The organism is Prevotella sp. HUN102 (genome assembly GCF_000688375.1).
Taxonomy (GTDB): domain Bacteria; phylum Bacteroidota; class Bacteroidia; order Bacteroidales; family Bacteroidaceae; genus Prevotella.
The window spans coordinates 1-57,671 of record NZ_JIAF01000003.1 but is presented as its reverse complement, the minus strand read 5'-3'; the positions used below and the strand labels follow the sequence as shown (position 1 = coordinate 57,671).

The window sequence follows — 57,671 nt, the reverse complement described above, 5'->3', positions numbered from 1 at the left end:
AAGCCGTCGATCAGTTCGAGCGTATCATCAACGAGACGGAGCAGATAAGGATTACCCGCATGACGGAAGAAGAATTGGTAGGCACAAAGGAAAAAGGCGGTTTGCTTGACCGTTATTTCTCCCTCTCGGAAGAAGGACACGCCTCGCTGGAGGACATCCGCCTGGGTGCCGACCTTGTGCGTGTGGGCGACAATATGCTTTGTCTGCACACGCTCTCAGACACGGACGACCTGCCGACCACGGTCAGTACGGACAGTCGGTATGAACGGCTCTCCACCGACCGAAGCGACTGCCGTCTGTCCTTTGCCGCTCCCGTGGGCCTGATGCTGCCGTGCAACCATATCTATAACCAGTACATCTTCATCGAGGACAGCGACGCCAATCTTGAACGCTTCGAAAGGCAGGCAAGGAACATGCACTCGCTGGCACGTTATTCCCGTTCCAATCAGATTAACGAGGAGTGGATACAGGAGTATCTCAACATCGCCCACTCACAAGGGCTGACCTCCATCCGTGCGCATTTCAATGTGCTGGCATGGAGCAGCGACAAGGAGGAACTGCGCACTGTCAAGAATGACGTAGGCAGTGCCCTTGCCCTGATGGAGTGCCGACCACGCCACAACACCATTGACGCGGCAACGCTCTATTGGGCGGGTATTCCCGGCAATGCAGCCGATTTCCCTGCGGAAGAGTCGTTCTATACCTTCATCGAGCCGGCTCTCTGCTTCTTCACCGCTGAGACGAACTACAAGGACTCGCTCTCTCCCTTCGGGATCAAGATGGCTGACCGTCTTTCGGGAAAGCCTATTCATTTGGATATTTCCGACCTGCCGATGAAAAAGGGAGTGATTACCAACCGCAACAAGTTCATTCTCGGTCCTTCGGGCAGTGGCAAGAGTTTCTTCACCAACCACATGGTACGCCAGTATTACGAGCAGGGGGCGCACGTCCTCTTGGTCGATACGGGTAACTCATATCAGGGCTTGTGTGAGCTTATCCACCGCAAGACCAAGGGAGAAGATGGGGTGTACTTCACCTATACGGACGAAAGCCCCATTTCTTTCAATCCATTCTACACGGACGATTATGTCTTCGATGTAGAGAAGCGAGAAAGCATCTGCACGCTCTTATTGACCCTCTGGAAGAGTGCCGACGAGCATATCACCAAGACAGAAGCAGGCGAACTCGGTTCTGCCGTGGGTGCCTATATCGAACTGATCAGGACGGATCGTACCGTCGTTCCCTGCTTCAATACCTTTTACGAGTATCTGAGGGATGTCTATCGGGAGGATATGCGGAAGCGGGACATCGAGGTAACGCTCTCGGACTTTAATATTAACAACCTTTTAACGACGCTCAAGCAATATTATAAAGGTGGTCGTTACGATTTCCTCTTGAACTCGGACAAGAACATCGACCTGCTCTCCAAACGCTTTATTGTCTTTGAGATTGACCAAGTGAAGGACAACAAAGACCTGTTCCCCGTAGTCACGATTATCATCATGGAAGCCTTCATCAACAAGATGCGACGCTTGAAAGGTATCCGAAAGATGATACTCATTGAGGAAGCGTGGAAGGCGATTGCCTCGGCAAACATGGCGGACTATATAAAATATCTCTACAAGACCGTCAGAAAGTATTTCGGCGAGGCTATTGTCGTGACTCAGGAGGTGGACGACATCATCCAGTCACCCATCGTCAAGGAGAGCATCATCAACAACTCCGACTGCAAGATACTGCTCGACCAGCGCAAATATATGACCAAGTTCGACGGCATACAGGCGATGCTCGGCTTGTCGGAAAAGGAAAAGAGCCAAATCCTCTCCATCAACCAGAACAACGACCCGAACCGACTTTACAAGGAAGTATGGATTGGCTTGGGTGGTATGCAGAGTGCCGTCTATGCCACGGAAGTGAGCATGGAGGAATACCTGACCTATACCACCGAGGAAACAGAAAAGGTGGAGGTGATGGACAAGGCTGCACAGCTCGGTGGCGACATCGAGACGGCTATCCGCCAGCTTGCCAAAGAGAAAAGAAATCAATGAAAGTTTAACCGCGTAATACAATAAGCTTGAAAATATGACATCATATCCTCGAAAATATGACGTCATCTTTCAAGAAAACAGACGTCATATTTTCCCAAGCGAGTCAAGCGGCATTGTATCCACGCAAAAATCAATTTGCAAAATGAAAAAGAAAGTTTTAATGCTGATGATGAGTGCCGTTCTTTTTATGAATGGCAAAGCCCACGCACAGTGGACGGTCTATGATCCGGGCAACTTCGCCGGCAACATTGCCAATACGGTGAAGGAGATTGCCACCGCCTCGAAGACAGTAAAAAATACCTTGGACGGATTCAAGGAGGTGGAGAAACTCTACAACGACACCAAGAAGTATTACGATGCCTTGAAGAAGGTGAACAACCTCATCGGTGATGCCTACAAGGTCAAGGAGTGCATCCTCATGGTGGGCGACATCTCGGAGATTTACGTTACCTCCTATAAGAAAATGCTCTCGGACAGGAACTTCCGTCCTTCCGAGCTTGCTGCGATGGCTTCGGGCTACACCAAGCTATTGGAGCAGAGCGGTGAGAGTCTGAAGGAACTCAAGTCCGTTGCCAAGTCGGGCGTGTTTTCCATGAACGACCACGAGCGCATGCAGGCGATTGACCGCATCTATACAACACTGCGCGAATACCGCTCGCTCGTGTCGTACTACACAAGGAAGAACATCTCCGTGAGCTATGTCCGTGCGAGGGAGAAGAATGACCTCGCCTCCGTCAAGGCGCTCTACGGCAACACGGCAAGCAGGTATTGGTAATTCCATAGGCTGACGTAACAGAAACAACATTCACCAAACAGATTCGCTTATGGATTTTGCCAGTTTACACGAGCTTTTACGCTCCACCTATGACGAGATGATGCCGCTATGCTCAGAGATGACGGGTATTGCCAAGGGGATAGCGGGCTTGGGCGCACTCTTCTACATCGCCCTTCGGGTGTGGGCTTCCATCGCCCGTGCCGAGGCAATCGACGTGTTCCCGCTGCTCCGTCCCTTTGTCTTGGGCTTCTGCATCATGTTCTTCCCGACTATCGTGCTGGGAACGATGAACGCCGTGCTCTCGCCCGTGGTACAGGGTACGGAGATGATGGTACACAAGCAGGAGAGCAGCTTGGCGGAGCTGACTGCCAAGAGAAACAAGTTGCAGGAGGAAGCCTATCTCAAAAATCCTGAGACTGCCTATCTTGTATCGAACGAGAAATTCGACCAGAAGATAGAGGAGATGGGCATCATCGGTCCGGAGGATGCCGTGACGATTGCGGGGATGTACGCCGAGCGTGCCGCCTATCAGACCAAGCAATGGTTCATGAAACTCGTCCACGACCTGATGGAACTGCTGTTCCATGCCTCTGGGCTTATCATCGACACGCTGCGCACCTTTATCCTTATCGTCCTTTCGATACTCGGTCCCGTCGTCTTCGGCATTGCCGTGTGGGACGGGCTTTCGGGTTCGCTCACGGCTTGGTTCTCACGGTATATCTCGGTCTATCTATGGTTGCCTGTCAGCAGTATTCTCACGGCACTTCTTACCAAGATACAGACGCTGATGGTTCAGAAGGACATCGAGGCACTCAGCGACCCGAACTACCTGCCCGATTCGGGGACGTGGTACTACATCGTCTTCTTCCTCATCGGCATCGTGGGTTACTTCTGTGTGCCGACCGTGGCAGGCTGGATTATCGAAGCCGGAGGCGGTATCGGCTCCTACGGTCGCAATGTCAACCAGACCGCACAGCGTGGCGCACAAGGTGCATACACGGGCGGCAAGTACCTGGCAGGTGGGGCAGGTGCAGCCATCGGCAACGTGGGCGGACGTATCAAGGGCAGGCTGTTCAAGGGAAAATAGGAATCAGAAAATAAATAAAATGAAAATTGAACTATGGAATTCAAATCACTCACCAATATCGAAACCTCATTCAGGCAGATACGGCTCTACGCCTTTGTCTTCGCCATCGTGTGCGTGGCAGTGAGCGGTTATGCCGTCTATGCCTCATACAGCTTCGCCAAGGAGCAACGGGAGAAAATCTATGTGCTCGACCAAGGCAAGTCGCTCATGCTTGCCCTCAGTCAGGATGCAAGCAGGAACCGCCCCGTGGAGGCCCGTGAGCATGTGCGTCGCTTTCACGAACTGTTCTTCACCATTGCGCCCGACAAGGATGCCATAGAGAAGAACATGGAGCGTGCCTTCCTGCTGTGCGACAAGTCGGCTTTCAACTACTACAAGGACTTGGCGGAGAAAGGGTACTACAACCGTGCCATATCGGGCAATGTCAATCAGCGCATAGAGGTGGACTCCATCCGTTGCAACTTCAACGCTTATCCTTACGAGGTAACGACCTATGCCCGGATGTTCATCGTCCGTCAGAGCAACGTCACGGAGCGAAGTCTTGTCACGACCTGCACACTGCAGAACTCTGTCCGCTCGGACAACAATCCGCAAGGTTTTCTTATGGAGCAGTTCCTTGTAAGACAGAACCAGGACATTCAAACCTATAAACGATAAGGCTATGGCAAGGAAAGGAAACCATCTGCTCTCTCGCCACTACCTGAGGCTGCACCTTTGGCTCCGCCATCGGTGCGAGAGGCTCACGATAAGACAGCGCAAGGCTGTCGTCTATGGGCTGAGTTTTGTCTATCTCATCTGCTGTCTTTGGATGATAGCACAGTTTTTCCTGCCTCAGAAGGATAGACTGTCTATACCAAAGGGAAGACTTCTGGATAGTCCCATTCGGACGGACAGCACCTTGCACGAGTTACAGGGCAATTATTACCTACAATATCATCAAACAATCAATGAAAATGGATAATAAACAGAAAGAACAAATGAAGAAAGGCTTGGTCTTCGGAGGACTGGGACTGCTCTTCGCCCTCTCGATGTGGTTCATCTTCGCCCCGTCGGGCAAGGACAAGACCGCTGCCGAGCAAGGCTTGAACGACAGCATCCCGCAGGCTACGACCGAAAAACTCACGGAGAACAAGCTCAAAGCCTATGAACTGGGCAACAAAGCTGAACAGGAGGAGCAGACCCGCGAGGAGATGGGGAGACTGTCCGACTACTTCACCGAAAATACGACTCCAACGGAAACGGAACGTGCCGAAACAGCCGCTTCCACGGCAAAGATAGAAAGCTCCATGCGACGCTATGAGGAGAACAACCGTCTGCTTAATTCCTTTTACGCTCCCGATCCACACGAGGAGGAACGTGAGGCAATGAGACAGGAGATTGACAACCTCAAAAAGGAATTGTCCCAACAGAGCTACAAGGAAGAGGATGAGGAGAAACGACAGCTTGCCCTGATGGAAAAGAGTTATCAGATGGCAGCGAAGTATCTGCCGGGTACATCTGCCAAACTACCGTCCTTGGGCAATGCCTTTTCGGACGGGAAGGACAATGAAATACCATCCAATGATGCCGAGAGAAATCAGACCGCATCAACCGGTACGCCCGCAATGGAGGTCCTGGCAGAACGAAGGCAGGTGGTGTCCTCACTCAGTCAGCCGATGAGCGATGCGGACTTTATTGCAGAGTATGGCACGAAGGCACGCAACATGGGCTTCCATTCGCTCACGAGTACGGCTGCTCCCACGATACGCAACACGCTCAAAGTGGTGGTAGACAGGACAACCACGCTCAAGGAGGGCGACAATGTGGTACTCCGCCTGCTGGAGACTGCCAAGGTGCAGGGACTGCATATTCCACGGCAGAGCCGACTGATTGCATCTGCCAAGATTGAGGGCAACCGTATGCGACTGCTTATCAAAAGTATTGAGGTGGACGGTCATATCATAGCCGTCAAACTCTCGGCTTACGACACGGACGGACAGGAGGGTGTGTATATCCCCGGTTCGGAGGACTTGGGCGCGCTCAAAGAGGTCGGGGCGAACATTGGTGGCTCGATGGGGACATCATTCACCTTCGCTTCCTCCGCCAAGGACCAGATTATCTCCGAGGCGGCTCGTGGTGTGATGCAGGGAGCGAGCCAACTTCTTCAGAAGAAACTGCGTACCGTCAAGGTAACGCTCAAAGGAGGCTACCGCCTTTTCTTGGTGCAGACCAAATAAACAATCAAGAATGAGAAGTAAAACAATAACATCAAATCAACAGCAACAATGAAGAAACTTATTTTATCAATGGCTTTGCTCGCTACGATGGGAGCGACAGCCACTGCACAAGACATCAACAACGGCACACCGCTTATGCCTAATCGTCCTCTCTCTTCGGGCGAACTCTTTCAAGGCATGAGCCGTGCCATTCCTAATGGGCGTGTCGTCCTGCCTTACGGTTTGGACGTTACCTTCGACAAGACCGTGCATCTCATCTTCCCCTCTGCCGTTCGCTATGTGGACTTGGGTTCACAGAACATCATTGCAGGTAAGGCGGAGGATGCGGAGAACGTACTGCGCGTGAAGGCTGCCGTCAAGGACTTTGAAACGGAGACCAATATGAGCGTTATTTGCGAAGACGGCTCGTTTTACGCCTTTAACGTAAAATATGCCGACGAGCCGGAGAAGCTCAGCGTGGAGATGAAAGATTTTCTCTCTACAACAGAAGGACGATTGCCGAGCAACCGTGCCGACATCTATTTCAAGGAACTCGGCAACGAGTCGCCCGTCTTGGTAAAGCTGATGATGCAGACCATCTATCAGAATGACAAACGCACCATCAAGCATATCGGTACGCAGCAGTTCGGCATGAAGTTCCTGCTCCGTGGCTTGTATGCCCATAACGGCTTGCTGTATTTCCACACTCGTATGGAAAACGGCACGAACATGCCGTACTCGGTCGATTTCATCACGTTCAAGGTAGTGGATAAGAAGGTGGCAAAGCGCACCGCCATACAGGAACAGGTACTTCAGCCCCTGCGTGCCTACCATCAGGTGATGCAGGTAAAGGGTAAGGATAGCGAGCATTCCGTGTTTGTGTTGGAACAGTTTGCTCTCTCGGAGGACAAGCAATTAGAGGTAACGCTCTACGAGCGAAACGGAGGGTGCACGCTGACCTTTTATGTCGAGCAGGAAGACCTGTTGCTCGCCAAGAAGATTGACAACCTCAAACTCAAATGGTAGGTGCTATGAAGAAGAAACTCATTTTATCGGTTTGCGTGGCGGTGGCAATGACTTTCAGTCTGCCATCGCACGCCCAACGGCTGATACCCAAACAGAAAGGAATGGAAGTCATGGGCAGCGTTCCCCTTATCAAAGGAGAAAAGTTCTTTGCCAAGGATAACTTCGGTGTTGGGGTATCGCTTACCCGTTACTTGAAACGAGAGAACTACTCCTTTGTAGGAGTTGAGTATGAACAGCAGAATATGCCGTATAGGGATTATGGCGTAAAGCTCAAAGATGCGCTTTTGCAGGTGGGCTATATGCACCCGATACTCTCCGACAATGGCAAGAACGTGTTTCTTTATGCTGGCATATCCGCATTGGGCGGTTACGAGGAATTGAATGAGGACAAGAAGCTGCTGCCCGATGGGGCTACGTTGTTCGACCGCTCACGCTTTGTCTATGGTGGTGCCGTGCATGGCTCGGTGGAGGTGTTCCTCACGGACAGACTTCTGTTTCTCGTCAAGGCACAAGGGCGTTTCCTCTTTGGAACGGACATACATCATTTCCGTCCTGCACTCTCGGCAGGGCTTAGGTTTAATTTTTAAGCAAGAAGAAAAATGAAAAAGAAGATTTTAAGTTCGATATGGGTAATGGGCGTGCTTGCCCTTTCCGTGTTTTGTCTATCTGCTTGTGATAGGGAGCTAGATGTGGAGCAGTCTTATCCGTTCACCATCGAGACGATGCCCGTTCAGAAAGACATCATCAAGGGACAGACGGCAGAGATACGCTGCACCCTCAAACGAGGGGGCGAATTTGCCGACACACACTACACTATCCGCTACTTCCAGCCCGACGGCAAGGGAACATTGAAGATGGACAACGGCACGGTATTCAAGCCCAACGACCGCTATCCGCTCACCAAGGATGTGTTCCGCCTGTATTACACCTCGCTCTCCACCGACCGCCAGACGATTGACGTGTACGTGGAGGACAGTTTCGGTAAGATGCAGCAGCTGACCTTCAGTTTCAATAATGAAAAAGCAGAGGACAAAGGAAAAGTCCGCCACAGTAGTAACCAAAGCCTTGAACGATGCGAACGGCTAAACGCTTTGCCTTATTCCCTATATTATGGTTGTTCCGTATATGAAAAATAAACTCTCTTAGCAGAAAGTTCTCGCCTTTTATTGCATTTATGAAATAAAATCACTATCTTTGCGATAATTCATCAACCCCTTAAAGTAATGGCTTATGATTAAGTATGTAATCCAAGCGAAGAAGAATCCGCTTAAAAAGAACGAAGTGAAGTATTATCCGCAGATGGCACCGACCACACCGATGACACTTGCGCAGATAGTAAAGCGTGTGGAGAAGCGTTCCACGGTTTCGAGTGCCGACGTGAAAGCCGTCTTGGATGCGCTGCAATACGAGGTCATAGAGGCTTTGGAGGCAGGCAACACCGTGCGGCTCGGCGACTTGGGCTCGTTCCGCCTGACGCTGAAATCGCAGGGCGTGGAGACGGCAGCCGAAGCCAAGAAGAAGGGCGCACAGCTCATCAAGCAGGTGAATGTGCAGTTCACCAAGAGTACGACGATGCGCGACACGCTCGATGTCCGCCTTCTCGACTTTGCTCCTCAGGAAGACATCGTCAATGCTTCCGACGATTCTTCCGGAACGAGTGGCGGAGAAGAGAATCTTCCATAGGACAGACATTGTTTCGGTGCGTGGAGCACTATTGTTTCACGCACCGTTTCCGTTGTTTTTACTGGGCAAAAATGTACTTCCATAACTCGTTGATAATCAGGTGTTATAAAAGTAAGGAAATTGTCTTATAAGAGAATTAAAATTGTCCTATAAGAGAATTTGAAAAGTCTTATAAGACAATTTTGAGAAGAATATAGGTAACACTCTTATTTTTAGGATAAATTCTTATTTGAAAGATATTAGGTAACTATTGAAATAAAGTATAATATGGCTATAATTGACATTGTAAAATATGAACAACAGGAAGGTGTCATAGTCCACAAGTTCCCTTCGTGTGATTTACGGTGGGGATCACAACTCGTTGTTTATCCCGGGCAAGTAGCATTCTTTGTTAAAGGTGGTTCTGTATGTGATAAGTTCACAGATGGTACTTATACGCTGAAAACCAACAATATTCCACTACTGAACAAGATTGTCAACTTACCATTTGGTAGTGATTCCCCATTTCAGGCTGACGTTTGGTTTGTTAACCTGCTTCAGCATTTGAGCCTTAAATGGGGTACAGAAACGCCAATACAACTTGAAGATCCTAAATATGATATTATAGTTCCTGTTCGTGCCCATGGACAGTATGGATTCAAAATAAGAGATCCAGAAAAATTTCTATTTACCCTTATTGGCAATATGCCCAATTTCAACGAGGAACAGTTGCAAAGATATTTTCGTGGCTTACTCTTGACAAAACTAACTAGTATTATTTCTCAGAAAATAGTTATTGATCGAATCTCTGTATTGGAAATACCAACACGCCTGCAAGAGATTTCAGCATATTGTCAAAAAGAACTGTTGCCGTTCTTTGCTGAATATGGTGTTGAAATAATGCTGTTCAATATCATCTCAATTAACATACCAGAGGACGACTCCAGCTTGAATGAAATAAAAAGAGCCAAAAATCTCTCAGCAAGGCTGAAGATTACTGGTCACGAAAACTATAAGATGGAACGTTCTTTCGATGTGATGGATAAGGCTGCGGAAAACGAGAGTGGCACTGGCGCGGCATTCATCAATGCAGGATTAGGACTAGGTGCATCGCTTAATATGGGTAAGCAAATGGGGGATTCGTTGACGCCCAACAAGGGTAATGTCCCACCTCCAATACCAATAAGTGTCTCATATTTCCTTGCTATTGATGGTAAGCAAAAAGGTCCCTATAATGAACAGCAGATAAAGGAAGCAATAGTACAAGATTCTAACGTCTTAAATCTGTTAGCATGGAAGAAAGGTATGACCGACTGGCTGCCTCTGAATACATTTTCAGAGTTTACAGCATTAGACAACAATGATTGTCCTCCTCCAATTCCTGTGTAAACAATAGAACAAGTATTAAACATAAAGAATAAAAGCATGAAAGCATTACAATGTGAAATGTGTGGCAGCCAAGACTTGGTAAAAGACGGTGGTGTTTTTGTTTGCCAGTCGTGCGGTACAAAATATACCGTAGAAGAAGCCAAGAAAATGATGGTTGAAGGAACCGTCGATGTAAAAGGTACTGTAAAAGTTGACACTTCAGACGAACTAAAAAACCTTTATGAAATCGCTCGTAGAGCCAAGGACGCTGATAACAGCGAAAATGCGACCAAGTACTACGACATGATACTCATTAAGGATCCTAGCAGCTGGGAGGCAAACTATTATGTCGTTTATTTCAAATCAATGGGGTGTAAGATTGCTGAGATTTGGTCTGCCGCTTCTGATATGGCAAACTGCCAATCGTCAGTAATACAACTCATAAAAGATAATGAGAATGATGAGATTCTACAAAAGGCGGCGTTGACAGAGATTTCGTTAAGAAACACTATGATTTCCTCTATGTTGTTTAATGCTGCAAAGAATCACTATGAAGGCATTGATTCTAGTATTCAACACAATTATATCCAAGAGTATTGTAACAATGCAGCTGCATCAGCACAGATAATGTATAACTTTGGTGATGAAGTAGAGACAAAGTTTGAGAGTAAATATTCAGATATTTCGATTCAAGGCTGGAAGGGTGGCATTGGTATTCATAAAGAATATGTAAAATATCTCCAGGACAAAACTGGAAACATCAATATCATCAACTCATACGGTGACAAAATAAGGAAGTATGATTCCTCATATGTAAATCCCAATGTTGATACATCTGCCTGCTATATCGCAACTGCCGTTTATGGCTCATATGACTGTCCAGAGGTTTGGACGCTTCGTCGATTTAGAGACTTCACCCTTGACGAAACGTGGTATGGAAGTTTGTTTATAAAAGCTTATTATTCAATAAGTCCTACATTCGTTAAGCATTTTGGCAACATTAAGATTTTCAAATCACAAGGAAAGAAATTGCTTGACAGATGGGTTGCTATGCTCAATCGCAAAGGTTATGAGAATACCCCATATAAAGATAAGTATTAAAATGCTCATTCACACGCACTAAGTTTTTATTTTACATACAGAGGGCATATACATAGTTATTGAAGAGTGAGGGTGTGTCATAATGGACACATCCTCACTCTTTATCTCTTTTCCCTCCTTTTCAGCTAATTCTCCCTTAAGCTATTCCAAACTCTATTTTTCTTTATATCTAACTCCACAAAAACACCATTCCACCTTTCTATATTATCACTATCCAGTAAGTTGGATAACTATCACCAAAAGGTATTGAGTATAACTGCTGTCATAGCCCGTACGTTGAGATACTCGGCTATTGTCCGTGTGAAATGTTCTGTTCCTTTCATAGTCGTATATGTTTTGATGTTGTTAATACTTGGGAATTTGGCTTTCACTTCGTCCGCCGATTTACAATTCCACAATCTGATTGATGCGTCCATATAGGTAGGCTCTTAGGCTTGTTCTGTCGGGTGCGTAATACTCTGGCCACCTTCCATACTGACTGACAATGTATTTTTTCAGCACATCGAAAAAGTAAAATCGCCAACCTTGCAAGGGAACGGCTGTACGGAAGTAGGTGTTTGAGTTCACCGCTTCGCAAAGCCAGTCCTTTTCCTCACGGCTCATACGCTCGCCACGATTGAGTTTCGCACGCAGGAGGTACACCTTGCTGTTTGAAAGGCTCTCCAATGGGTTCACGTCCCATTGCACGAACTTGGTTGCCAACACTTGCTCACTTTGTCCAACCACAGAGTTAATGCGGTAATGAGAGGAGGAGCTATATCCTTTTTTCTTCATCGAAGATGTTATGTTTACTTTCTGCTTATCCATAGCGACATTTTTTTTATGCGTCCAAAGATCGGAGTATGCTGATTCCTTTTTGTAGCAATACACGAGGTAGCGGGGGAAGGCTTGCACAAGGTTTTGGCGAAAAATACTACCCGCAGGGATGGAGATTTTTCAGACAAACCGAAGGCATCGACCTTGGGAAAGCCACAATACCCCGTACTACCTTTGCGGATAAAAAGGGAACAGCCCGTCTTGCGACATCGCATATTGTGGAGCCGTGGAAGAGAAGCGAAAGTGCAACGCCTGAAATGGAAAACAAAAAAGGTGGCTATCTGCAAAAAGCGAGATAACCACCTCATGAAATAGTGTGAAAGTTTTATAGGAGCGTGCTTCTCAAAGCACGCAGATCAGTATGGCGCAGAGTATCGCCAGCCAGAAAAGAAAGTTCAGAAGTGTAAATGTCACTTTCAGGATTACCCGGACTATAAAGCGCAGGATCAGAAAACTTGCAATGACTGACACGGCAGTTACGACTTGCGGCGTTACCATCTTTGAGATAAGGTAAACTGCACCGATGACAAGGGAAAGCAGAAGGACGGGTTCGATGAAGCGTGTCCAACCGAAGCGGCGGACTTGCTTGGGAGAAGTAGGCTGCTGCCTGTTCCTGTCGGTCTTGTTCGATGCGTCTGCCTTGATGAAGGCAGGTGTGTGAACGTCTTGATTCATGATGATTGTATTCATAATCGGGGCTTTTAATAGTTCAAGAGCGATAACAAGATGCGCAGACTACACAAAGGCAAGTGTTTGCAGAACTCTTGGCGTGTGGAGTGGAGCGTGTATCTTGGCTCTTGACACTACAAAAGCTCCCGATGGTGTTATTTCAAGTTATGTTCTCACCGTCTATCGTTGGCAGACCATTGACCTCGATGAGCAGAACGATTGTCCCTGTCAGTTCGGTGTAAAGTTTCTCATACTCCGGACTTGTGCCGAAGTCGTCCGTAAGATCATATTTGCCGAAAACGCTTTGTACAGCCTTGTTCTTCAGAAGTATCGGGGAAAGCCTTTCGGGGAGTGGGGAGGGAAGTTCCTTCTCAAACTCATTCTCCAGCACGGAAACAAGCGTATCGTACTTGGAGAAATGCAGTCCTCGATGCAGCACCTCGCTTGCCATTGTCTCCGCTTCGGGATGCGAGAATCCTTGTGCCACTGCATCGCAGTAAGTGGTAAGGGCATCATCGGCTCTTGCCGTTATGAATGGTTTGTCACTCAGCATTTCAGGGAAATGCTCACTGAGGTAGTTCTCCAACTTCAGACGGAAGAAGGAAAGTTCTTTCTTTGTCGTTTCCATAATTTTTTTATTTTAGGGTTATACATTATTTGTTATCGGATTCCCATTGCCTTGTTGAACTTGCCGAGTTTGTCGGCGAGTTGCTCCATGTCATGCTCTATCTTTTTATTCGTAATTCGGGCATATATTTGTGTGGTCTTGATATTGGTATGCCCCAGCATCTTCGACACGCTTTCCATCGGAACGCCCTTGCTCAGTGACATTGTGGCGAATGTATGGCGGGCAAGATGGAAGGTCAGATTCTTCTTGATGCCACAAATATCGGCAATTTCCTTCAAATATGCGTTGGTTTTCTGATTCGTTAATATGGGAAACAGTTTGCCGTCCCGATAGGTCTTGTGGCTGTACTTGGCGATGATACTCTTGGGTATATCCAGCAAGAGTACATTTGTCTCCACGCTGGTCTTCTGTCTTTTGGTCATAATCCACTGCTTGTCATCGAGCGTAACGATGTTGTCTGGTGTGAGATTGGCTACATCTATATATGCCAGTCCCGTGAAGCAGGAGAATATGAAAACGTCCCTTACCAGTTCCAAGCGGTGGATGTCCAATTCCTTGTTGGCTATTTTCATGATTTCCTCGTCCGTGAGAAAGCCGCGATTGACAGGCTCCAGGTGAAAACGGTGATTGAGGAAGGGGTCGTGAAGAAGATAACCACGTTTTTGCGCATAGATGGTTACGGTCTTGAGTGCCTTCATTTTTTTGACCGATGTATTGTAAGCGCAGCCTGCCACCGTGCTTAGATACAACTCAAAATCCTGTACCACGGATGGCGTAAACTCTGTAAGTCCTATATCCTTTCTTCCATATTTATGGATAAGGAACTCTGAGAAATGTCTTCTCAAAACACTGTATTTCTGAAGGCTGTCCTTGCTGATGGTATGTCCTACACGCTGTCTGACATCTTCGTTGAACCTGTCGAATACAGGGAGAAAAGTTGTATACTCCCTGTCTTTCCCCACAAAAAACGAGCGGATTTTCTCCAATGACAGGGAGGGGTCGTCCTCAAATTTGTGATAGATGTTATTCAGTGTAGCAGAAATAGAGTCCAATGCGGCATTGGCGGATAAGGCTTCAGCCGTCCGGCCTTTGAGCCGGCTTGTGGCATTGTTCCATACAGTCTTGTCCACGAAGATTTTCGTAGATCCGAAATTAGCCATCTCTCCGTTAAGGAATACCCGGAGCATTACAGGCGACTTTCCTTCTTTGTTCTCATAGTTTGAGCGTAGGTAGAAGGACACCTTGAAATTTGTTCTCATAATGCATCTTTCTTTTGTGTAGCACTCGGCTGCAAAGTTAATACTTAATACGTTGAAAAAGAAAGAGTTGATGCCGTCAATATGGTATTCAGAATACCGTCACTGCTACATTTTTTGCTGCTGCAATTTTTGTGTAGCAGTATGTGTAGCAGAAATTGACCGAAAGATGACCGTCAAAACATAGGGTTATGCCGTCAGGCAATGGAGGTATATACAAAGAAAAAATCGTTGTAAAACCTTGATTTTACAACGATTATCTGCTTTTTGAAGGCTGTTTTGACGACCTTTGTGAAGTCCTTCTGAAGCCTATCAGCGGAGAGAGAGGCTCTTTCTCTTGAACCTTCAAATAGTATCATAAATGTTCAATCTGTTGTATAATAGAGATTTATACAGAATGTTAATAAAATAAGATTTCATGGAAAATCTTTGGTAATATCAAAATTTGGGTGTAATTTTGGGTGCAGAAATCTATACACCCAAAAGCATGAACATCAAACGAAACATTATCTTCACGTTGGAAAGTAGGAAGAAGGACGGTGTTCTCATTGTTGAGAATGTGCCTATCCGTATGCGTGTCAATTTCGCTTCCAAGCGGATTGAGTTCACGACAGGCTATCGCATCGATGCTGCCAAGTGGGATGCAGATAAGCAACGTGTAAAGAATGGTTGTAGCAACAAACTGAAACAATCGGCTTCTGAAATCAATGCTTCACTCTTGGGCTACTATACAGAAATACAGGACATCTTCAAGAAGTTTGAAGTGGAAGAAATAATGCCCACACAGGAACAAATAAAAGAGGCATTCAATGCGCTGCACAAACCTATTGAGGAAGAAGTCAAACCGAGAAAATCAATGCCTAACACTTTTTACAAAGTGTTTGATGAATTTGTGCGAGATTGTGGACGGCAAAATGATTGGACGGATTCCACCTACGAGAAGTTTGCTGCGGTGAAAAATCATCTGATGAACTTTCGAGATGAACTTACATTTGATTTCTTTGATGAGAGGGGGCTGAATAATTATGTTACTTATCTCCGTGATGTAAAGGAAATGCGTAATTCTACCATAGGCAAGCAACTTAGTTTCTTGAAATGGTTTTTACGCTGGGCATTCAAGAAAGGTGTGCATCAGAACAATGCCTATGACAGCTATAAGCCCAAACTTAAAAGTACACAGAAGAAAATCATTTTCCTCACATGGGAGGAACTGAACAAACTCCGAGAGTTCGAAATACCTACTACCAAGCAAGCCTTAGACCGAGTGCGTGATGTTTTTCTATTTCAATGCTTCACAGGTTTGCGTTATTCCGACGTGTTCAATCTTCGCAGAAGTGATATAAAGGGCGGCCACATAGAGGTTACAACTATCAAGACTTCTGATAGTTTGATTATCGAACTGAACAACCACAGCAAAGCGATACTTGACAAATACAAGGACGTGGCATTTGAAGATGATAAGGTGTTGCCTATCATTACCAATCAGAAAATGAATGATTATCTCAAAGAACTGGCAGAATTGGCAGGTATCGATGAACCAGTACGCCAAACTTATTACAGAGGTAATGAGCGCATTGATGAGGTTACCCCAAAGTATGCCCTACTCGGCACACATGCTGGTCGTAGAACATTCATCTGTAATGCCCTTGCATTGGGAATTCCTCCGCAAGTTGTGATGAAATGGACAGGGCATAGTGATTACAAGGCTATGAAGCCATACATAGACATTGCAGACGACATCAAAGCGAATGCCATGAGTAAATTCAATCAGTTATAACGCTAAAACGATATGAGCCAAGAAATAAATAAAACAGATCACCAAGATTTAAATCCCGTTGTACGAGCCATCGGTACTGATCTTGAGCATACACAAGTACGCTTAATAGCCTCTGCAAACGCAGACATGCTTTTCCACTATTGGAAAGTGGGACATTTTATTCTCTATCTCCAAAAGAAAGAAGGTTGGGGAAGCAAAGTGATTGACAACCTATCCAAGGCGATACGCTCAAAATATCCAGATAAGAAAGGGTATTCTCGCAGAAATATCTTCTATATGTGCCAGTTTGCCAGTGCTTATCCGTTGGAAGTGCTGAAAGAGATGGACAGGATAGATAGCTTACTTACAACTCCTACTGTAGAGAAGGTTTTAAGTCTGACAAACGAACTCAATCAAATTGTGCAACAACCTGTTGCACTAATTCAAGCCACAGAAAATCAATCGAATACAATTACGCAACAGCCTGTTGCACAATTAGAAGAAGTTACTGAAACATTGTCAGCAATCTATCACTGCGACATCAGTCAGATAGAGGAAATCTTCAAGCATTCTGCCATAGTTCGCACCAACTGGGCGAGCCATGTAATTCTGCTTAATAGTAAGCTTCCATTGGGCGAGTGCTATTGGTACATTTCGCAAGCAGTTGCTAATGGATGGAGTCGCAATGTTCTGCAGGTGCAGATTGAGACCAATCTTTTCGCTCGACAGGTCACGGCAAAGAAAGTGAGTAACTTCTCGGCACGATTGCCCAAACCGCAAAGCGACCTTGCCAACTATCTGATGAAAGACCCTTATATCTTTGATTTGATGGGGCAAACAGATAAAATGGCAGAACGAGACCTTGAACAACAATTGGTATCTCATATCACCAAATATCTTTTGGAAATGGGCAGTGGCTTTGCATTTGTGGCACAGCAGAAGCATTTTGAAGTAGGCGATTCTGATTTCTATGCCGACCTCATTCTCTATAACATCCAACTACATGCATACGTTGTTGTCGAACTCAAAGCCACACCTTTCAAGCCTGAATATATGGGGCAACTGAACTTTTACATCAATGTTGTAGATGACACCCTACGTGGCGAGCAAGACAATAAGACCATTGGCTTGCTCCTCTGCAATGGCGGAGATAAAGTGGTGGCACAATATGCTCTTTCTGGCTATGATCAACCTATTGGTGTCAGTGATTATCAACTGACAAAGGCTATACCTGATGATTTGAAGTCGGCTCTGCCTACGGTGGAAGAAGTTGAGGAAGAGTTGTCGAAGATAATAGAGCAAGATAGCGAAAGATGAAATATCTATATTCGTTAGCAATTAATCAAAAAGAGGATTAAAGGTTTAATTTTTTACTCAGTAGTAAACTATTAGTTTACCTACAAGCATAAAAACTAACTACTAAACGAAGACACTCCAAGAAACTATACTAAACAATTTCTTGGAGTGTTTGCTATTTTCTCAACTGCCTCTTAAGTTTTCTTTGTTCCTGTTTGATACGTTCTTGTTGCAACAACAACTCTGCTTGCCGTTGCAGGGCTTGTTCATAATCAATAACCTTCTGCTGCATTTGCTGGATGGCTTTGGGATTACGATGTGTGATAAAAATGCTGTCAAGGTAGTCAAAATCTTTTTTGGTGGCTTTGCCTTGCATGCGCAGATAGCGGTAGCGGAGGTCGTAATCAGAGGCTGTTTGCAGCTTGTTGGCTCCCATACCGAAGAACCAACAACTCACCATGACCAGCCCACAAACCAATAAAAGCAGCATACGCTCGGCTAATTGAATGCTTGCAAATAGCGAGTAGTTCTTATATTCTACAGGCTTTTGTTGCTTGCTGATGAGCTGGTGCAAAGCTTCAAACTTTGGGTCAAGCTTCTTACTCGACTCTGATAGTGCCTCCAAAACAAAAAGTTGGTGCTCCTTGATTTTGGCTAGCGTTTCTTTGGAAAGATGAATTTGCACGGTCTCTTGTGTTGTGGTACGCTCTGCATTTGTGTTAGCAGGTTGCTCTGCAAGCGTGGTACGCAGTTCTGCTTGCGCCTTAGTGATGACTTTACATTCTTGTTTAAGTTCTTCGAGCATATCGAGAACAGGTGCTATTTCGTTGTTCATACATTTGTCATTTTAAGGTGATTAAATTCTACGTTTGCGTTTAGCTCTATTTCGAAGTTTCTTTTGAAAGCGGAGTTCATCAACATCTACGCCTCCGCTTGGCATCGGCATCGTAAAGACTTCGCCAAGCGCATCAGATAAGTCACTTGCAAATCCGCTTTCATCTATCGAATGTGCCATCGACTCTCTCGAGCGATGCTGTTGCGCTTGCTGGATGTTTCGCTCTATCTCTGCATTGAGGCGCGAGAAAGAACAGGAACGGTCTATCTTTGACCCACTGAAACTGCAACCGTCTTTTTCAAAGATGATTCCTTGCACTACATTGGTATTGCCTTTCGTCTTGAAACGAGTGGCAATACTCTGTTGTTCTAAACCTGAGACAAAGTTTTTCCAGTTCAGCGATTGAGTTAATACTATTTTGATAGCATCGAATATCTCATAGCGCAACTTGTCTTCACCTCGCAGTCGGTGGCGATTTACCGTATTCTTCCCCTCTCCAATGGTCAAGCCATAGCGTTCAGTCAGCTCTCGGCAAATCTTTGTGGAACGGTATTTCTCATTGCGGTCGCTGATGGTCTTGCCATCATTGCCGATGCGGTTGATACAAATATGCAAGTGTGGATGCTGGCGGTCGCTGTGCCTTACGATAAGGCTCTGCGTGTCGCCATAGCCCATTTCATGAAGATATTCGTTGGCAATCTTCACCATTTTGTCATCTGTCAGTCGTGCTGAATCATGTGCTGAGAATGAAAGTATGGTATGACAAACTGGTTTCTGTACACTTGGACGCATAGAGGCTTGCAAGTTAAAGTCGTGTGCAACGTCATTTGGTAAAGAACTGCGCACTCCATTAGCTTGTAAGATCTTGGCTTTACCTTCACGCTTGCTAAGCATATAACTGATAACTCCACTAAAGCTTGTTCCTTTAATAATCTTGGCTATCATGGTTTCAAGCGTTTGATGAGTTCATGAATGAGGACTTTGAGTGCATTCAAGTCTTCATTGAGGGCATAAATGCCAAAGGCATTGAGTCGATGGGCTATCTGATTGAGATTGTTTGCCATACCTGAAACTGTGCGGATGAGTTGCATCTCTCCAGGTTTGATGCGTGCCTTAACCTCGGCTTTTGTAATGAGCCGACGTAAAAACTCAGTACGAGTGATAGAGGCTTCTCGTGCTTTGCCCTGCAAGGTGTAGTACTCCATCGTATTAAGCCGAAGAAGCACTTGGTATCTTCGTTTCTCTGATAAAGTCTTGGTGGGTCGCCCACCTTTATTCTTCTGTTCCATATTTTTATTTTTTGATGAGACCAACGGGATTTTTACCTCCCAGTGGTGGGAGCAAGTAGGTTTTGAGATACTCAAAACACAAACTTGCTTCCCAGATAAACACTATCTTCTGATGCCACGTTTCGTGGTCAGTAATAACGGCTGTTTCTCTTTCACTTTGGATTGAGCAACGAGCCATTCATTGATATCTTTGTGAGTTCGATAGCGAACAGAACCGTCTATGATAGATGGACAAAAATGCTTCAAAACTTCAAACGATTTTCGTCCAGCATCATCATTGTCTAGAAAACTCTCAACTTGCTTGTAGCTTTTTATCTTCTCTTGAATGCGTGGCAAAAGAGCCAAAGAATTAAGAACTATGGTATCGCAAGTTGAAGAAGGATTTAGCGTTTGCCACGAAAGAAAATCCATAAATCCCTCAAAGATTTGTAGGCGGTCGGTTCCTCTTTTAATCGTTGTAATAGCCTTCGGAGCGATACATCCTTTGAAATACATATTGCGGATTTCCCATCCCAAAGCATCGTTTGCAAATCCAATTGCATAGTATGTCCGTTTCATGTTTTGGAATAGAACTTCCGAGCAGTAGGAATTGGCTACAGTAAGGGGAATGTAACGCGCTGTGAGATAGCGAAGCAAATTAGGATTGGAAAGCGGTTGTGCTGAGAGGATTTCCAACTTGCGCTCAGAGAATTTTCTCTTACCGCCAAAAGAAAATTCTTGATGCGCTACTTGTTTAGCACCACTCAAAAGCCTGATGGCTCCGCTGATAGTGCAACGATGTAAAGCGCATACAAGGTCGATGATGTCACCATGTTCGCCCGAACCGAAGTCGTACCACTGGTTACGCTCTGTATTGACTTTGAAGGATGGTGTGCGTTCATTGCACAGCGGAGAGTAGTACCAATAGTGAATGCCTTGTACTTGTGCTGGCGCATAGCCCTGTTGTTGCAAATAATCGGTGATAGCGATATGCTTGATGTGTTGTATTTCCATTGTGATGTTGTTTTAAGTTGAAATGAATTTGCCCCAGCCTTTTTCTTTTGGAGGATGGTTGATTCTTGTTTGGTCGGACGGTCGTACACTATAGGCACCCATTTGCGACCGACCAAACTCGTTTCTCTTTGGTCGGATTGGTTCAGGTATATATAGCCTGTGTCCGACCGACCAATGTTTTTAGGGTCAATCATCTCTACAGAGCCGATATTTCCCTCGTTCTTCCTTAATCAGTATACCTTTATTGAGTAGAAATTGCAGAAGTTCTTTGAGCTTGGTTTGCCCATAAGATTGCCCTATAATCTCCACATAAGCTTTTTTGAGCGACAAGATAAGTTCGCCATAGGGCAAGACTTCACGTGAAGAAAAGGCTTGAGTCAATACTTTTCGATGTTCCGTGTCGCTTAGTTCGTGGTAAGAATGGCGGTGGGACTTGCAATCTGCATCCGTGTAGGAAGTGTCGATTTCGGGAACACACACCTCATCTTCCATTTCCTTGAGCTGAAAAGCAAATTTGTCAAAGGGTTTGGAGCGGATGATGGAGGGCGCAACAATACTGCGTTCAGGCATAGTGTTATCCCTCGTGATTTGAAGAACTGTTTCTGCCTTGTTGTTGAGTTCCGTCCCAATATGTCCACGTGCGTTATCGTCGCCCTTGTTGAGGTGAAGCACGGTCTGAATATGGATATTCTGTTCACTTGTCCACTGCATTAGATCACCTACCAACTTGGTTGCTTCCGTTGAGTTGTTGATGTCAAGCATCAAATCACGAATGCCATCAATAACCACCAACCCCACATTGGGCGTGTTGTAAATTGCATAGCGGATGATTTCTCTACGTTCGTTTGGGTCAGCAATGGCTCTGAGGTGGCTGAACTTCAAATGCTCAGGTTCTCTATCAATTGGCAATTCTGCCAATCGCAGAATGCGTTGCATCACCAGTTGGCAATGATAAGGACTTTGCTCTGTGTCAAAGTAAAGTATGGTGCGCTTGCTTTCGGGAAACGAAGCCTTATACTCCAGTACCTGCCCATTGACAAGGGCTGCTGCAACGATGGCACTCACATTGAAAGTCTTCTTAGCTTTCGCCTTACCTGTCGATACACTGAAGTTCCCCAGTGTGCCAATAATAGCTTCACCTGCTTGTAGTACAACAGGAGGAAGCGTAAACTCATCGGTTACATGAATGAGCGACTTTTTCCATATGTTTTCATAATCAGTCGTGTTCATCCTCGTCTTCCTGTCTTTCGCCCTGCCAATTCCAGCGCAAGATCGGCATCAACGATAATCTTGCGCCCCACCTGCGTAATGGCACGATTGATTTTACCACTCTGCTTGATGCGATTAGCCGTTGGCAGACTGCAGCCAAAAAGTCGTGCGATGCCTGCCAAGCCGTACACATACTGCTTTTTCTCTTTGGAGGAAGCCTTTGCCGTTTCTCCATTCGTGGACATATTGCCGTGTCGTGCAAGGAAAAGCAATTCTTCACCAGTCATCTGCCAAACAGGCTTGTCCAGTAATTCGTTTATCGTCATAATTCAATTGTTTTGAAATGAATAACTTGCCCTTGTGCATAGGGCATTCAGTCAGCTCTGACGATGCAAAATTAGAGGGCTTTTAATGTTCTACCAAGTGAAAGGGATATGGCGGGAAATATAAGAGAAAATAGGGAAATCAGAGACTATCAAAAACACTTAAACCATACTCATAAAGTGAACAATATCGGGCAAAATACCGTTTGTAAGTAATCATTATGACTGTGTTAGTAATTTTCTCTTACATGTACATTAGATCATAGACAGGTGTAGATCTATAAAAATATTGAGAGGAAATCGTGTCTAATTTTTCACCAAGGGTAGCAACCTAACTTTGTAAAGGGAAAATAAGCCTCTGTTCGCAAAATTCAGTCCCTCATTTCCTTTCAGCAAGCCCTCTCCCTCGTAAGAACAATCTTTGACTCCGTTCATCACCACGGCAAAGCTGCACGGTCGTAGCCCCACAGCAAGCACGAATACCAGCAACCGCCAACCACTGCACGAGGTCGATTACACCTACCGCTTCAAGCCCCAAACGGTGGCGCATTCCCTCCTCCCTCGGGCATATTGACAATGGGCGATAGCCAACCACTGGGCGAAGGTGTCCGCCATAGCAAAGCAACTATCGATAAAAAGAAAGCAGACCTTGGTTCTGCACTGGGCGGATCCAAAGTCTGCTTTAATATGAAGTTAATAATTGCGTACAAACGCTATGACATCCAACTTTCAACTAATTTTATCGTGCTACTGTTTGGTGCAACTTCCTTATTTAATGGTGCAACTTGTATTATTACTGGCAATTGAGTCATAACACCTGCAACCACACAACCTCCTTGTGGCAGGACAGGAAGTTGTTCAACAGATAATTTATCAAGGTACGAAACATGGTTCGCTATCATATCAATGTCCCTTTGATTTACAAGTCTATGAATAAAATAGTTGTGAAGTTGCGATATAATAGTATGAGAAATATCTGACGGTCGTTGACTTGCAAGTGTCATGAAAACTGCAAATTTACGTCCTTCTTTGATGATTTCTTCAAACACCTCTAAGCGGTAATCCTTCCAAGTCTCACTTTCGCGTGTTGATTCATAAGAAAGAATGTTATGTGCTTCATCTATTATTATATTCAGTGATTCTTTTGCTCCTGCTTTTTTCTCCTTTTGCTTTCTATACACTTCAAGTGAAATTATTAGAGGAACAAGTTTTTTCATGTCTGTATTGCAAGAGTTCATATCAATGACAACAAAACTTGATTTATCAAATAGATTATCATTTTCATCATTTGTGATATTGAAAATCTTATCAAAACTTTTTTGCGTTCCACGTAATTTGTTTATTGCAGGAGCTATATGTTCATTGATTGCTCGATTGGAATTGACATCAAGAATCAACTGCAAATACATATAGTCAATGAACTCAGCAATAAAGTTGTCGCTAAAATTATAGTCATCGGCAGATTTGTAGAGAGGTAAGTTTGGCAAAATATTTTCTGATCCGGCATCATGCATATACACCATTCGCCCAGCAACCTCTACAAGAAAACAATGTTGGCCTGAATGAAATCCAATTCCCTCATGTAAATCTAAATGTTCTTCCTTGTTCTTTTCTAACATTTGACATAGATAACTTAGAAGGATATTGCCTTTAACACCATCTTCTATTTTTAGGGTGTCACGAATAGCCTTCTTCAGTAATCCTCGAAATGCATCTAATGCATTGTCTGCTTTCTGTATGTATTCTCTGAGTTGCAAAGTCCTTTTGATGAATGGTTGCTGAGTTTTATCTGTTGCACTCGCCAAAATTGATAATAGCTCAGGTTTGGCAATCTCAGATTGTGAGATTGGAATTCGATTTGTATTCTCAACGGCAACCGAAGTACTCAACTTAAAAATAGTTTTTTCTTTGGTAATTGTATTTTTTCCTGAATACTCGCCATTGAAATCGAACAATAAGAACTTGGCATTTTTGCTGAAAGAATGATAGTTTTGAACCTTTTCAAATAGCTGGTGGTAGATTTTTGCTAATGTATATGACTTTCCACTACCAGTATTGCCAAAGATACCAATATGACTTCCGAAGAGTTCATTTATATCAAAGTTTATATTTTGTTCATCATCAAGCAAGAGTGAACCTATACATATTGCTTTTGACTTATCTGACACAAAACTATGTATTAACTCGAATTCTGTTTTAACAATCAGTGAACACTCGTTGCCAACCAAAGGCATCTCTTTTATTCCCTGATAATACTTGTTGCAATCAATATATCCAAGTAGCTTAACGTCAAGATATCGTCTTAAAACATCTTGACCAGAATGATATACTTCATCAATATCCTTATCAAGTGCTATCCGTTCTCCTTCCACCTTTGCAATAATACGAACGTAGCCCTTGGAAATTTTCACAAAACCTCCAACTGATACATTTTTTATGACAGTACCACAGTAAAGAAGATGAGATACATTTTTATTCTCATCAACTTTTATTCTTACGCTTCGACCATCAACAGACCAAACCTCTCCAATACGCAGAATTGAATCTAAACTGCTGTTTTGCATCATTGTACTATTATGAAACGGAACTAACAATTGGTTGAAAAACAAACTTATCAATTGAAGCTAAGTCAAAATGTTTCAAACTATCGATGTTATCAATTTTCATATCATTCATCTGAGAGTAACATTCCTTGTATTCTTCAGGACACAACACACAGATATTTCCGTTCTGACAACCTTCTTCAATGTTTAAATTCTTTTCAATAAGAACTTTATCAGCTTGCTGGTAGGCAAAGACAACTATCAGTAGAGTTGGATTGTTATTTGCAGCTCTTAAAGTGATTTTAGACAAGTGTTCGTCTGCAAAGGAAAATCCACCCACAAATAGAATCGTATTTGGCTTTTCAAGCTCATTAGAAAATAATCTCATTAGCTCATAAAATGGTAAATCCATTACGGTTTCACGGAATTTACTCTTTGTTGGATTAACCATTATGATTTCCGAATATGCTTTGAGCGCAGACAAATATAATGAATGGTCTATTTCATTATCTTTTAGATGTTTTTTTAATTCAGAAATTAAATGTGACATTATGTCTGAAGGAGAAAGCGGGCTCTGTCCACCTTTCTCTTTCGCGATTTTCTGCTTCTCACTTCTCACATTCAGTAAGAAAGGGATGGATACAAATGCATCCATCACCTTTTTAACAGTGTCTAAGTCATCATCAGCAACTATCGCCTCGTCATATTTCCAATTTATTGATCCGTGCAGTTTGATATAGTTGACCGTAGGAATTTCATGAAACTTTTGAAGATGCATAGAAACCTTTGATTGCATCTTTGAAAAATTTCCTTCGTCAAAGATTGCAGGTTTTCTTCCTGCAAATCCATCATTAAATTCCAGTTTTGTTTTCCTAACAGCGGCTTCAATTAACATGTCGATGTTGGTTGTAAACAAGTTTGCTGTTTTGTGACACAAGTTCATGCGCCTTTGTAGTAAAAGGATACCTATATTGTGCAGGAAACTGGCATAGTTATCAATTGTTTCGTCATAATACCCCTTTAAATCGTCGTTGATTTTTTCTTGAAGGTTTGGAAGTATGACACCTTGTAAATACTCATTGATAATAGAACAGCGTAATGTATCTCTTTCAACGTCGTTCAAGCCTGGTCTTGTGTTCAAGTCTGTAAGCCATGTCTCTATTTCTCCAAGAGTAGAGAGATATGGACGCGACAAACCAGAGCCAAATAGAAAATTCATATTGGCTGACTGGATTATATCTTTTAACCGTTCTATTTGCATAGTGTTGTTGTATGGAATTTAATTATACTGTCTGTTTATACAATGTTCGAGAGGTCTCCAAATACCACACGAAATCATCAATCTTGTATGGACGGATTATGAGGTTGTTTGTGAACTTAACGAACTCCATTTGTCTTACTGTATCATTGAATATTGAGGGAGCGACAAACACACACTGAGACGGTACTTGGTATTTTTCCTTGAATTCAACCAAGTGTCGTTCAATAGGCCATACCTCCATCATGGTTTGTGTCCGTCCTTGTGCCATCGTGACTTCCACAAGGATTGCGTTAGGAGCTTCTACGCATTCAATGTCGCCAACACCTCCTCCCGCCGTCGAAGTTGGAAGTCCTGTGTCATCAATTGGGAAGTTTGGAATAACTTCTACATGTGGCAGCTGAGTTTTGATGGCAAGGGCGGTAAGGAACTCAAGACGCGATGGAGCATCAATAAACTTCAAAGTCTCATCCTTAGACGAGGTGCGCTTAGCGAGATGGTCTAATTCGACCTTTATTGCGTCCCAGTTATATACACGCGTCCACTCTGTGAGTTTTATTGCTGCTTCGTTCTTCGAAACGACAACACCCTCAATGTTAAGTAATTCCTTGTCAACAGAAGCCATATAGTCAAAATAGCTTCTTTCTTCCTCGTATTTCTGATAATGAGAATATGTCGAGATGATATAATCTATCTTTTCATCTTCATTGTGGTTGATGTCGATGAATCTACCACCTCCACGAAATGAGATAAGACCTGTCATTCGCATTTTGCGAACAAAGTCATCAGGGTATTCAGACACAACGGACTTTAGCTTAAACGCTTTAAACCCACCAAGAATTTCATCAACACAAATATCATTGATAACCTCTGGCGATGGAGAATATCCATACTCTTCTCGCAGTTGTTTAATTCTTTGATACAAAGCATTAGCATCGTTATTCTTCCAAAAGAGGAGCAATGGTATCTCTTTGTATGAAATACCGCAATTGTTATACTGAGGGTCACTATTCAACAGACGAATAACTTGCAGCAACAAGATAAGTGGAATATTGTCATTGAGTTCTCTAATGAATGGATTACAGCGTTGCTGTTTAGCAAAAGCTTGCATAAAGGCGATTTGCTCATTCTGAGGTTTGACAATCTCACGATTAACTGTGCCGTTGTCATCGTATGTAATAGAAACTGTATCTGCAAGGAAATTACCAGTCTCTGAAAATTCAATACGTTCGCCCATGTTATAATAGACGAATCCAAGAACTTTCAGTAACTTGAACTGTGTTTCAAATCGGCTTTCCCAACCTCTTTCGAATCCAGCTTCTTTATGACCTTTGATATCTGTGTGAATACGAGGATCATTACCATCAAAAATGGCTTTGGTTTCTTCATCGGTAAGAGCGTATTCACCAAAATCTCCTGGTGACGTATTACCCCACTTCTGCTTTGCAGATTCGGGAATACGTTTTACTGGACGATAAAGTCCACATTTGAAAGTTTCTCTTTCAAATTGTTCAACAATATCAGCGGTCAGAATTTGACCATCGAACTTTTTCAACAGATGTATAAAGTCCTTATACCGTTCGGGGTTGCGTACGGTTGTTGTGTAAAGGAGCGGTTTGTATTCAGACAGTCTTGGCATATCAGTAATTTGTTATTAATACTTCATTGAAAGACTTAATGGTGTTATCGTGGAAGCTAATATAATTACTTTTTATTGAGTGAGTATTATATTTCTTAGCCCATTCGAGAAACAACTCATTTGTACGTCCTTTATAGTGTGTTACATTAGATATTGCGAATTTAATACCTTTACCTGACATTTCATCAAGTAAAGCAAGTAAACTTTGCTCTGTATCTTCGTTCCACAATTTATTATACTCACTAAAGGTTATAAGATAAGGTGGGTCAAGGTATACGAAATCTCCCTCTCGCCAAGTTATGCGAGAAAAAAATCTACGGAAATCCATACTCTTCCACTTTGGCTTCTTTGCCTGTGTTAGTGAAAAGTATCTCACCAAAGCATTGTATGCGTTCTGGTTAAAGTCAACATTTCCAACTGGGAGATTAAAATCGTTCTTGCCATTAAACCTTATCATGTGGTTAAAACCATATATAAGAAGAGCATATAACATCAACATATCTGTGCGGTCAGAATCGTTATAGTCTGAACGTAATTGTATATATTTGTCTTTGTTATACTTTGCAAAGTATGTTTTAACGAATTTTTTTTTCAATGATACGGGGATGACATCTTCCTTGTATGAGCATGACAATCCATAACTCTGAATCAACGTAAAGAGTTTGTCAAAGAATACATTAGGCTTCTTGCTATAACTACAAAGGAACTTATGTATATCTATAACATTTGTGTCAATATCGTTCAAAAGGAATTCTTCTGCATCAATATTAAGAAACACAGACCCTCCACCCACAAACGGCTCAATGAACCTATTTATGGATTGAGGGAAATATGTTTTTATTTCACTTATCAACTTATATTTATCTCCAACGTAGAAGAGAGGAGAACGATTTACTTCTTTTTTCATTGTCCACTTTTGTAACGAACAAAAATTCCTTATGGTCTTCAAACTCTGTCTTGCCAGCATTGAATGCTTGGTGCTTATGTTCATATACGGTTGTTGTTCCGCAACAATCAAGCAAGTATTTGATTTGGCTTAGTCGAATTTTATTCTCAGAGGAATTGCTTTTTGAGTTATATGTGTTGTTATACGAGACCACCAAATATTTCGCATCTAAAGACATAACCATATCTTCGAAATAGCTATATGCTTTAGACGTACAATATGCACTCATGTTTTCGGGAGCAGGCTTTAGTGCTACTCCAAAAAGTTCTGGTTCATCCCACTTAATCAAAGTTTCGTAAACATGGTAGAATCTGCAATACTGACGTGAGTTATATGGTGGGTCCATATATACAACATCAGCCGAAACAGTCCTTGCTAATTGGTTCGCATCCTCTTTATGTATCTCTATGTTTGAGCAACTTTTTGCTTGTATCAGTCTCATCTTTAAGGGCTGATAGTTAATCTTCTTCTTAATATAAGCATCGAAATGTCCCACGGTGTTTGCAAGTCTGTCAATGCTATAAATTAGAGATGCCAATAAGATGCTATATTCTTTCTCGGTAAGTTCACTTTTCTTATCCTCAATATCCTGTCTGATAAAACCAATAAGTTTGGCAACTTTCATGGCAAAGTATTTATCACCATAGTTTGTGGAAAACCAGTTGTCGCTTATCGAATCGGGATCAATTGAATTATAGTAATCCAGAATGTCAAACAACTTCTGCTTATCCCATTCTCCTTTCCCGAAAAAACCTTTATAAATGGTGTTGTTCGAAATAAGAAAATCGTTTATGATGACCTTGCTATACGTGTTCAATGCTTGGTTTGCAACAGAACCAGTTCCGGCAAAGATGTCGCAAAAAGTCTTAGCATCTGGAGCTTCTGTATGGATAACGTACATTATCCAGTCGGTTAGCTTCGTTTTGTTGCCTATGTATCTACGGCTTTCTAAGCCAAATGGCTTGTATAACGATGATTCCTCATAGCCGAACAGGCTAAGTTGACCATATTGAGTAGGCGATTCTGCCACTAAACATGATGTGTCTATATCATTCATGTCTATTTTGACAGCTGCATCACTAATCAGCAGACATATCAGATATTCGTCGCTAAAATCGTATATGGTGGCAAGTTCTCTTACTTGTTCCCACGAAGGAGTGACTTTACTTGACTCAATATCTTTAAGTACATCTATAGATATTCCAGTCTCTTTACATACGGAATTTAATGAAAGTTTTTTAGCCTTTCTTAATTCTATGAGTTTGAGACTTATGTTTGATTTCTTCATTGCCTGAATCGTATTATTTTATCAGCTCCTTTATATCTATTTGTAACAACTCCGCCATTTTCTTTAACGTGTACAAGTCTGGCTGAGTGGTGTTGGTACACCATTTAGAAACAGTAGCAGGGTTTACCCCCAACTCTTCTGATAGCCATTTGCCTGTTTTGTTGTGTTCTATCAGCACAACTTTTATTCTATTTAGATTTAACTTCATTGTCAAAAGATTTGCTTTTAATGCAAAGATAGCGTTTTTCTCTGAAAGTCGGAACTATTACGAGCTGAAATAAATCAAATGCGCAAAAAAGAATAAGAAAAACGGCAAGAATGGTAAGTTTCTTGCCGTTTTGATAAACAAAGTGTTGCTTACATCACACCACTTACAGGTACATTTACGATGTCGTGGACGGGGAACTTTTCGCAGCCGATGTAGAGGGTGTCGAAAGCGTCGGTGTGGTGTTCGAGGAGGTCTTCTACCGATTCGGCGACCTTCTCGCCTGACTTGTCCTTGCGGAAGCCGCTGCGTCCTCTTGACACTCCTGCCGACTGGATGGCAAGGATAAGGTCGGGTTTGTTGGATCGGTTGAAGAATGGCATGAGGCGTTGTTTGCCAGCGAAACCATGGTTGATGAGCAGATACAAAAAACATACAAGAAATACCGAGAAACTTTTTGGGTGTAATAAAAGGTGTAAATCACGTAACCCGTTGATTTACACCCTTGTTTGCGGAGAGAGAGGGATTCGAACCCCCGGCACCTCTCAGTGCGGCAGTTTTCAAGACTGCTGTAATCGACCACTCTACCATCTCTCCAAAGAGGTATCGTTTATGCGATCCTGCTTCCTTTCCGAAAGCGAGTGCAAAGATAGATATTTTTTGTGGAATGCGAAAAAGGTTAGTGAAATATTTTTATCTGAAAAACATTTTTTAACAATGAGGCGTTGGTGCTTATGGAATCCACCTTTTTCCCCATCCTTATAACTTTCCTTAAAATGCCAATCTTTTTCGCTCTGAGCTGTTTGAGTGTCATTTTATTTTTGTAATTTTACACCTTGAAAAGTATTGCAAAACGGCTTAAATCGAAAATAAAGGGCATTTTAAGCGATTTTTTACGAAAAAGAGGCTGTGCAGAGAGCTGTGTTTTAAAGGAATAGAATTAATATACATATATAATGGACGAAAATCAGACTATTGATCAAGACCGTATCTTGAAAATCAACATTGAGGAAGAGATGAAAAGCTCTTACATCGACTATTCCATGTCGGTGATTGTGGCTCGTGCGCTTCCCGATGTTCGCGACGGTTTCAAGCCGGTGCACCGCCGCATCCTTTTCGGTATGCGTGGTATCGGCAACTTCAGCAACCAACCCTATAAGAAATGCGCGCGCGTTGTGGGTGAAGTGCTCGGTAAGTACCATCCTCACGGCGACTCTTCTGTCTACGGCGCACTGGTGCGTATGGGACAGGAGTGGAATATGCGCTACAAGCTCGTGGACGGACAAGGTAACTTCGGTTCGGTGGACGGCGACTCGCCGGCTGCGATGCGTTACACAGAGTGCCGTCTGGCAAAGATGGGCGAGCACGTGATGGACGACATCGAGAAGGATACCGTGAATATGGTAAACAACTTCGACGACACATTGAAAGAGCCGGCGGTGATGCCGACAAAGATTCCCAACCTGCTTGTAAACGGTGGCAACGGTATCGCCGTAGGTATGGCAACGAATATGCCTACCCACAATCTGGGCGAGGTGCTCGACGGCTGCTGCGCATACATCGACAATCCGGAAATCACGGTTGAGGAACTGATGCAGTATATCCCTGCTCCAGACTTCCCTACGGGTGCTTACATCTACGGATTGCAGGGCGTGAAGGACGCTTACGAAACGGGTAGGGGACGCGTGGTAATGCGTGCCAAGGCCGAAATTGAAAGCGACGACCAGCACGACAAGATTGTCGTAACCGAGATACCTTACGGCGTAAATAAGCAGCAGTTGATTGAATACATTGCCGACTTGGTAAAGGAAGGCCGATTGGACGGCATCTCAAACGTGAACGACGAGACCGGCCGACAGGGTATGCGCATCGTGGTAGACCTGAAACGCGACACCAACGCCAACATCATACTGAACAAGCTCTTCAAGATGACGGCTTTGCAAAGCTCGTTCTCCGTGAACTGCATTGCGCTCGTAAACGGAAGGCCACGCTTGCTGAGCCTTCAGGAGTGCATCAAGTATTTCGTTGAGCATCGCCACGACGTAACCATCCGTCGCACAAAGTTCGACTTGAAGAAGGCACAGGAGCGCGCCCACATTCTCGAAGGCTTGCTGATAGCCTGCGACAACATTGACGAGGTGGTGCATATCATCCGTGCAAGCAAGACCCCTGCCGAAGCGCAGACCAATCTGGAGAAGCGTTTCGAGCTGGATGAATTGCAGTCCAAGGCCATCGTGGATATGCGTCTGTCGCAATTAACGGGTCTCCGTATGGACCAGTTGCACGCCGAATACGACGAGCTGATGCAGACCATCAAGGATTTGCAGGAAGTGCTCGACAATCCGGAGCGTTGCAAGGAAGTGATGAAGGCAGAACTGCTCGAGGTTAAGGAAAAGTACGGCGATGAGCGTCGCACGGAAATCATTCCCGACGAACACGAGTTCAACGCTGAAGACTTCTATCCAAACGACCCGGTAGTGATTACCATCAGCCATCTGGGCTACATCAAGCGCACGCCGCTTGCCGATTTCAAGGAACAGGCTCGCGGAGGCGTAGGCTCAAAGGGTGCAAAGACCCGCGACAAGGACTTTACGGAGTTCATCTATCCCGCAACGATGCACCAGACTATGCTCTTCTTCACTCGGAAGGGACGCTGCTTCTGGATGAAGTGTTACGATATTCCAGAAGGCGACAAGACCTCCAAGGGACGTGCTATTCAGAATATGCTGGCACTCGATGCAGACGACAGCGTGAATGCTTTCCTCCGAATCCGAGGCTTGGACGATGAAGAGTTCATTGACAGCCACTACGTGGTATTCGTTACGAAGAAGGGTATCGTGAAGAAGACCTCGCTGCGTGCCTACTCCCGTCCACGAACAAATGGCGTGATAGCCATCAATATTACCGAGGGCGACGAGGTGGTGGACGTGCGTCTGACCAACGGCAGCAACGAACTCATCATTGCCGACAGAAACGGACGCGCCTGCCGCTTCCACGAAGACAAGATTCGCACGATGGGACGTGTTTCAACCGGTGTCCGTGGTATGCGTCTCGACGACGACGGCGCAGACGAGGTTGTGGGAATGATTGTTGTAAACGATCCGGAGAAGGAAACTGTGATGGTGGTTTCGGAAGAAGGCTACGGCAAACGCTCTATGGTGGAGGACTATCGCCTTACCAACCGTGGCGGAAAGGGTGTGAAGACCCTGAACATAACCGAAAAGACTGGCAGGCTCGTGGCCATCAAGAACGTAACCGACGACAACGACCTGATGATTATCAACCAGAGCGGCATCGTCATCCGTCTCGCAGTATCGGAATGCCGCGTGATGGGACGTGCCACACAGGGCGTGCGCCTTATCAACCTCGCAAAGAAGAACGATGTTATCGCTTCCGTTTGCAAGGTAATGAGTGCCGAACTCGAAGAGCAGGTTGAGGAAGAAGGCCGTGCGCAATGGACAAAATCTAATGAAAACTTCCAGAACGGGCTTTCAAACAACACAGAGAACGTCGCAGACGAGGAAAAGGAGTCGGACGACGAGACTCCCGAGACCATAACTCCATCGGTGGATTTTGAATAATGGAAATAAAAAAGTTCATTTAAAATATTAAGCCGATTCTCACGTTTATAGTCAAACAAACATAATTCACGAGATTAATAAACCTTTTAAAAATAACTGAAATGAAAAAGTTAATGTTCGCAGCATTGATGCTACTAAGTACATCGGCTGCATTTGCTGGCGACAGCGAACCATTGAAGGCTATCTTGAAGGCGCAGACCTACACAGAGGCTTCAGCATTGGTAAAGTCAAGTTTGGCACAGCTTGCCGACAATGCCGAAAAGGCAAAGGCCTACAACAAGCTCTTTGAACTGGCAATGAAGAAGGTAAATGCCGAGCAGGCTGCCCAGATTGAGAACGAAACCCAGAAGCAGATGGGCAAGGAACCATCAAAGCAGGTTGATGAAAAGGGACTCTATGAGGCGGTAGGTCAGGCTTTCGACGCAGGTGCTCAGGCGATTGAGTTTGACAATATGCCAAACGCCAAGGGAAAGGTAAAGCCTAAGTTCTCTGGCATTGTAGACCAGTTGTACTCTCTCCGTCCTCATCTTATCAACGGAGGTATCTTCTATCAGAATGCCAAGGACGACAAGAATGCCTACAAGTATCTGGCACAGTACGTTGAATCAGCAGACTATCCTATGTTTGCCAAGTTTGACAAGGCACAGGACCAGAATTTGGGCGAGATTGCATACTTCGCTACGCTGTATGCCTATCAGTTCAAGGATTACGCTATGGCAGAGAAGTATGTGAAGTACGCTTTGCAGAACCCTGACCGTGCCAAGGAAGCTCAGCAGGTGCAGTTGGCTATTCTTGGTTCTCAGCTGAAGACCCGTCAGGATTCCGTTGATTATGCAAAGAAGCTCGAAGTAATCTACAATCAGGACAAGGACAACGACGCTGTTTTCCAGACTATGACAGCTACTTACAGTGCGCTGGGTATGCAGGACAAGGCCGACAAGTTCGTCAGCGATCTCCTTGCACAGAATCCTAACAGCTACGCCGGACTCGTGATGAAGGGTCAGTTCGAGAGCCAGAAGAAGAATTACGAAGCTGCGGCCGACGCTTTCAAGAAGGCACTTCCTTACGCCAAGGACGACAATGCGAAAATCGAAATCAACGGCTCTATCGGTCAGTGCCTCTTCTACCGCGCACAGGACCGCGTAAACGCTGTGAAGGGTACGCTCTCAGCAGCGGCACGCGAGCAGTTCAATGTAGTTTACAAGGAAGCGATTGTCTACCTTGAGGCAGCCAAGAAGCTCGACATCCTGAAGGAGAAGAAGGCTTTCTGGGCTTATCCTCTCTACAATGCCTACTACTTTGTAAAGGGTCCTGATGCCCCTGAAACAATGGCAGCAGGTGCAGACGCAGGTGCAAACTAATCATACCTATCCCCCTTCTTTGGCGCAGTTGTGCCCAGAGAAGGGGGCTTTTATATATAATATGGTGTATGCGTAAATCTTTTTTCTTCATATTGCTGCTTGTTTTCATTCTCCAACCTCTCAAAGCTCAGGACAGCAGAAAGAAAGCACAGGAGCTGAACCATCTTGCCGCTGAGGCCTGCAATAAGGTCAGCCATCATTCGAATAGGGATTCCGTGGCCTTCTATCGTGCGGTGATAGAAGGAGTGAACTTGTCTGTTCAGTGCGACGAATACGACAGAATGCCTACCCGTAATGGAAAAGTAAAGACCAAATTCGTGGAGAAGAACAGTCTCCGTATGGTCAGGCTCTACCCGATGCTCATTGATGCAGGTCTGTATCTTGCCAAGAAAGAATACACGAGACAGGAAGGAATGGATGCCTTTGAGCAGTATCTCGAATTGAGAAACAGTCCGTTGGTAATGGGAATACCCGACGAGAGCGGCACGGCAGCCTATTATCTCTCCTACTATCATCTGAAAGCCAGAAGCTATTACAAGGCCGACGAATATGCAAGCACGGCACTGCGCTACGACGAGTCTGCCGTTGAGGCGGCTGAAATAAAGGCGCAATGTATGAGTGCGCAGATGATTACCACCGAGGATTCGCTGCGATACCTGAAAGTGCTCACACGACTGTACGAGTCGGACCCTACTAACGATACCTATTTCTCGTGGGTGATGAAGTTCTATCAGTATCCTTCGCCGCGCTTCAACCTTGAGAGCTTCGTAGACAAACAGCTCGAGGAGAACTACAACAAGCCCATTCCGTGGATTCTGAAAGGCGAAATCGCAATGAACGCCAAGCGTTGGGACGAGGCGATAGAGGCCTACAAGGCTGCCGATGAGATTGACCCCTCGAGCATTCCCGTGGCCTTCAACATCGGCGTGTGCCTCAATATGAAGGGCATAGACGCCAGAAACCTTGTGGCAGAGAAGAAACATAAGGGCGAGTTTACGTCCGAAAACGAGTATAAGGATATTTTTGCCGAAGCGCGCACCTATCTCGAGCGTGTCAGGGCAAAGGACCCGAGACGAAACAAAGTGGACTGGGTAAATCCCTTATATATGATTTACACCATTCTCGAAGACAAAATCAAGGCCGGCGAACTGGAACCGTTGGTGTCAAAATACAAGGATTAGTTTGAAAAAGAGATTATTACTTTACATTTTACTGTTCTTCCCCCTGTTTCTTTTCGCTCAGAAGAAACAAATTGCCGCTGCGCGCGACCAGATAAAAACCGGAAAAGACCTCGCATCGGCAGAACAGAGTATGCGTGCATTGCTGAAAGATTCTGCCAACAGGGAGAACACGAAGATATGGCTGATACTCTGCCAGTCGCTCGAACGCCAGTATGCAAAGGCGAACGAAAAGATATATCTCAAGCAGAAATCGGACACGGCAGAATTTTTCTCCGTCACAAAGAGACTCTACGAAACGATGGCGGCCTTCGACTCCATCGACACAAAGCCCGATGCGACAGGGAGAGTGAACCCCAAGTACAGGGAAAGGCATTCGGAATATCTTGCTTCCATCCGTCCGAACCTCTTCAACGGAGGCGTCTATCAGATTCACAGGAACGACTATGCTGCCGCCTACGATTATTTCGACACCTACATCAGGAGCGACAGAGAACCCCTCTTCGCCGCATTCAATTTCGAGAAAGACGACGCTCTGATGCCCCACGCAGCCTATTGGTCGATGTATTGCGGCTACAAGATGGAGAATGCCGAGAAGATTCTCAAGTATATGAATCTCGCCGAGCGCGATTCCTCGATGCTCAACTTCGTGCGGCAGTACGAGGCAGAGGCTTTTCTGCTGAACAAGGACACGGTAAGATACGTGAGGGCATTGCAGAAAGGATTCGAGGAATATCCGAATTTTGCTTTCTTCTTCCCCCGGCTCGTGGAGTATTATTCGCAGAACCGGATGTACGATTCTGCGCTGGTGGTCTGCAACAAGGCTTTGGAAGCCGACTCCACGAGCGTCCTCTTCCGTCTCACAAAGAGCACGGTACTCCTGAACCTTGCCCGATACGATGAATGTATAGAGCTGTGCTCCAAGCTGTTGGAACAGAATCCCGAGAATGCCGATGCCCATTTCAATATGGGACTGGCGTACTTCGATCAGGCCATCGAGCTGGAAAAGTCGCAGCACAGGCGTGCAAAGCGTGGCAGGATAAGCCAGTTCTACGAAAAAGCACTGCCGTATCTCGAGAAGTACCGTAGCCTTGCGCCACAGGAAAAGGATAAATGGTTTGCACCTTTATACACCATCTACCTTAATCTCAATATGGGCAAGGAGTTTGACGCGATAGACAAACTTCGGAACACCAACGGATGATTAGGTCAGAGTTTCAGAAACAGACAAGGAAACTGAATAGATTGCCTGAATTCGGGATAAATTCGAACTCAGGATTATAGGGTTGCTTTAATAATTAATGAACCGTCTCGCAGCCTTATCTCTCACGGATGGAACAGATGCACAGATTATCGTTTTCGCCACAGAGAAGGCAAAGCCTTCAAGGATGGCACAGATTTTCTTTGATGAACGTCTATTGTCGGCTAAATGCCCAATTCGTGCTTTATTGAGCATCTGTGTTCTCTTTGAAGGCTTTGCCTTCTCTGTGTTTGGAAGCGCAGACTTAAATCTGTGCATCTGCGAAATCTGTGAGAGAACCTTTTCAATTTTTCTTTCGTTTTCTTGTTTGTTTACCCTCTTGTAACCATCTGATAATCAGTCATTATTTCTCCTCTTTCCAAACGTGCGAAGATTGCATTCCATTCTTCGCAAGAATGCAGTGCGTTTTTGCGAAGAATGCGCTGCATTTTTCGCATACTTGCAAATCGGTGGAAATCGGTCTGGATTCAGGTATGGCTGCGTGGCGAAAACGATTATCTGTGCATCCGTGCAATCTGTGAGCGAATAAATTGCAAGTTGGCTCAATATGATTAGCGCAGCCTTGTATTTTCAAATTCAGATTTATCCCAAATTCTGATAATTTTCTGCTGCTATCAAAAATAAGCAACGAAATCTATGTCTATTTCAATGTTTTTCTATACTTTTGCAATACTAATAATACTTTTAGGAAAACTAAGTTTTCATTTCATAACGAACAATCTAATATTTCATACAATGAAAAAGATAAAAGTTTGCATCATCATTGCCTTGTCCGTTTTTGCCAAGTTGGCATTTGCCCAGTCGGACAGCTTGCAGGTATTCCGCTTTGTTTATGAGCTGCAAGACGCCAATTATAAGAATCGAACCTACAACGATCTGCTGAATTTGGATATTACGGCAGACGGTAAATCACTATTTTACAGCGTTTACAGAATTTCAGACGCTGAGATAATAAATGAGGGTGGAAGTGTAGAGGAGATGATTGCGAAGATGGCATCGACTAAGAAAGGTGCTCTTTACAAGATTCTCACGAGCAGGGCAGACGGAGAACTGACTTACATCACAACGAGTCCGGATAACTTCTATTACAAGGAGAAACTGCCGAATATTGACTGGAAAATCGCAGACGGAGATACAATGACCGTGAACGGCTATCTTTGCAAGAAGGCTGTTGCCAACTACGGAGGCCGCCAGTGGACTGTATGGTTTGCTGAAGAACTTTCGCTGCCCTATGGCCCTTGGAAACTCAATGGTTTGCCGGGGCTGATTATGGTTGCCCACGATGCCGATAACTATTTCAAGTTCTCGTGTGTAGGTATCGAACAGACCCGTACTGCGCCTTGGAATATGAGCACGAAGGACTATGTGAAATGCACCAATGCGGAACTTCAGAAGCAGTTGCGCCTGCAAGCGGCAGACCCCGTGAACTACTCCTTGCGGCAAAAGGGACTTCCCACAATCAGCGCGAGCGACTTTATCGTTGTAAGCAATAGAAACGGAAAGGATTCTGAGGGGCTTCCGAAGATAGAACGAACCTATATGGAGAAGATGCCGGAAGACAAGGAATAGCCTTTTCGTCTGCCTATGCGCACGTTTGGCATTTCGTCTATGCTTTAAAAATGCCTTGACAGGCTTGCCCTTAGTTGATAGTCTTACCCGAATTGGAGATAAGATGGCAAGGGCTTTCTCTCACAGATTTTGCAGATGCACAGATTTTCTTCTCTGTTGCTAAAACGATTATCTGTGCATCCGTACAATCTGTGAGCGAATAAATTGCAAGCTGGCTCAATATGATTAGTGCAGTCCTGTATTTCCAAGTTCAGATTTATCCCCAATTCCGATAATTTTCTGTTGTTATCAAAAATAAGCAACGAAATCTATGGTTATTTCAATGTTTTTCTATACTTTTGCAATACTATATAATACTTTTAGGAAAACTAAGTTTCCATTTCATAACGAGTAACTTAATATTTCATACAATGAAAAAGATAAAAGTTTGCATCATCGTGGCTCTGTCCATCGTAGCCCAGTTGGCGTTTGCCCAGTCGGACAGCTTGCAGGTATTTCGCTTTGTCTATGAACTGCAAGATATCAATACCAAGACACAAACCTACAACGATTTGCTGAATTTGGACATTACGGCTGATGGTAAATCACAGTTTTACAGCGTTTACGGAAGTGCTGGTGACGTTACGGTAAAGCAAGGTGGAAATGTGGATGAAATCCTTGAGGAGATGGAATCCACGAAGCGTGGGGCTGCTTACAAGATTTTCACGAACAGAGCAAGCGATGAACTGACCTTCATCACAAATGCTCCGGACAAATTCTATTACAAGGAGAAACTGCCAAAAATCGACTGGAAAATCGCAGACGACGACACAATGACCGTGAACGGCTATCTTTGCAAGAAGGCTGTTGCCAACTACGCAGGCCGCCAGTGGACTGTATGGTTTGCCGAAGAACTCTCCTTGCCCTATGGTCCTTGGAAATTTGGCGGGCTGCCCGGGCTGATTATGGCTGCCAACGATGCCGACAACTTTTTCAAGTTCTCGTGTGTGGGCATCGAACAGACCCATACTGCGCCTTGGAAGATAAGCACGAAAGACTATGTGAAGTGTACCAATGCGGAATATCAGAAGCAGCTGCGCCTTCAAGCGGCAGACCCCGTGAACTACGCCTTGCGGAAATTGGGACTTGCCACAGTCAGCGTAAGCGATGTTATCGTTGTGGAAGATGGAAACGGAAAGTCTTCTGAAGAACTTCCAACGATAAAACGAACCTATATGGAGAAGATGCCGGAAGACAAGGAATAACATTTTCATCTGCTTATGCGCACACTTATCATTCTTCTGCTCGCCCTGTTGCCCTCTTGTCTGCACGCCCAGACCTACGAGGGAAGGGTGGTCGATTCCAAAAAGAAAGGAATAGATGCAGCCAGTGTCGTTGTCTACGACGGCGCAGGCAAGACCGTTGCCTACACCTATACCTCCACGGATGGAAAATTCTCCATCGACGACGCAGAGAAGCGTGGCGCACAGATTGTGTTCACCTGTCTGGGCTATGCCAAGAAGAGCTTGCCCCTCTCGGATTTCTCCTCATCCCGAACCGTTGTGCTGGAGAAAACCTCTATCGTGTTGCAGGAAGTGAAGGTGCGTCCCGACAAAATAAAGGAGCGTGGCGATACTTTGGTCTATGATGTGTCGATGTTCAAGCAGGGACAGGACCGCAGCATTGCCGACGTGATAAAGAAAATGCCGGGACTGCAAGTGGCTGAAAACGGCCAGATAAGCTATGAGGGCAAGGCCATCAGCAAGTTCTACATCGAAGGAATGGATCTGATGGGAGGCAAATACGCACAGGCAAGCGAGAACCTGAAGGCAGACAAGGTAAAGAATGTGGAGGTAATTGAGAACCATCAGGAGGTGAAATCGCTCCGAGGCGTGGACTTCTCGGATCAGGCCGCACTCAACATCGTGCTCAAGGACGATGCTAAAAACACGTGGACGGGCGTGGTGGAGAGCGGCGTCGGCGTGCAGGACGCCCACGGCGCAGACAAAATTCTATACGACGGGAAGCTGATGGGGATGCTCTTTGGCAGAAAAATGCAGAACCTCTCGATGTACAAATGCAACAATTCGGGCAAGGAAATTGCCGTGGAAGTGAGAGATCTGGCTTCCCTTACAAGGGAGTTCAGCCGCCCGAGGGGGCTGGTAGGAGTGATAGGAATGGACGTTCCGGACATCGGACAGGAGCAAACCTACTTCAACACATCGCACCTTATTGCCACCAATCAGCTCTTCAAGACCAAGAGGGGAAACGACCTGCGCATTCAGGCAGACTATCTATGGAACAGGGAGAGGGCAGACCAGTATTCGGAAACCTCATACACGGACATCGACGCCGAGAAAACGATAGAGGAAAACTCGGTTTCTACCACCCAAAACAGGTTCAACGGCGAGATAAGCTACAAGGTGAATACCGACAAACTCTATCTTACGAACAACCTCTACGGCTCGCTCGATTTCAACCATTCCGTCGGTACAACCCTTTTGAACGGCAGGGAAATCACGCAGAGTGTGCGTCCGAGAAAGATGTATGCCACGGAGGAGTTCAACCTCATCAAGACCAATTCCTCGGGTGGGAAGTGGGGGCTGTCTTCCGCCACCACCTATGCTTATCTGCCCGAACGGCTGCTTACCGTTCTGGACGGAACGGAAAGACACAACATCTACACTTTCCAACACAAGGACAACGTTTCGTACCGCAAACGTCTGAAGCGTTTCAGCCTGAATGCCCAAACGGGCTTTTCCGCACTGTTGCAGCGAATGCAGATTCTCGGTTTGAGAGCCGACACTACGGAGAAATATCAGCAGTATGATTTCTACCTGACGCCCTCCGTGAGCTACGAACGCAGCAGCCTGAAGCTCAGCCTGTCTGCCAAGTTCAACACGGCATTGCGCTATTACGACGGAGAGAGCCGCGCCAGAGTGTCGCTCCAGCCCTCCGTCTTTGCCCAGTATGCCCTGAACAAGTTCTTCCAGCTCAAGCTGAACTACAACTATTCGGAAAGCTCCCGCTCGCTGCTGACGGTTTTCCGTACGCCGGTTTTCACTTCCTATCGCACGCAGCGGAGCTACGGAGGACAGATAACCGATGCAGGCTATCATCTGCTGAACCTGTCTCTATCCTTCAAGCAGCCCATCAAGCAGCTGTTTGCCGGAATCTCTACGCTATGGATGCACCGGCACAATGAGATGGTTTTCCAGAATCATCTGCTCAACAATGTCTATCTCAGCACGCCCACGGCGCATCGCAGCAATGCCAACACCTACGAGTGCAGCCTCTTTGCCTCCCATTCCCTCTATTGGGGCAGGACCACCATCGGCGCAGAGGTTTCGTTCGGGCGGAGCGACTACACGCTTCTGCATAAAGACGAACTGGAGGACTGGCATTTGAACACCGTTGATGCCAGTCTGAAAATGGCATCGCAGCCCTTCCGTGGCTTCTCTTTCGAGTTGAGTTCCGCGCTGCACGTCAGCAAGCAGATGCCTGCGGGACCTTCCGAATGGCAGAGTACGCGCATCTCCTATTACAAGCACCGGATTTCGGCAACGTTTTTCCCGTGGGCAAAGTGGGAGATAGGTGTGAAAAGCTCCATCTATCACTCTCCTATGAAGACGATGAGCAGCAATTTCCTCTTGGGAGCGTATGCCTCTTACAGAACAAAGTCTGTTGAGTATCAGCTTTCCTGTCGGAATCTGCTGAACAACACGCATTACAATCAATACTTTATCGAGAGCAACATAAACTCCTTCGTTTCCTATACATTGCGCCCGCGCGAATTTATGGCAAAAATCATATTCGACCTGTAACATCGGCAAAGAATAATTCTCTGCCCGGCAATTTGCAGATAAACCATCAGAGAGACATTTGCAGCAGATAGAAGGTGTGGGAAGTTTTGAGTTTTGTAAGTATTTGTAAATCAGTCGTTTGTAGGGTGTTCTGCAAACGTGCGAAGATTGCACGGCATTCTTCGTAAGAACGCACGACAAGTATGCGAAGATTATGCTGCGTTCTTCGCACAATTGAAAACTGTCTTTTTGATGATTGATTTGTACGGATTGTTTGTAGATTCGGAAGATTTTTCCGAACTTTGTATCGGAATTGTCTGCATCAGCGCATTGCCGTCCTGTTGGATTGGAATAAATCAAAGACAGATGCCGTTTCTGCTGTCAGCAATTTATAAACTTAATTCAACGAACAGATATGGATAAAATATTAGATACGCTCGGTATAGAACTGACCCCGATGCAGGAAGCATCGTCGGAAGCCATCTTGCATTCCGACAAGGACGTGGTGGTCTTATCAAGGTTACATCAACAACAGTAAACAGTCATCTGTACTGGAAACCCTTAATTGCTAAATGAAATTAGAGAAACTTAAAAGTCAAGTACTTAAAGATTTAGGTTGTGGGATCCTGTATTTTTTAGGTTTTATATTAATAGATATTCTAAGAAGCTTACCCATTTCCTTTATAGATGACCTTATTAAGGCAATATTAGTCGTAATATTCATTCGGGGACTCCTTATTCTCCAGGATAAATATATCGGCTGAATTTGATGACAAGCTGTACCAATCTCTATTGGTGCAGCTTGGTTTATTATTAATCGCCATCATTAAATTTTTATCGGCGCAGTTTCAATAGTCCGTGTATGTCTTTATCCACAATGTTGTAGAATTTGCTCAATAGAAGTTTTGCTATGTGCAGATGAAGTATTACCTTTGCACCATGGCAAAGAAAACTTCTTCGTTCGATTACAGAACCTTTGTGAGCTATTTGCTTCCCAAAGGTATTCTTGACTTCTTTGACGTAACAAAGGTTGAGGAACACACTGGTAAGAAAGATGAGACAGGACAGGAGATTGTGAACCTGCATATCCATCTCAAGGAACTCGACAACCGTGGCAAGGTGTGGCATGACCTCAAGCCTAATGGCTTTACAGAGGAGTGCTCGGTAACGGACTTCCCGATTCGCGACCATAAGGAGCAGTTTATAAACTTAATTCAACCGACGGATGGATAAAATATTAGATACACTCGGTATAGAACTGAACCCGATGCAGGAAGCATCGTCGGAAGCCATCTTGCATTCCGACAAGGACGTTGTGGTGCTCTCTCCCACGGGTACGGGAAAGACTTATGCGTACCTGATTCCGCTTGCTTGTCTGATGGATAAGTCGAAGGAAGAGGTTCAGGCAATCGTGCTCGTGCCGGGAAGAGAACTGGCAAAGCAGTCGGCGCAGGTGGTTACGGATATGAAGTGCGGCATCAGGGCGATGGCACTGTATGGCGGCAGGCCCACGATGGACGAGCACAGAATACTCCGCGAGACGAAGCCGCAGATTCTGTTTGCCACTCCCGGCAGGCTGAACGACCATCTGGATAAAGGAAACTTCGGTACGGAGAGCGTGCAATGGCTCGTTATCGACGAGTTCGACAAGTGTCTTGAAATGGGTTTCCAGAACGAAATGGAGCAAGTGGTGGGCAAGTTGCCGACGGTGCGCCACCGTATCCTCCTTTCCGCAACGGAAGCCGAGTCCATACCGAAATTCGTAAGATTGCAGAAGTCCGAAAGAATAGATTACAGAAGTTCGGAGGGTGGAAATCGGAACAGAATCCGGTTCTTCCAGTTGAAAAGCGAATCGAAGGACAAATTGGAGAGCCTTTCCAACCTCTTGCTGTATTTAGGCGAGAAGAGCAGCATTGTTTTCCTGAACTATCGGGACGCAGTGGTTCGCACGGCAACCTATTTGCAAGAGAAAGGTTTCGGAGTTTCGCTCTTCCACGGTGGTTTGGAGCAGAAGGAACGCGAGGCTGCACTCTATCGTTTTGCCAACGGTTCGGCAAACATCCTCGTCAGCACGAATTTGGGTGCGCGTGGTCTGGACATACCCGATGTAGACAGCATCATCCATTATCATTTGCCCGAAAGCAAAGACGAGTACGTTCATCGTGTGGGAAGAACGGCACGATGGGACAAGGAGGGCAATTCCTATTTCATTCTCGGGCCGGAAGAACAGATTCCGGAATATGTGGAACAGGAAACGGAAAGTTTCTCGCTGCCCGAAAGTCTGCCCGAGATAAAACAACCCACGATGGCTACCTTATATATAGGTAAGGGAAAGAACGATAAAATCTCGAAAGGCGACATCGTAGGCTACCTCTGCAAGAAGGGAGGATTAGCGTCTTCAGACATCGGTAAAATTGATGTTATGCCCCGTTTTACCTACGTTGCCGTTTCACGAACGAAAATTTTACAGGTTCTGAAACTGACGAAAGGAGAGAAAATAAAAGGACTTAACACCGTCGTGGAGGAAATACGATAGTGGAACTTACAAGTTGAAAGTCAAACACAGGCGTGTGCCATCACGTGTAAAAACAGAGCGAAACGAAATAAGTATATTAAAATATCGTTAAAAATTTGCAAGTGTCAAATATAAACCGTAATTTCGCAAACATATACTATGTGAGTGGTTACACTTTGGTAAGATAACATTAATAAATATACATAAACTTAAAAATTTTAATGTCATGATGAAGAAGATTAACTTTAATGCAGGTCCTTGCATTCTTCCCCGTGAAGTGATTGAAAAAACTGCACAGCAGATTTTAGATTTTAATGGTAGTGGTCTTTCTTTGGCAGAAATCAGCCACAGAGCAAAGGATTTCCAGCCGGTAGTTGATGAGGCAGTAGCTTTGATTAAGGAGTTGTTGAACATTCCTGAAGGCTATTCAGTACTCTTCCTCGGTGGTGGTGCTTCTTTGGAATTCTGTATGGTTCCTTACAACTTCTTGGAAAAGAAGGCTGGTTACCTCAACACAGGTGTTTGGGCTAAGAAGGCAATGAAGGAAGCTAAGTTGTTCGGTGAAGTTGTTGAAGTTGCTACTTCAGCTGACAAGAACTTCTCATACATTCCTAAGGGCTTTGAAGTGCCAGAAGACTTGGACTACTTGCACGTAACAAGCAACAACACTATCTATGGTACTGAAATGCGTTACGACTTGGATACAAAGGTTCGTCTCATCGGCGATATGTCATCAGACTTCCTGAGCCGTCCGGTTGATGTTGCTAAGTACGATATGATCTACGGTGGTGCACAGAAGAATCTTTCTATGGCCGGCGTAACATTCGTTATCGTTAAGGACGATGCTCTCGGCAAGGTTACACGTCAGATTCCTACAATGCTCGACTACCGTACACACGTTTCTAAGGGTTCTATGTTCAACACTCCTCCAGTAGTGCCTATCTACACAGCATTGGAGAACCTCCGTTGGGTTAAGGCTCAGGGTGGTGTTGAAGCAATGGCTAAGATTGCTAAGGAGCGTGCTGACTTGCTCTACGGCGAAATCGACCGCAACAAGCTGTTCCGTGCTACCGTTCAGGACGCAGAAGACCGTTCTTATATGAACATCTGCTTCGTACTCAACGACGAGTATGCTGACTTGCAGCAGGAATTCTTCGACTATGCTACATCTAAGGGTATGGTTGGTATCAAGGGACACCGCGACGTTGGTGGTTTCCGTGCAAGCTGCTACAACGCTCAGACAGTAGAAGGCGTTCAGGCACTTGTAGACGTAATGAAGGAATTCGAGGCAAATCATTAATTAAACCATATCAGGTTGCACGGAATGGGATAAAACACCATATCCGTGTAACCTGTATTTAAAATTTATTACTATGAAAGTTTTAGTTGCAACAGAAAAGCCTTTTGCAGCAGCTGCTGTTGAAGGTATCAGAAAAGAAATTGAAGGTGCAGGCCACGAACTTGCATTGCTCGAAAAATATACAGAAAAAGCACAATTGCTCGACGCAGTTAAGGATGCAGACGCATTGATTATCCGTTCAGACAAGGCTGATGCAGAAGTTCTCGATGCAGCTGCAAAGTTGCAGATCGTAGTACGTGCAGGTGCAGGTTTCGACAATATCGACCTCGCTGCTGCTACTGCTCACAAGGTAGTTGCTGAAAACACACCGGGTCAGAACTCAAACGCTGTGGCAGAGCTTGTAATGGGTATGCTCGTGTTTGCTGTTCGTAACTTCTACAACGGCAAGAGTGGTTCTGAATTGATGGGCAAGAAGATCGGTTTGCTCGCTTTCGGTAACGTAGGCCGCAACGTAGCACGCATTGCTAAGGGCTTCGGTATGGAAGTTTATGCTTACGACGCATTCTGTCCAAAGGACGTTATTGAGAAGGGCGGCGCAATCGCTGTTGATACTCAGGAAGCACTGTTCGAGACCTGCGACATCGTTTCATTGCACATTCCTGCAACTCCTGAAACAAAGCAGAGCATCAACTATGCACTCGTGAACAAGATGAAGAAGGGTGGTATCCTCGTAAACACAGCCCGCAAGGAAGTTATCAACGAGGAAGAACTCATCAAGCTGCTTGCTGAACGCGAAGACCTCAAGTTCGTTACCGACATCAAGCCGGATGCTGACGAAGAGTTCGCTAAGTTCGAGGGCCGTTACTTCACAACACCTAAGAAGATGGGTGCTCAGACAGCAGAAGCTAACATCAATGCAGGTATTGCAGCAGCAAAGCAGATTAACGCATTCTTTGCTACCGGCGATACAAAATTCCAAGTAAACAAATAATCATACACCTAATAGCCGTAGATTGTCAGGAACTATGCCACACAAGGCACAAGCCTTGGGAGTCTGCGGTTTTTTAATTTAATATTATGGCAATTATTAAACCATTCAAGGGCGTTCGTCCTCCAAAGGAGTTTGTAGAACAAGTTGAAAGCCGTCCTTACGACGTATTGAACTCTGAAGAGGCAAGAGAAGAAGCTAAGGGCAACGAAAAGAGCTTGTATAGAATCATCAAACCTGAAATCGACTTCCCAGAAGGAACAAGTGAATACGACCCACGTGTTTACGAAAAGGCAGCCGAAAACTTCCAGATGTTCCAAGACAAGGGTTGGTTGGTTCAGGACGAGAAGGAGCAGTATTACATCTATGCTCAGACAATGAACAACAAGACACAGTACGGTATCGTTGTAGGTGCTGCTTGTCAGGACTACGTTAATGGCGTTATCAAGAAGCACGAGCTGACACGCCGCGACAAGGAAGAAGACCGTATGAAGCACGTCCGCGTGAACAACGCCAACATCGAGCCTGTGTTCTTCGCTTATCCAGACAACGCTACATTGAAGGAAATCACTTCCCGCTATGCTGCAACAGCTCCGGAATACGACTTCATCGCTCCTATCGACGGTTTCCGTCATCAGCTTTGGGTAGTATCTGACGATAAGGACATCAAGACTATCACGGAAGAGTTCGCAAAGATGCCAAGCCTCTATATTGCTGACGGACACCATCGTTCGGCTGCTGCCGGTCTCGTAGGTGGCGAGAAGGCTAAGGCTAATCCTAACCATACGGGCGAGGAGGAGTACAACTACTTTATGGCAGTTTGCTTCCAGGCTTCAGAACTGACAATTCTCGACTACAACCGTGTGGTAAAGGACTTGAACGGTATGAGCTCAGAAGAATTCCTGAAGGCTCTTGACAAGAACTTCATCGTAGAGAAGAAGGGCGCAGCTCTCTACAAGCCGGCTAAGTTGCACGAGTTCTCACTCTATCTCGACGGCGAATGGTACAGTCTCGTGGCTAAGGAAGGCACATACGACAACAGCGACCCAATCGGTGTGTTGGACGTAGACATCTCAAGCCGTTTGATTCTCGACGAACTTCTCGAAATCAAAGACCTCCGTTCAAGCGACCGTATCGACTTCGTAGGCGGTCTCCGTGGTTTGGAAGAATTGAAGAAGCGTGTAGACAGTGGCGAGATGAGAGCAGCTTTGGCTCTCTACCCTGTAAGTATGCAGCAGATTATGGATATTGCCGACAGCGGCAAGATTATGCCTCCAAAGGCTACTTGGTTCGAGCCTAAACTGCGCTCAGGACTCGTTATCCATAAGCTTTCATAATCGTGGTGGCTCATTCGTGAGCCACTTCCATACAGAAAGATGACAGATAAATACAAGACTGTAAAAAAGAATATCATTGGCGAGGGATTTTACTCCGAGAAAAGGAGTAAATTCCTCGCCTTTGTGCATCATATAGAAACTGCCGACGAGGCACAGGAAATCGTCAAGGGCTACAAAAAGAAATACTACGACGCGCGCCATTGCTGCTATGCCTACCGTTTGGGTGCGCAGGGCGAAGACTTCCGGATGAACGATGACGGCGAACCTTCATCGACTGCCGGCAGACCTATCCTCGGGCAACTCGTCAGTGCCGAACTGACGGATGTGCTCGTCTGCGTGATTCGCTACTACGGAGGCGTGAACCTCGGCACCGGCGGCTTGATTGTGGCATACAGGAGTGCCACGGAAGATGCCTTGGAGCATACCGAGACGGAAGAAAAATTCGTGGAGGAACGCATACACTATTCCTTTACCTACCCAATGATGAACGACGTGATGAAGATAGTGAAGGATATGAATCCACGCATCATCGACCAGAAGTTCGACAACACCTGCGAAATTACCCTTTCCATACGCCAGAGTCAGGCAGAGGAGCTGCGCACACGGCTGAAGAAACTTTCCTTTGAATAACTCGGAAAGCAAATACAGAAAATTTCCTCGTTCAGCAATTTCCCTGCAACAGACTGAATTAAGCACAAGAAAAGATAAATCCCCCCGATTTTGCAGTATTTCCGTGGTATTTGTGAGCGATTTATCTGCTTTCTCATTCCCAATTCTGATAGTTGATTTACCCTTGTTTCCAAGCGTGCGAAGAATGCGTTGCAATCTTCGCAAAAATGCAAGGCAATCTTGCGAAAAACGGAATGCGTTTTTACGAAGATTGAAATTTAATTTTGTGATGGTTCTTAATTTGTTGTAAATCAATTATTTATAAATTGGCTTGAATGAAATGTCAAGTCTCTCTCACAGATTTCTCAGATCCACAGATTTACGCCTACTTTCCCGAACACAGAGAAGGCAAAGCCTTCAAGGATGGCACAGATGCCTGATGAAAAACGATTGGATATTCGGGCTGCAGTGCTCATTCGCACAAGACAATCTATGCCCTATCAATCTGTTCTTGCCGACAGTTGCAGCCTCCTTTTCTTTTTTGATTTATTATGTAATTTTGCTTTATAAGTAGGAATTTTATGTTTCTTTAAGTACTATGAATTAGAGAGTTAGGCCTTATTCAATGATAATAAGTATCTGATTTCCAACTGATAGATACAATTCCTTTGAATATTTTTATAGTGTTAAATAATGATAAAGTTAGGAAAAAGTCAGCCTTTAGTCGTTTATGTTTGACAAGTTCACTAATTTTGTTCATCGAAACTGAGTGCATACTTCAATTAGAACTATTAAATTTAGATAAATGAGGAGTAATATGAAAATAGTTAATTTGTTTGCAATCATTGCTATTGCATTATGTTGCTGTGCTTGTTCTTCTGACGATGATGGGGTTAGTGAGAAAGAGAAACCACAGCCGGAAGTAGAAGTGTCAAAGGATGAATATTATATTCGTTATGAAGTAACTTGCACGTCAGATAATCCCAAAAGTGTAAAAGAGATTAATGTAACAACGGGTCGTGGCAATAAGATTACGGAAATGCCTGAAGGAACGACATCAAGATGGCAAGCTATCTTCGGTCCTGTAAAGAAAGGATACAATGCAATTTTATCGTGCCATAGTGAAGACCCTAACGATAACAGTCGGTTCCACGCAAGGATTGAGGTCAGTAAGAATAATGGTCCTTTTGTATTTAAAAGGGAAGATCAAAATAAGGATATTTCATTGATGTATGTAATCAATTATTAACTTATTGAGCAGAAGAAAATGAGCGTGTTTTCTTCTGCTCTTTTTTTGCCTATTTAGGAAGCACATAGTGCTGCGACATTTTTCTCCATAGAGCGTGTTTGGCAGTAAGGAAAAGCGAAGAAACACGCATAAGCTGTTCCTCATAGATTGTATTTGATAATCTTTGAATTGAAGTTTTTTAAGTATTTATGTTTTGGACTTCCGTTCAAATACATTATATTTGCAGTTGGTTCACATATTTTCGCTCTTGATGAAACGATTTACGCTTATTTTATGTTCCACTCTCCTCGTGTTTTGCTCGGCATTTGCCGCGCCAAAGCTGAAGTGGAACCAACGCTTTCAGGATTATTTCGACCGGTATAAGGATATGGCTATCGAAGAGATGCTCAAGTATGGCATCCCGGCGAGCATCACGCTTGCGCAGGGCGTGCTGGAAAGCGGGGCAGGGCAGAGCGAACTGGCACTGAAGGGCAACAACCATTTCGGAATAAAATGCCACGGATGGGAGGGACGAACCATCTACCACGACGACGACCTTCGGGGAGAGTGTTTCCGTGCCTACGACAGCGTGATAGAAAGCTATGAGGACCACTCCCGGTTTCTCAGCGGCAGGCAGCGTTACAGCAGTCTTTTCCGGCTCTCAAGAACCGACTACCAGGGCTGGGCACACGGACTGAAGCGTGCCGGATATGCCACCAACCCCGTGTATGCCCAGAAACTTATTGACATTATAGAGGTCTACAAGCTCTATGAATACGACAAGGCAACGTCGAAAGGGCGTCGTCCACAGGCGTGCAACGAGAATCCTGTGGTGCAGCGGCAGCAGCCCGAGACGGCTTACGACAGTAATGCGCACGTGCCGAAGATATTCAATGAAAACTGCTATATCAATGTGCGTCAGGGCGATACGTTCAAGAGCCTCGGCAAGGAATTTAATATCAGTGCGCGGAAATTGGCGACATACAACGAGCGCAAGGTGGGCGACAGGCTGAATCCGGGCGAAATCATCTGGCTGAAGAAGAAGCAGAAGCGTGCGCCGAAGCAGTTCAAGAAGTGTCCGCACGTTGTGGGCAATTCGGAAAGTCTTTACGATATTGCCCAGAAATACGGCATAAGGCTCAAGAGCCTCGTGAAGAAAAACCGTAAGTTGGCTGAGGACGGATTGCGAGTGGGCGACAAGGTTAGGATTTATTGATGAGTGGACGAGGGGAAGAGTTTACAAGTGGACGAGTGAACGAGGAGACGAGGAAACAAGTTTACGAGTGGACAAGGCGACAAGAAGATAAGTTTACGAGGAGATGAGTTTGCAAGTCGATGAGTGGACGGGTTTGTTTGTGTAGTCTCCTTCTACTCTCTTCGCAACGCAAATCCCTTTGTAATTAAACAAACTTGGCAGAAGAATGAAACTACCCGACTGGTTGCAGAAAGAACAGCTCTACGAAATCATATTCGAGTCTGACACAAAGCGTGGAAAACTCTTTGACGAATGGCTTATCTTCGCCATTCTGGTAAGCCTTATCGTCTCGTTCGTGAAGAGCGTGGACACACTTCTGCCCGGAATAAAGGACGGACTGACCATTGCACAGGAATTGTTTACGGTGCTTTTCACATTGGAATACATAGCCAGAGTGTATTGTTCGCCACGCAAACGCGACTATATGCTCAGTTTTTTCGGCATCGTAGACCTGCTCGCCATTCTTCCTTCCTATCTCGGCGTGTTCTTCCCGAGTCTCGGCTATATGATTATCTTGCGTGTGTTTCGCTTTCTGCGTATATTCCGGGTCTTCAAACTCTTCACGTTCATCAATGAGGGCTATCTGCTGCTTGCATCCATTCGCAAGAGTCTGAACAAGATTTTGGTTTATTTCTTCTTCGTTCTCATCCTCGTTACCATCATCGGCACGCTGATGTTTATGGTGGAAAGCGGCGTGAATCCCAATTTCAGCAGCATCGGCACGAGCATCTACTGGGCGATAGTAACGATGACAACCGTGGGCTATGGCGACATTACGCCCGTTACAGGCGTTGGCAAGGTGTTGTCGGCGTTCGTTATGCTGCTCGGCTACACCATCATCGCCGTGCCTACGGGCATTGTTTCGGCAACGATTATCGACGAAACAAACAGGAAAGTGGTGGACAATGAATGCCCGAGGTGTGGCGAACGGGTGGAGAAAGGAGACAGATACTGTTCGCATTGCGGCGAAAAGCTCTGACACCGATTGGGCAGAGACGGCGCAATCCGTAGAATGATGCAGGCGAAGAACCGCCTTTGCTTTTCCATCTATGCGACAACTGCGATTATTTTTGTCGCCAACAATCGCCCGAATCCGAAAAACTTTGTTTATCTTTGTAGTCTTAATATAAAATCGTTTTATGGCAACGACCGAAAAAACAAAGAAGAAAGCTGCACCGACAGCGAAGAGAGCCACGGCTGCGACCAAGAAAACGGCTTCGGCAACGAAGAAAGCCACCACGCGCAAGAAAGGAGCGAAGGCCAAGAAAGCTCCGGTAAAGCGCGGAATATCGGACGAACTGATACCGATTGAGGAAGAAACGTGGCTCTTGCAGCCCATCGCCGTTACGATGATGCGCCACGACTATTCGCTCATTCAGGTGCGCATCCTCGTTTCCATCGTTGAAAATCTTCAGCAGATTCTTCACGGAATCCTCAACAACAAGCGGAATCCACAGCTCGATCTCTTCAAGACCGACGAACTGGACGAGGACGGCCGTATGCCTATCAAGCTGCCGTTCAAGGAGCTTGGCGTGGATCCGAACCATTATCCGCAGTTGCGCAACTCGCTGAAGATGCTTGCTGCCATCCCGGTGGAAATACCCTACAAGACGAAGTGAGGGACGAAAGTACACGAAGGCGACGAACCTCTGCGACGTTTATATTCCCGAAGACCGTTCCTATAACAAATATGCCATCCTGAAGCTCGACCAAAGCGTGGCAGAACGCCTTGTATCGCTCGATTTCGGCTATCACAGACTCGGCAAGCAGATTGTGTTTGCCTGCAAGAACCGCTATACGCAGCGCATTTATATGTTCATCGAATCGTGGGTGGAAAAAGGACGCACGGTAATCAAGACTCTGGAATTCAGGAAGATGCTGCGACTGGAGAACAACTACAAGAAATTCTCCGACTTCTGCCGGCGCGTGCTCGACCCTGCATTGCAGGAACTCAAGGAACTGGCCGACAAGGGCTATTGCGATTGCTACTTTGAATACGAAAAGAAATACGACCACGGGCAGCGTGGTGGCGAACCGACGAACTCATCTTCATTATCTACAAGGCGAAGGACAAGATGAATGCGCAGCTCGAAGAGATGAACGAGCGTCAGCGGCTGCAGTTCCAGCAGATGCTGATTACTTATTTCGAGTTTGCTCCGCAGAATGCTAAGGATATGGCGGTGCGCATCAATGCCGAAACCTATCCGTTGGCGATTCAGAAACTGATGGAACTGCGCGAACGTTTCAAGACTACGATGGTTAAGGACAAGGCTGCCTATACCTTCAAGAGTTTGGACCAGATGCTGAAAGAACGCGAGGTGCCCAACACGCACGTGGAAGAAATAGAATAGGTGTGCTGCTTTGCTTCTGCTTTGTCAGCCCGCTTGTTTGTGTGTATTCCTTTTAAATTCAATCATTTATCCCCATTATGTCGCACATTGCCATCATAGGTGGAGGGGCAGCAGGCTTTTTTGCTGCCATTGCCGCAAGGAAACGAATCCTCACGCAAAGGTAACTATCTTTGAGAAGGCCGGTCGTGTGCTGGCGAAAGTGGGCGTTTCGGGAGGTGGACGCTGCAACCTTACCAATTCCTTTGAGGAAATTACCGACCTGAAACAGGCATATCCACGTGGCGACAAACTATTGAAACGACTTTTCAAGTCGTTTGATCACAAGGATGCCTACCGATGGTTTGAGGAACACGGAGTGAAATTGACCACCCAGGCCGACCAGTGTGTGTTCCCTGTGTCTCAGGATTCGCAGACCGTGATAGACTGTCTTACGCACACGGCATCGAAACTGGGTGTAGAGGTAAAGACACACTATGCGCTGGAAGCTGTTGAGCCATTGAGCGATGGCAGACTGGAGGCAAGGTTCAAAGCGCACGGTTCGGAAACTTCGACAGAATAATCGTTACTACGGGAGGTTCGCCTCGTGCTGAAGGGTTGCAGTATCTGGCCAGTCTTGGGCATAAAATAGAAGCACCGGTGCCGTCGCTCTTCACGTTCAATGTCAGCGAGAAGGCTTTTTGCAGCCTGATGGGCACGGTGGTGGAGCCGGTTTCGCTCTCTATTCCCTCTACAAAGTTTCGCAGTCAGGGGCCGTTGCTCATCACACATTGGGGAATGAGTGGTCCGGCAACGCTGAAACTCTCATCCTATGCAGCCCGATACGTAAGCGAATGTGACTACGAGTTTCCCGTTTCCGTGAATTGGTTGAACGAGACAAACGCCTCCATCGTTGAAGAACGCATTACGGGCATCATTGCAAAGAATCCGAAAAAGCAGCTCGGCAGCGTCCGTCCCTATGAATTGTCAGGCAGAATATGGAATTATCTCATAGAGCGTGCAGGGCTGTCGCCCGAAAACGTTGGGAAGAACTGGGCAAGAAAAGCATCAACAAGCTGATAGAAACGGCTGACGAACGACACGCATCGGGTTTCGGGCAGGGGCACATTCCGCGACGAATTTGTTACGTGTGGAGGTGTCAGTCTGAAAGCATCAAACTCCAATACGCTCGAAAGCAAGCTCTGTCCCGGTCTTTTCTTTGCGGGAGAGATGCTCGACATTGACGCAATAACGGGTGGTTTCAATCTTCAGGCAGCTTGGACAACGGGTAAGTGGCAGGCAGCAATCGTTTGTGAGAGGATTGCCTGTATTCTTTGTAGGTCTGCATTACGTTTTTGCGAAGAGTTAAAAACGTTTTTGAATTTATTGTTTATCAGATGTTTATAAGTTTCTGTGTTTCGCTATCTTTGGCTTAATCTCTCATAGACTCACAGGATCACAAATATTCTTTTTACCTTCTCTGTGTTTGGGAGCTAAGAGAGAATATCTGTGATTCTGTGGCATCTGTGAGAGATTGTTATATTATTTCTGCCTCGGATTAAAGATTTTTGCTTTTCATCGGTTCGTTTCTATTTAACTAATATTTTCTCAAGATTGAACATATAGTGCAGCCGCTGCGTTTATCTTTGCAAACGTAACGGGAGGATGTAGGTGCTCTTAATTATGAGTCTGATTTAATCTATTGAATTAACCGAATAGTCTTAGATACTGTGCTGCCCGTTGTCAGGAATCGAAAGACTTATTTGCCTAAATGATTTGCAATGAACACAATTATTGAAAACGAGATGAAAAGCGTAAGAGATTCTGAAGTGAACGAGAAGGAAATGCAGAGAATGTGCCGTGAAAGAATGTTGGAAACCGTGGTGGCTGACTTCAGGAATCTGATAAAACGCAGTCCGGAGGAAGGTTTGGTATGGAAAGGAACGAAGTGCGACTTGGTGGAACTCTGTCATTCGGTGTGGGAAACGCAGGCCTTGCGCAATGAGCGGGGTGTGCCATTAGGCTTCGGAGCTATCGTGAACAGCATTTTCCACGTGCTGAATGTGGTTCCTCCGAAAGCACCTGCCGTAGTCTACTCGCATCTGGCCGACAGAAAGAATGTGCGTGTGTGCAGCATTACGGAACGTTACCTCTATTTGATGCAGCACGAAGCCGTGAAAGACCCGATGAAACTGGATATCAAACGGAAAAGGATGAGTAGGAGATGTGAGGTTTTTGAATGTGAAATGGAAGATGGGAGATGTTAAATGGGAAACGTGAAATGTTAAATGTGAGATGGGAAATGTTAGATGGGAAACGTGAAAAGTGAGATGTAAAATGGAAAATCTTTATTTCTTGTACGGGTGTAAAATGTGTACGCAAAATTTATTAAACTATGGTGAGGTAGGGAAGGCTAATAGTGCTGAGCTGTGTCGTTACCATCAGCCACTTTCCGTGCAAAAGTATAATCTATGCTTAACTTTTTCTCCTTTTCTCCTTTTCTCATTTCCCATCTCCCATCTCCCATTTAACATTTCCCATTATTTCCTCATAATGACACTTCCACTTGCTTGATGTGTAGCCAATACGAGCACTTCTGCAATTTGTACGTGTTCGGGAGCGCTTGCTGCATAGAATGTTACGTCGGCAATGTCGTCGCCGGTCAGAGGTTTGATACCTTTATATACGTTTTCTGCACGTTCGTCATCGCCGTGGAAACGGGTGTTTGAGAAGTTGGTTTGAACGAGACCGGGCTTAACGTTGGTAACACGGATGGCAGTATCGGCAACGTCGATACGAAGTCCGTCTGTTATGGTCTTCACGGCAGCTTTCGTGGCACAATATACATTGCCGTTTGCGTAGGCTGCATCGCCTGCTACGGAGCCGATGTTGATTACGTGACCGTGGTTGCGTTCCACCATTCCCGGTACGATATAGCGTGTCATAGTGAGCAAGCCCTTGACGTTGGTATCAATCATTATGTCCCAATCCTCGAAGTCGCCGTTGTATTCAGGATCTAACCCGAGCGCAAGACCGGCGTTGTTCACGAGTACATCTATCTTTGCCCACTTTCCTGTAAGACTTTCCACGGCCTTTTTGGCAGCTTCACGGTTGCGGACATCAAACTCCAATACACATACTTCTGCACCCAACTGCTCCAGTTCGGTCT

Annotated in this window: 53 protein-coding genes, 1 tRNA gene and 4 pseudogenes (1 of these 58 running past the window's edge); 36 read left to right on the top strand and 22 right to left on the bottom strand. The window is 45.3% G+C overall.

Annotation, left to right across the window (positions count from 1 at the left end):
• From P150_RS0103290 to P150_RS16800, 12 genes and pseudogenes are all read left to right on the top strand, one after another.
• Positions 1–2,048: the 3' portion of a TraG family conjugative transposon ATPase gene (locus P150_RS0103290; protein WP_028896464.1), read on the top strand. Its footprint begins 457 nt before the window's first position; 2,048 of the gene's 2,505 nt are visible here — the last part of the coding sequence; its start codon lies off the left edge, out of view; its stop codon occupies positions 2,046–2,048.
• Positions 2,049–2,190: 142 nt separating this feature from the next.
• Positions 2,191–2,823, top strand: coding sequence for a DUF4141 domain-containing protein (locus tag P150_RS0103285; protein ID WP_028896463.1), 633 nt, complete (start codon positions 2,191–2,193; stop codon positions 2,821–2,823).
• Positions 2,824–2,872: 49 nt separating this feature from the next.
• The gene (traJ, locus tag P150_RS0103280) at positions 2,873–3,910 is read left to right on the top strand and encodes a conjugative transposon protein TraJ (protein WP_028896462.1); all 1,038 of its coding nucleotides are present in this window, start codon (positions 2,873–2,875) and stop codon (positions 3,908–3,910) included.
• 33 nt (positions 3,911–3,943) lie between these two features.
• The gene (traK, locus tag P150_RS0103275) at positions 3,944–4,567 is read left to right on the top strand and encodes a conjugative transposon protein TraK (protein WP_028896461.1); all 624 of its coding nucleotides are present in this window, start codon (positions 3,944–3,946) and stop codon (positions 4,565–4,567) included.
• A 4-nt stretch (positions 4,568–4,571) separates the two neighbouring features.
• Complete coding sequence (locus P150_RS15825; protein WP_036932029.1) at positions 4,572–4,871, top strand: hypothetical protein; 300 nt, start codon at positions 4,572–4,574, stop codon at positions 4,869–4,871.
• Positions 4,864–6,126, top strand: coding sequence for a conjugative transposon protein TraM (traM, locus tag P150_RS0103270; protein WP_028896460.1), 1,263 nt, complete (start codon positions 4,864–4,866; stop codon positions 6,124–6,126). The genes P150_RS15825 and traM overlap by 8 nt, the downstream gene beginning before the upstream one ends.
• 48 nt (positions 6,127–6,174) lie before the next feature.
• Entirely contained in the window at positions 6,175–7,131 is a 957-nt protein-coding gene (gene traN, locus P150_RS0103265; protein WP_028896459.1) for a conjugative transposon protein TraN, read from the top strand.
• Positions 7,125–7,718, top strand: coding sequence for a conjugal transfer protein TraO (locus P150_RS0103260; protein ID WP_028896458.1), 594 nt, complete (start codon positions 7,125–7,127; stop codon positions 7,716–7,718). The genes traN and P150_RS0103260 overlap by 7 nt, the downstream gene beginning before the upstream one ends.
• A 12-nt stretch (positions 7,719–7,730) precedes the next feature.
• Positions 7,731–8,217 (top strand): annotated as a pseudogene (locus P150_RS15820) (DUF3872 domain-containing protein).
• 144 nt (positions 8,218–8,361) lie between these two features.
• Positions 8,362–8,814, top strand: a complete 453-nt coding sequence (locus P150_RS15815; RefSeq protein WP_051617516.1) for an HU family DNA-binding protein — start codon at positions 8,362–8,364, stop codon at positions 8,812–8,814.
• A 267-nt stretch (positions 8,815–9,081) separates the two neighbouring features.
• Positions 9,082–10,182 (top strand): SPFH domain-containing protein, encoded by a 1,101-nt coding sequence (locus tag P150_RS15810; protein ID WP_051617514.1) that lies wholly within the window; start codon positions 9,082–9,084, stop codon positions 10,180–10,182.
• A gap of 36 nt (positions 10,183–10,218) precedes the next feature.
• On the top strand, positions 10,219–11,262 hold the full coding sequence (locus P150_RS16800) for a TFIIB-type zinc finger domain-containing protein (protein ID WP_155952911.1): 1,044 nt from the start codon (positions 10,219–10,221) through the stop codon (positions 11,260–11,262).
• Between the two features lie 260 nt (positions 11,263–11,522).
• On the opposite strand, the pseudogene P150_RS17910 reads toward P150_RS16800, so the two are convergent.
• A pseudogene (locus tag P150_RS17910) lies at positions 11,523–11,585 on the bottom strand (PcfK-like protein); the annotation flags it as partial.
• A 61-nt stretch (positions 11,586–11,646) separates the two neighbouring features.
• Complete coding sequence (locus P150_RS0103235; RefSeq protein WP_028896456.1) at positions 11,647–12,069, bottom strand: hypothetical protein; 423 nt, start codon at positions 12,067–12,069, stop codon at positions 11,647–11,649.
• Positions 12,070–12,104: 35 nt separating this feature from the next.
• Here P150_RS0103235 and P150_RS17905 point away from each other — a divergent pair, with 35 nt between their 5' ends.
• Entirely contained in the window at positions 12,105–12,377 is a 273-nt protein-coding gene (locus P150_RS17905; RefSeq protein WP_036932028.1) for a hypothetical protein, read from the top strand.
• 43 nt (positions 12,378–12,420) lie between these two features.
• Here P150_RS17905 and P150_RS0103225 read toward each other — a convergent pair whose 3' ends face one another.
• The 3 genes from P150_RS0103225 to P150_RS0103215 form a co-directional block, all read right to left on the bottom strand.
• Complete coding sequence (locus P150_RS0103225; protein WP_028896455.1) at positions 12,421–12,768, bottom strand: hypothetical protein; 348 nt, start codon at positions 12,766–12,768, stop codon at positions 12,421–12,423.
• Between the two features lie 139 nt (positions 12,769–12,907).
• Entirely contained in the window at positions 12,908–13,375 is a 468-nt protein-coding gene (locus P150_RS0103220) for a DUF1896 domain-containing protein (protein WP_028896454.1), read from the bottom strand.
• A gap of 32 nt (positions 13,376–13,407) precedes the next feature.
• Positions 13,408–14,634 carry a site-specific integrase gene (locus tag P150_RS0103215; RefSeq protein ID WP_028896453.1) on the bottom strand — a complete coding sequence of 409 codons (1,227 nt, stop codon included), beginning with the start codon at positions 14,632–14,634 and terminating at the stop codon, positions 13,408–13,410.
• A 484-nt stretch (positions 14,635–15,118) separates the two neighbouring features.
• Between P150_RS0103215 and P150_RS0103205 the strand changes: the two genes are divergently transcribed.
• Entirely contained in the window at positions 15,119–16,408 is a 1,290-nt protein-coding gene (locus P150_RS0103205) for a site-specific integrase (protein ID WP_028896452.1), read from the top strand.
• Between the two features lie 12 nt (positions 16,409–16,420).
• Positions 16,421–17,704, top strand: coding sequence for a YhcG family protein (locus P150_RS0103200; protein ID WP_028896451.1), 1,284 nt, complete (start codon positions 16,421–16,423; stop codon positions 17,702–17,704).
• Between the two features lie 154 nt (positions 17,705–17,858).
• On the opposite strand, the gene P150_RS0103195 is transcribed toward P150_RS0103200, so the two are convergent.
• From P150_RS0103195 to P150_RS0103125, 15 genes are all read right to left on the bottom strand, one after another.
• Positions 17,859–18,518, bottom strand: a complete 660-nt coding sequence (locus tag P150_RS0103195; protein WP_028896450.1) for a hypothetical protein — start codon at positions 18,516–18,518, stop codon at positions 17,859–17,861.
• Positions 18,519–18,539: 21 nt separating this feature from the next.
• Entirely contained in the window at positions 18,540–19,463 is a 924-nt protein-coding gene (locus P150_RS0103190; RefSeq protein ID WP_028896449.1) for a relaxase/mobilization nuclease domain-containing protein, read from the bottom strand.
• Positions 19,460–19,807, bottom strand: coding sequence for a plasmid mobilization relaxosome protein MobC (gene mobC, locus P150_RS0103185; RefSeq protein WP_028896448.1), 348 nt, complete (start codon positions 19,805–19,807; stop codon positions 19,460–19,462). The genes P150_RS0103190 and mobC overlap by 4 nt, the downstream gene beginning before the upstream one ends.
• A 102-nt stretch (positions 19,808–19,909) precedes the next feature.
• Entirely contained in the window at positions 19,910–20,800 is an 891-nt protein-coding gene (locus P150_RS0103180) for a toprim domain-containing protein (RefSeq protein ID WP_028896447.1), read from the bottom strand.
• 186 nt (positions 20,801–20,986) lie between these two features.
• Entirely contained in the window at positions 20,987–22,030 is a 1,044-nt protein-coding gene (locus P150_RS0103175; RefSeq protein ID WP_028896446.1) for an AAA family ATPase, read from the bottom strand.
• Positions 22,027–22,335 (bottom strand): DUF3853 family protein, encoded by a 309-nt coding sequence (locus tag P150_RS0103170; protein WP_028896445.1) that lies wholly within the window; start codon positions 22,333–22,335, stop codon positions 22,027–22,029. Before P150_RS0103170 ends, P150_RS0103175 begins: the two co-directional genes overlap by 4 nt.
• Before the next feature lie 376 nt (positions 22,336–22,711).
• The gene (locus P150_RS17390; protein WP_155952910.1) at positions 22,712–22,957 is read right to left on the bottom strand and encodes a hypothetical protein; all 246 of its coding nucleotides are present in this window, start codon (positions 22,955–22,957) and stop codon (positions 22,712–22,714) included.
• An 88-nt stretch (positions 22,958–23,045) separates the two neighbouring features.
• Positions 23,046–24,899, bottom strand: coding sequence for an ATP-binding protein (locus P150_RS0103160; protein ID WP_051617511.1), 1,854 nt, complete (start codon positions 24,897–24,899; stop codon positions 23,046–23,048).
• 7 nt (positions 24,900–24,906) lie between these two features.
• Positions 24,907–26,136, bottom strand: a complete 1,230-nt coding sequence (locus tag P150_RS0103155) for an SIR2 family protein (protein ID WP_028896443.1) — start codon at positions 26,134–26,136, stop codon at positions 24,907–24,909.
• 22 nt (positions 26,137–26,158) lie between these two features.
• Entirely contained in the window at positions 26,159–27,772 is a 1,614-nt protein-coding gene (locus tag P150_RS0103150) for an AlwI family type II restriction endonuclease (protein WP_028896442.1), read from the bottom strand.
• A 1-nt stretch (position 27,773) separates the two neighbouring features.
• Entirely contained in the window at positions 27,774–28,679 is a 906-nt protein-coding gene (locus tag P150_RS0103145) for a Dam family site-specific DNA-(adenine-N6)-methyltransferase (protein WP_028896441.1), read from the bottom strand.
• Positions 28,633–30,006, bottom strand: a complete 1,374-nt coding sequence (locus tag P150_RS15795) for a DNA adenine methylase (protein WP_051617507.1) — start codon at positions 30,004–30,006, stop codon at positions 28,633–28,635. Before P150_RS15795 ends, P150_RS0103145 begins: the two co-directional genes overlap by 47 nt.
• A 13-nt stretch (positions 30,007–30,019) precedes the next feature.
• Positions 30,020–30,214, bottom strand: coding sequence for a helix-turn-helix transcriptional regulator (locus P150_RS0103135; protein ID WP_028896440.1), 195 nt, complete (start codon positions 30,212–30,214; stop codon positions 30,020–30,022).
• Positions 30,215–30,363: 149 nt separating this feature from the next.
• Complete coding sequence (locus P150_RS0103130; RefSeq protein ID WP_231477567.1) at positions 30,364–30,594, bottom strand: hypothetical protein; 231 nt, start codon at positions 30,592–30,594, stop codon at positions 30,364–30,366.
• 129 nt (positions 30,595–30,723) lie between these two features.
• Positions 30,724–30,808, bottom strand: a tRNA-Ser gene (locus tag P150_RS0103125).
• A gap of 359 nt (positions 30,809–31,167) precedes the next feature.
• Here P150_RS0103125 and gyrA point away from each other — a divergent pair.
• The 4 genes from gyrA to P150_RS0103100 all read left to right on the top strand — a co-directional run bounded on the left by gyrA (position 31,168) and on the right by P150_RS0103100 (position 37,535).
• Positions 31,168–33,792 carry a DNA gyrase subunit A gene (gyrA, locus tag P150_RS0103115; RefSeq protein ID WP_028896438.1) on the top strand — a complete coding sequence of 875 codons (2,625 nt, stop codon included), beginning with the start codon at positions 31,168–31,170 and terminating at the stop codon, positions 33,790–33,792.
• Between the two features lie 101 nt (positions 33,793–33,893).
• Positions 33,894–35,153: a lipopolysaccharide assembly protein LapB gene (locus tag P150_RS0103110; RefSeq protein ID WP_028896437.1), complete on the top strand. Its 1,260-nt coding sequence runs from the start codon at positions 33,894–33,896 to the stop codon at positions 35,151–35,153.
• 68 nt (positions 35,154–35,221) lie between these two features.
• Entirely contained in the window at positions 35,222–36,334 is a 1,113-nt protein-coding gene (locus P150_RS0103105) for a lipopolysaccharide assembly protein LapB (protein WP_028896436.1), read from the top strand.
• Position 36,335: 1 nt separating this feature from the next.
• On the top strand, positions 36,336–37,535 hold the full coding sequence (locus P150_RS0103100) for a hypothetical protein (RefSeq protein ID WP_028896435.1): 1,200 nt from the start codon (positions 36,336–36,338) through the stop codon (positions 37,533–37,535).
• Positions 37,536–37,622: 87 nt separating this feature from the next.
• Here P150_RS0103100 and P150_RS17385 read toward each other — a convergent pair whose 3' ends face one another.
• Entirely contained in the window at positions 37,623–37,850 is a 228-nt protein-coding gene (locus tag P150_RS17385) for a hypothetical protein (protein ID WP_155952909.1), read from the bottom strand.
• Positions 37,851–38,327: 477 nt separating this feature from the next.
• On the opposite strand from P150_RS17385, the gene P150_RS0103090 reads away from it, so the two are divergent.
• From P150_RS0103090 to P150_RS0103000, 17 genes and pseudogenes are all read left to right on the top strand, one after another.
• On the top strand, positions 38,328–39,161 hold the full coding sequence (locus P150_RS0103090) for a GLPGLI family protein (RefSeq protein WP_028896434.1): 834 nt from the start codon (positions 38,328–38,330) through the stop codon (positions 39,159–39,161).
• A gap of 410 nt (positions 39,162–39,571) precedes the next feature.
• A complete protein-coding gene (locus P150_RS0103085) occupies positions 39,572–40,405 on the top strand; it encodes a GLPGLI family protein (protein WP_028896433.1) in 834 nt (277 codons plus the stop codon).
• Between the two features lie 15 nt (positions 40,406–40,420).
• Entirely contained in the window at positions 40,421–42,964 is a 2,544-nt protein-coding gene (locus tag P150_RS0103080) for a carboxypeptidase regulatory-like domain-containing protein (RefSeq protein WP_036932027.1), read from the top strand.
• Positions 42,965–43,358: 394 nt separating this feature from the next.
• Positions 43,359–43,481, top strand: coding sequence for a hypothetical protein (locus P150_RS18100; protein ID WP_255327166.1), 123 nt, complete (start codon positions 43,359–43,361; stop codon positions 43,479–43,481).
• Positions 43,482–43,861: 380 nt separating this feature from the next.
• Complete coding sequence (locus tag P150_RS15790) at positions 43,862–44,176, top strand: hypothetical protein (protein WP_155952908.1); 315 nt, start codon at positions 43,862–43,864, stop codon at positions 44,174–44,176.
• Complete coding sequence (locus P150_RS0103055; RefSeq protein ID WP_028896429.1) at positions 44,169–45,479, top strand: DEAD/DEAH box helicase; 1,311 nt, start codon at positions 44,169–44,171, stop codon at positions 45,477–45,479. Before P150_RS15790 ends, P150_RS0103055 begins: the two co-directional genes overlap by 8 nt.
• 208 nt (positions 45,480–45,687) lie before the next feature.
• On the top strand, positions 45,688–46,758 hold the full coding sequence (gene serC / locus P150_RS0103050) for a 3-phosphoserine/phosphohydroxythreonine transaminase (RefSeq protein ID WP_028896428.1): 1,071 nt from the start codon (positions 45,688–45,690) through the stop codon (positions 46,756–46,758).
• 73 nt (positions 46,759–46,831) lie between these two features.
• Positions 46,832–47,749, top strand: a complete 918-nt coding sequence (locus P150_RS0103045) for an NAD(P)-dependent oxidoreductase (protein ID WP_028896427.1) — start codon at positions 46,832–46,834, stop codon at positions 47,747–47,749.
• 86 nt (positions 47,750–47,835) lie between these two features.
• Positions 47,836–49,083: a DUF1015 domain-containing protein gene (locus P150_RS0103040; protein WP_028896426.1), complete on the top strand. Its 1,248-nt coding sequence runs from the start codon at positions 47,836–47,838 to the stop codon at positions 49,081–49,083.
• Between the two features lie 39 nt (positions 49,084–49,122).
• Positions 49,123–49,713 (top strand): YigZ family protein, encoded by a 591-nt coding sequence (locus tag P150_RS0103035; protein ID WP_028896425.1) that lies wholly within the window; start codon positions 49,123–49,125, stop codon positions 49,711–49,713.
• A gap of 796 nt (positions 49,714–50,509) precedes the next feature.
• A complete protein-coding gene (locus tag P150_RS0103030) occupies positions 50,510–50,941 on the top strand; it encodes a hypothetical protein (protein WP_155952907.1) in 432 nt (143 codons plus the stop codon).
• Positions 50,942–51,191: 250 nt separating this feature from the next.
• A complete protein-coding gene (locus P150_RS0103025; RefSeq protein WP_028896423.1) occupies positions 51,192–52,136 on the top strand; it encodes a glucosaminidase domain-containing protein in 945 nt (314 codons plus the stop codon).
• Positions 52,137–52,341: 205 nt separating this feature from the next.
• Positions 52,342–53,154, top strand: coding sequence for an ion transporter (locus P150_RS0103020; RefSeq protein ID WP_028896422.1), 813 nt, complete (start codon positions 52,342–52,344; stop codon positions 53,152–53,154).
• A gap of 160 nt (positions 53,155–53,314) precedes the next feature.
• Positions 53,315–54,526: pseudogene (locus P150_RS15785) on the top strand (RepB family plasmid replication initiator protein).
• 187 nt (positions 54,527–54,713) lie between these two features.
• The gene (locus tag P150_RS18095) at positions 54,714–55,085 is read left to right on the top strand and encodes an NAD(P)/FAD-dependent oxidoreductase (RefSeq protein ID WP_028896421.1); all 372 of its coding nucleotides are present in this window, start codon (positions 54,714–54,716) and stop codon (positions 55,083–55,085) included.
• A 35-nt stretch (positions 55,086–55,120) separates the two neighbouring features.
• Positions 55,121–55,909 (top strand): annotated as a pseudogene (locus P150_RS15780) (aminoacetone oxidase family FAD-binding enzyme).
• A 374-nt stretch (positions 55,910–56,283) separates the two neighbouring features.
• Positions 56,284–56,769: a hypothetical protein gene (locus tag P150_RS0103000; protein ID WP_051617499.1), complete on the top strand. Its 486-nt coding sequence runs from the start codon at positions 56,284–56,286 to the stop codon at positions 56,767–56,769.
• Between the two features lie 273 nt (positions 56,770–57,042).
• On the opposite strand, the gene P150_RS0102995 is transcribed toward P150_RS0103000, so the two are convergent.
• A partial coding sequence (locus P150_RS0102995) for an SDR family NAD(P)-dependent oxidoreductase (RefSeq protein WP_028896418.1) occupies positions 57,043–57,671 on the bottom strand: 629 nt, incomplete at its 5' end.

Excerpts from the sequence above, each read along its gene's own strand:
- P150_RS0103285 (WP_028896463.1), top strand. The coding sequence starts at position 2,191 with ATGAAAAAGAAAGTTTTAATGCTGATGATGAGTGCCGTTCTTTTTATG.
- traJ (WP_028896462.1), top strand. The coding sequence starts at position 2,873 with ATGGATTTTGCCAGTTTACACGAGCTTTTACGCTCCACCTATGACGAG.
- traK (WP_028896461.1), top strand. The coding sequence starts at position 3,944 with ATGGAATTCAAATCACTCACCAATATCGAAACCTCATTCAGGCAGATA.
- P150_RS15825 (WP_036932029.1), top strand. The coding sequence starts at position 4,572 with ATGGCAAGGAAAGGAAACCATCTGCTCTCTCGCCACTACCTGAGGCTG.
- traM (WP_028896460.1), top strand. The coding sequence starts at position 4,864 with ATGGATAATAAACAGAAAGAACAAATGAAGAAAGGCTTGGTCTTCGGA.
- traN (WP_028896459.1), top strand. The coding sequence starts at position 6,175 with ATGAAGAAACTTATTTTATCAATGGCTTTGCTCGCTACGATGGGAGCG.
- P150_RS0103260 (WP_028896458.1), top strand. The coding sequence starts at position 7,125 with ATGGTAGGTGCTATGAAGAAGAAACTCATTTTATCGGTTTGCGTGGCG.
- P150_RS15815 (WP_051617516.1), top strand. The coding sequence starts at position 8,362 with ATGATTAAGTATGTAATCCAAGCGAAGAAGAATCCGCTTAAAAAGAAC.
- P150_RS15810 (WP_051617514.1), top strand. The coding sequence starts at position 9,082 with ATGGCTATAATTGACATTGTAAAATATGAACAACAGGAAGGTGTCATA.
- P150_RS16800 (WP_155952911.1), top strand. The coding sequence starts at position 10,219 with ATGAAAGCATTACAATGTGAAATGTGTGGCAGCCAAGACTTGGTAAAA.
- P150_RS0103235 (WP_028896456.1), bottom strand. The coding sequence starts at position 12,069 with ATGGATAAGCAGAAAGTAAACATAACATCTTCGATGAAGAAAAAAGGA.
- P150_RS17905 (WP_036932028.1), top strand. The coding sequence starts at position 12,105 with ATGCTGATTCCTTTTTGTAGCAATACACGAGGTAGCGGGGGAAGGCTT.
- P150_RS0103225 (WP_028896455.1), bottom strand. The coding sequence starts at position 12,768 with ATGAATACAATCATCATGAATCAAGACGTTCACACACCTGCCTTCATC.
- P150_RS0103220 (WP_028896454.1), bottom strand. The coding sequence starts at position 13,375 with ATGGAAACGACAAAGAAAGAACTTTCCTTCTTCCGTCTGAAGTTGGAG.
- P150_RS0103215 (WP_028896453.1), bottom strand. The coding sequence starts at position 14,634 with ATGAGAACAAATTTCAAGGTGTCCTTCTACCTACGCTCAAACTATGAG.
- P150_RS0103205 (WP_028896452.1), top strand. The coding sequence starts at position 15,119 with ATGAACATCAAACGAAACATTATCTTCACGTTGGAAAGTAGGAAGAAG.
- P150_RS0103200 (WP_028896451.1), top strand. The coding sequence starts at position 16,421 with ATGAGCCAAGAAATAAATAAAACAGATCACCAAGATTTAAATCCCGTT.
- P150_RS0103195 (WP_028896450.1), bottom strand. The coding sequence starts at position 18,518 with ATGAACAACGAAATAGCACCTGTTCTCGATATGCTCGAAGAACTTAAA.
- P150_RS0103190 (WP_028896449.1), bottom strand. The coding sequence starts at position 19,463 with ATGATAGCCAAGATTATTAAAGGAACAAGCTTTAGTGGAGTTATCAGT.
- mobC (WP_028896448.1), bottom strand. The coding sequence starts at position 19,807 with ATGGAACAGAAGAATAAAGGTGGGCGACCCACCAAGACTTTATCAGAG.
- P150_RS0103180 (WP_028896447.1), bottom strand. The coding sequence starts at position 20,800 with ATGGAAATACAACACATCAAGCATATCGCTATCACCGATTATTTGCAA.
- P150_RS0103175 (WP_028896446.1), bottom strand. The coding sequence starts at position 22,030 with ATGAACACGACTGATTATGAAAACATATGGAAAAAGTCGCTCATTCAT.
- P150_RS0103170 (WP_028896445.1), bottom strand. The coding sequence starts at position 22,335 with ATGACGATAAACGAATTACTGGACAAGCCTGTTTGGCAGATGACTGGT.
- P150_RS0103160 (WP_051617511.1), bottom strand. The coding sequence starts at position 24,899 with ATGATGCAAAACAGCAGTTTAGATTCAATTCTGCGTATTGGAGAGGTT.
- P150_RS0103155 (WP_028896443.1), bottom strand. The coding sequence starts at position 26,136 with ATGCAAATAGAACGGTTAAAAGATATAATCCAGTCAGCCAATATGAAT.
- P150_RS0103150 (WP_028896442.1), bottom strand. The coding sequence starts at position 27,772 with ATGCCAAGACTGTCTGAATACAAACCGCTCCTTTACACAACAACCGTA.
- P150_RS0103145 (WP_028896441.1), bottom strand. The coding sequence starts at position 28,679 with ATGAAAAAAGAAGTAAATCGTTCTCCTCTCTTCTACGTTGGAGATAAA.
- P150_RS15795 (WP_051617507.1), bottom strand. The coding sequence starts at position 30,006 with ATGAAGAAATCAAACATAAGTCTCAAACTCATAGAATTAAGAAAGGCT.
- P150_RS0103135 (WP_028896440.1), bottom strand. The coding sequence starts at position 30,214 with ATGAAGTTAAATCTAAATAGAATAAAAGTTGTGCTGATAGAACACAAC.
- P150_RS0103130 (WP_231477567.1), bottom strand. The coding sequence starts at position 30,594 with ATGCCATTCTTCAACCGATCCAACAAACCCGACCTTATCCTTGCCATC.
- gyrA (WP_028896438.1), top strand. The coding sequence starts at position 31,168 with ATGGACGAAAATCAGACTATTGATCAAGACCGTATCTTGAAAATCAAC.
- P150_RS0103110 (WP_028896437.1), top strand. The coding sequence starts at position 33,894 with ATGAAAAAGTTAATGTTCGCAGCATTGATGCTACTAAGTACATCGGCT.
- P150_RS0103105 (WP_028896436.1), top strand. The coding sequence starts at position 35,222 with ATGCGTAAATCTTTTTTCTTCATATTGCTGCTTGTTTTCATTCTCCAA.
- P150_RS17385 (WP_155952909.1), bottom strand. The coding sequence starts at position 37,850 with ATGCACAGATTTAAGTCTGCGCTTCCAAACACAGAGAAGGCAAAGCCT.
- P150_RS0103090 (WP_028896434.1), top strand. The coding sequence starts at position 38,328 with ATGAAAAAGATAAAAGTTTGCATCATCATTGCCTTGTCCGTTTTTGCC.
- P150_RS0103085 (WP_028896433.1), top strand. The coding sequence starts at position 39,572 with ATGAAAAAGATAAAAGTTTGCATCATCGTGGCTCTGTCCATCGTAGCC.
- P150_RS0103080 (WP_036932027.1), top strand. The coding sequence starts at position 40,421 with ATGCGCACACTTATCATTCTTCTGCTCGCCCTGTTGCCCTCTTGTCTG.
- P150_RS18100 (WP_255327166.1), top strand. The coding sequence starts at position 43,359 with ATGGATAAAATATTAGATACGCTCGGTATAGAACTGACCCCGATGCAG.
- P150_RS15790 (WP_155952908.1), top strand. The coding sequence starts at position 43,862 with ATGAAGTATTACCTTTGCACCATGGCAAAGAAAACTTCTTCGTTCGAT.
- P150_RS0103055 (WP_028896429.1), top strand. The coding sequence starts at position 44,169 with ATGGATAAAATATTAGATACACTCGGTATAGAACTGAACCCGATGCAG.
- serC (WP_028896428.1), top strand. The coding sequence starts at position 45,688 with ATGAAGAAGATTAACTTTAATGCAGGTCCTTGCATTCTTCCCCGTGAA.
- P150_RS0103045 (WP_028896427.1), top strand. The coding sequence starts at position 46,832 with ATGAAAGTTTTAGTTGCAACAGAAAAGCCTTTTGCAGCAGCTGCTGTT.
- P150_RS0103040 (WP_028896426.1), top strand. The coding sequence starts at position 47,836 with ATGGCAATTATTAAACCATTCAAGGGCGTTCGTCCTCCAAAGGAGTTT.
- P150_RS0103035 (WP_028896425.1), top strand. The coding sequence starts at position 49,123 with ATGACAGATAAATACAAGACTGTAAAAAAGAATATCATTGGCGAGGGA.
- P150_RS0103030 (WP_155952907.1), top strand. The coding sequence starts at position 50,510 with ATGAAAATAGTTAATTTGTTTGCAATCATTGCTATTGCATTATGTTGC.
- P150_RS0103025 (WP_028896423.1), top strand. The coding sequence starts at position 51,192 with ATGAAACGATTTACGCTTATTTTATGTTCCACTCTCCTCGTGTTTTGC.
- P150_RS0103020 (WP_028896422.1), top strand. The coding sequence starts at position 52,342 with ATGAAACTACCCGACTGGTTGCAGAAAGAACAGCTCTACGAAATCATA.
- P150_RS0103000 (WP_051617499.1), top strand. The coding sequence starts at position 56,284 with ATGAACACAATTATTGAAAACGAGATGAAAAGCGTAAGAGATTCTGAA.